Here is a 57,671-nt window from a genome sequence, read left to right on the forward strand (position 1 = left end):
GCTTCGAGCCGAAGCGCGATGACCGAGCCCGGCAGCGTCAGACGTCCCAAACGTTCTTTGAGCAGCTTGACGAGATGATCTTCGCGCCAGGTCGGCTCGCCGAGCGCGATCGCGAGCGCCGTGGGCTCCATCGCTTCGCGGCCGCGCTCGTGTTCGAGAAAAAACGTTGCCGCCGCGAGCGACAGCTGGCGGGCCACGAGCCAGCCGCACAATTGCACGATGAGCCGGCGCGCGGCGAACAGCATGCCTTCCGCATGCTCGATGCGGTCGGGCAGTTCGATGCGGGCCACAAAGACGGGCGGCGGCTCCAGCCAGTCGAAAAGCTCGGGCGCCCCGCCGAAAGCCTGATCGAGCGATGCGAGCACTTCGGCGCCGCAGCGTCTTTGCAAACCCGCGCGCGGCAACCGGCGAATATCGGCAATCGTCTTGCAGCCGAGACCAGTCAACCAATCGGCGAACGGTTGGAGATCCGGCACCGTGCCGAACGGCAGCCTGTCGAGTTCGCGCGCGAGCGAACGCATCGCGAGAAAACGGCGCTGACCGTTCTGAACGAGCAGCCAGGCTCCCTGCCCCGTAGGCGCCGCACTGACGCGCGCGCTCAGGCCCATCTCGCGCAAGACGATTCGCACCTGCCGGCACAATCGCAGCATCCCGCCGAACAGACGCAGGCTCGCACTGACATCGACAAGCAGGGTTGTTCCATCCACCCTGCTCACTTCCGGCGAAAACTGCATCAGCGCCATGGCGACTTCGCGCTGCGCGGCCTCTTCCTTGGTCAGGTCGCGCTCGTAAATAGTGGCACCCGGCGCCAGCGTCAGCACGCCCCCGCGGCGCATGCCCAGCTGCACGCCCGCTGCGCGCGCGGCATCATCGGCCACGATGACGCTGTCTTTTTCGAGTACGACCGCGCCTTGTGCCGCTTCAGGCCACCACTTCGGCCGGAATACCTCCAGCTGGAGTCGGTACAGTTTGACGGCGAGAAATACGCGCATGACGGCTGAACAAAATAGGACTGGGATGCAGAGGAATCGACAAGGCTTCGGCGCGTGTCGGCCCTCGTCGCTTCACGATATCGACGCTGATGCCGTCGTCCGCCGGGCGCACCGCCAGCCGCAGTAACGCCGGCGAGGCCTGCTGAGCGGCTGCGAGCGGCCTCACCATGACAAAAAGCGTGTCCGACGACTGAGCAGCAAGATGCAGCCGCCGCAACGAGGCCGTTTGCACCTGCTGCGCCCAAAAGAGCACCACCCCGCACGTGCCAGCCCGGAGCATCTGCTCGGCAGACCAGAGGGCATCAGGCATTTTGGCCGCGCGCACCTGAATCAATTGTTCGAGGGGCACATCCAGATAGGCGAAGGCCGGCCCATTGGGCACATGCGGGGGCTGCACGAGCGCAATGGGACGCCGGCCCTGTGCCGCGAGCACCGGCCGCAACAGCCGCATTTCGCCTACCCCCGGCTGCTGAATCAGCAGATCCACGAGTGCTCCGAGGGGCCAGCCGCCGCCCGGCAGCTCGGCCGACAATGCCGCATAACCCGTATCCACTGTACGCAGGCCACCCCGCGCCAGCTGCGACGCGCGCCAGAGCGAAGGGTGAACGTCTTCGGGATGGGAAAGAGCGGCAAACATCGGACAATTGCGCAATAACCTGTATGGATGTACAGTATGCTACACGTATTCGGAGTGTTCCGAATAGGTACTTTTTGGGATGACGGCAGGAAAATGAAGAGCGGGCGCCGGCAACGCACCCCGTAAATCTGGGAGGTGGACGATTCCTCGCTGGCCCTCCACTATTGGCCGGCTGGAATGGCGCATGCGTCGGCATCCCTCGTCACCGCGTCCCCGAGCGTCCTTGCGTCACGGGCCCGCGGCATCATTCATCACGAACTGGCTCGATACTGCAGCGTCCTATTTCAATGGAACCCGAACGATACAGAGGCTATGAAATCTGGGGCCACGTCATCGCGCAAGACGAGCGCTTTGCCGCGAGCGGCACCGTCACGCGGAACAACGAGCTGATTCAAGGCTCCGGTATCCTCGCTTTTTTCGCTACCGAAGAGGAAGCCCGCGCAGCGGGCATCGAATGGGCACGCGCGTGGGTTGATTGCCACCGATGACGCACGTATCCCTTTAATTGCGGGGGGCGTCATGCTTTGATTAAAATGCTGTCATTGATGAATGGAGCACAGCATGGCGAGCATGACGATTCGTAACATCGACGACCAGCTTAAGGCGCGGCTGCGCGTGCAGGCTGCTCAGCACGGCCACTCTATGGAAGACGAGGCCCGCGACATTCTACGGGCGGCACTTTCGACCAGCGCTCGAATCGAGCAGCGCAGTCTCGCGGAATCTATTCGTAGCCGAATCGAGCCGCTCGGCGGTGTTGAACTCGATCTGCCCGCTCGCGAGGCAATCGCCGACCGTGTGAACCTGGGTCCATGATTGTTCTCGACACGAACGTCCTCTCGGAAATCCTGCGGCCCGCGCCTGATTCTCGCGTAATGGCATGGCTGGCGCTCCAGCCGCGCGCCGCGCTTTTCACTACGACTGTCACCGAGGCAGAAATCCTATACGGCGTCCGCTTGTTGGCCGATGGTTCGCGAAAAGAAGCGCTGTCAATCGCCATCGAAGATATTTTCGATAAGGACTTTGCGGACAGGCTTCTAAGCTTCGACAGCGACGCTGCAGCCATGTATGCCGACATCGCTGCCTCGGGAAGAAACAGCGGCAGGCCAATCAGTCAGTTCGATGCGATGATCGCTGCAGTAACGAAGTCCAGAGGAGCGACGCTGGCGACCCGCAACGTAAAGGACTTCGTCAATTGAGGTGTTGCTATCGTGGATCCTTGGGCCACGTAAATTGAACCGAGTTCGCCACGCGGTACGATGACGGTCTTGCGCTCCGCGCGCGGCTGTCACTGCCATCACCGCCGCGGAGCCCATCGCCCTTTTCCGATGGAGTCCGCATGAAGCATTTGCTGTCGAAATTCGTCGTCACGGCGGCGATTGCCGCACTGACGCCCCTTACCTCGCTTCATGCCGCCACGCCGCCCGGCATCTTCGTGATCGCCACGCAAATCGGCGAGTTCACGACACTGGACCCGAGCGAAATCTACGAGCTCGTGCCGTCTGAATACGTGGCAAATGTCTATGAGCGGCTCGTGCAGATCGATCTGCACGACCCCTCCAAGTTCGAAAGCAAGCTCGCGCAGTCGTGGAGTGTCGGTGCCGACGGCACCACATATACGTTCAAGCTGCGCCCTGGCGTCAAATTCCACTCAGGCAATCCTGTCACGGCCGACGACGTCGCATGGTCGCTGCAACGCACCGTGCTGCTCGGCAAAGGTCCGGCCGGCGTATTGGCCGATCTTGGCCTCACCAAAGAAAACGTCACGCAGCAGGTTCGAAAGATCGACGAACAGACCGTGACGCTGCAGACCGATCGCAAATATGCGCCGAGCTTCGTCCTGAACGTCTTGAGCGCGGGCCCCGGCTCGATTCTCGACAAGAAGCTGCTGCTTTCGCACGAACAAAACGGCGACGCCGGCAGCGCATGGCTCAGGACCCACGACGCCGGCTCCGGGCCCTACCAGCTCGTCAAGTGGACGCCGAACGAAAGTCTCGTGCTGCAGCGATTCGACGATTACCGCGCCCCGTATCCCATGAAGCGCATCGTGCTGCGTCACGTGCCCGAAGCCTCGGCGCAACGGCTGCTGCTCGAAAACGGCGACGCCGACGCCGCGCGCAATCTGAGCCCCGACAGCCTCGCGGCGCTTTCGAAAGCGGGCAAGATCCATGTGGCGTCGTGGCCCGCTTCGGCATTGCTCTATCTGAGCCTGAATACGAAAAACCCGAATCTGGCGAAGCCTGAAGTGCAGCAGGCCATGAAATGGCTCATCGATTACGACGGCATTCAGCGCAATATCGTCAGTACCACTTACAAAGTGCATCAAACCTTTCTGCCCGACGGTTTTCTCGGGGTGCTCGATGCGAACCCGTACCGTCTGGACGTGCCCAAGGCGAAGATGTTGCTCGCAAAAGCAGGCCTGCCGAATGGCTTCGAAGTGACGATGGACATGCCGAACGACTACCCGTTCGTGGAAATCGCGCAAGCGCTGCAAGCGAGCTTCGCGCAAGGCGGCATCAAAGTGAAGCTGATCCCCGGCGACGCCAAGCAGGCGATCGGCAAGTACCGCGCGCGTCAGCACGATATCTTCATCGGCGAATGGTCGTCCGACTACATGGATCCGAACAGCAATGCGCGCGGCTTCGCCTGGAATCCGGACAACTCCGATCAATCGAAGTACAAAATGCTGGCGTGGCGCAACAGTTGGAACATTCCGCAGCTGACCGCCGAAACGGAGGCAGCGCTCGTCGAACCGGCGCCTGCGCAACGCGCGAAGCGATATGCCGCCCTGCAGCGGCAGGTACTCGACCATTCGCCGTTTATCATCATGTTCGAAAAAGTCGTTCAGGTGGCTACACGCCCCGGCGTCACCGGGCCGGAAGTTGGCCCCATCAACGATCTGACGTCTTACCGGACATTGAAGAAATAACTACGTTCGACGGAGCAGGCCATTCAATTGGGAGCGCGCATGAAACACTGGTTGCCCAAGTCCACCGCGGCACTGCCCGCGATCTTTCTCCCGGTATGCCTCGCAATCGGCTTGTCATTGACCGCACCGGTCGACGCTCGGGCTGCAACGCCGAAGGATATGTTCGTCATGGCCACGCTGCTGGACGAATTCACCACCCTCGATCCCGGCGAAATTTACGAGCTCGTGCCAGAAGAGTATGCCGCGAACACCTATGACCGCCTCGTTCGCGTCGATCTGGCCGACCCGTCGAAATTCAACGGCGACGTCGCGCAATCGTGGACAGTGAGTCCTGACGGGCTGACGTTCACGTTCAAGCTACGCCCCGGCTTGAAGTTCCATTCGGGCAATCCGCTCACGGCGGACGACGTTGCCTGGTCGATCCAGCGCGCCGTACAGCTCGACAAGGGTCCGGCAGCCGTACTCACGGGCATCGGACTCACGAAAGAGAATGTGATCGGGAAAGTGAAAGCGATCGACGATTCCACGGTCTCGATCACGACCGACCAGAAATACGCACCGACGTTCGTGTTGAATGTGCTCGGCTCCTGGCCCGCTTCCGTCGTCGACAAGAAACTGCTGCTCTCGCATCAGCAAGGCAACGACTTCGGCAACGGCTGGCTGCGCACTCATGAAGCGGGCTCGGGCGCGTATAAGCTCGTCAAATGGACCGCAAGCGACAGCATCGTGCTGCAACGCTTCGACGGTTACCGCTTGCCGCTCGCCATGAAGCGCATCGTGCTGCGTCACGTGCCCGAGGCGGCCACTCAACGCCTCATGCTCGAAAGCGGCGATGTCGACGCCGCGCGCGATCTGAGCCCTGACGATCTCGCCGCCGTGGGAACAAGCAGCAAAGCAAAGGTCACGCCCTCGCCCCAGGTCACCCTGCTCTACCTCGGCCTGAATACGAAGAATCCCACGCTCGCGAAACCGGACGTACAAGAAGCGCTGAAGTACCTCGTCGATTATTCAGGTATCCAAAGCCATGTTGTGAAGACGACTTACAAAGTTCATCAGACATTCCTGCCCGAGGGATTTCTTGGGGCGCTGAATATAAACCCTTATCGGCTCGATGTCGCGAAGGCCAAGGCACTGCTCGCCAAAGCAGGCGTACCAAATGGCTTTTCCGTGACGATGGATGTGCGCAACGATTACCCCTACACGGAAGTCGCGCAGGCCATACAGGCAAATTTCGCGCAGGCCGGCATCAAGGTCCAGTTGATCCCTGGCGACAACAAGCAAACGCTCGCCAAGTATCGTGCGCGCCAGCACGACATCTACATTGGCGATTGGTCTGCCGACTACATCGATCCGCACAGCAACGCACAAGGTTTCGCGTGGAATCCCGATAACTCCGACAAGTCGAGCTACAAGATGCTTGCCTGGCGCAATGGATGGGATATTCCGCAATTGACCGAGCAGACGCAAAAGGCGCTTGCCGAGCCCTCGACCGAGAAACGGGCACAGCTTTATCAAGCGATGCAAAAAGCGCTGCTGAGCCAGTCGCCCTTCGTCATCATGTTCCAGAAGGTGGCGCAGGTCGCGACCGCTCCAGGTGTGAGCGGGCTCGAAGTCGGGCCAATCAACGACCTCGTGTCGTACCGCAATCTCAGGAAGCGCTGAATTCTCCCATCATGTCCACGCCGCTTTCGTCTCGCACCCGGCTTGAAGCGCTACGCACACTCCCCGCGCGAAGGCCGGCGGTGCGCTGGACGTTGCGCATCGCGCGCTGGGCGATCACGCTCGCCATTACGTTCGTAGGCCTGATTGCGCTCACTTTCATCATCGGCCGCAAAGTGCCGATCGATCCGGTGCTCGCCGTGCTTGGCGACCGTGCATCGGCCGACGCCTACGCAGCCGAGCGTATCGCGCTGGGCCTGGACAAGCCGCTTGCCACGCAGTTGTTCATCTATGCGCGCGACGTGCTTCACGGCAACCTCGGCATTTCGCTGTTGACCGCCAACCCGGTACTCGAAGACATCAAACGCGTATTCCCCGCAACGCTGGAGCTGGCCACGCTCGCGACGTTGATCGGCATCGCACTCGGCGTGCCGCTCGGGGTCGTTGCCGCAGTCCGGCACAACCGGCCGATCGATCATCTCGCGCGCTTCATCGGCCTCATCGGCAGTTCGGTGCCGATCTTCTGGCTCGGTCTCATGGGGCTGCTGCTCTTTTATGCGCGGCTGCACTGGGTGAGTGGACCGGGCCGGCTCGACCCGCTGTACGACGGCATGGTCGACCCGCGTACCGGCTCGTTGCTGCTCGATGCCGCGCTGGCGGGCGAATGGGACGTCCTGCGCAATGCAATCTCGCATATCGCCTTGCCGGCCGCCATTCTCGGCTACTACTCGGTCGCCTATCTGAGCCGCATGACGCGCTCATTTATGCTCGATCAACTGAATCAGGAATACATCGTCACGGCGCGCGCGAAAGGCCTGCCGGAAAGCCGCGTGATCTGGCGCCACGCTTTCGGCAACATCGCCGTGCCGCTTTTGACCGTCATCGCGCTCACCTACAGCAATCTGCTCGAAGGGTCCGTGCTGACCGAGATCGTCTTCGCGTGGCCCGGTATCGGCTCGTATCTGACCGGTGCGCTGCTCAATGCGGACATGAACGCCGTCCTCGGCTGCACGCTCGTCATCGGGGTCATGTTCATCTTCGTCAATCTGCTGACCGATGCGCTCTATCGCGTGTTCGATCCGCGTGCCCGTTGACGCGACACCGCTGTTTTTGCCTTTTTCGCCTTCTATTCGATATGGCTTCTTCTCCCGATCGACCGACTCTACCCGCCGCCGCGCGGTCGGTGCGCGAATGGTTGCTCGTCGATACGCCGCAATCGCGCGCGCAAGCCTCGCTCGGGCTCGCGTATCGGCGCTGGCGGCGCTTTGCGGCGAATCCGCTGAACATGATCGGGCTCGCGATTCTCGTCACGCTCGGCATTGTGGCGGCGGCTAGCCCCTTCATCGTGCCGCACGATCCGTTGCGGCAAGTCCTCTCCGATCGCCTGCTGCCGCCCGGCAGCGCCTCGCATTGGCTCGGCACCGATCAACTCGGACGCGACATTCTTTCGCGGCTGATCGCAGGCTCGCGTCTGACACTCGGCATCGCCGTACTCGTCGTATCGATCGTTGTTCCCATCGGCCTCTTGATCGGCACCACCGCGGGCTTTTGCGGCGGTTTCGTCGATCGCGTCCTCATGCGAATCACCGATATGGCGCTCGCGTTTCCCAAGATCGTGCTGGCGCTCGCCTTTGCGGCCGCGCTCGGGCCCGGAGTCGTCAATGCCGTCGTCGCCATTTCGATCACGGCGTGGCCCGCTTATGCGCGCCTCGCGCGCGCCGAAACGCTGCGCATTGCCCACGCCGATTTCATCTATGCCGCGCGATTGCAAGGTGCTTCGGAGCCGCGCATCGTGCTGCGCTACGTCGTGCCGCTTTGCATGTCGTCTGTCATCGTACGCGCGACGCTCGATATGGCCGGCGTCGTGCTCGCTGTCGCCGGGCTCGGCTTTCTGGGCCTTGGCGCGCAACCGCCTAGCCCCGAGTGGGGCTTCATGGTCGCTTCGGGACGCAACGTGCTGCTCGATGCATGGTGGGTCGCTACGCTGCCGGGCGGGGCCATTCTCCTGGTGAGCCTCGCATTCAATCTACTCGGCGACGGGCTGCGCGATGTCTTCGATCCTCGCCATGGAGACTGAGATGGCCGATATCGCGAACGCTTCGCGGGCTCCGCTTTGCGAAATCGACGGATTGCGGATTGCGTTTCGCGGCCATGACGGCAGCCTCGTCGATGCCGTGCGCGATGTCTCGCTGACGCTTGCCGCGGGCGAACGGCTCGGCATCGTCGGCGAATCGGGGTCGGGCAAGTCGCTGACGGGACGCGCGCTGCTCGGGCTGCTGCCCGCGAGCGCGCAGTGCACCGCGCGCAGCATGCGTTTCGAAGGGCGCGATCTGCTGACGATGTCCGCGCGCGAGCGGCGCCGGCTCGCGGGCGCTGCCATGGGCATGGTGCTGCAGGACCCGAAATATTCGCTGAATCCGACGATGACGGTAGCGAGTCAGATGGCCGAGACGTTTCGGCTGCGCGAACGCGGGCTCGGACGACGCGCTTTGCGCGCGCGCATTATCGATGCGCTGCACGCCGTCGATATTCGCGATCCCGCACGCGTCGCGGCCTCTTATCCGCATGAGCTTTCGGGCGGCATGGGGCAGCGCGTCATGATCGCCATGATGATTTCGACGGGCCCGCGGCTCTTGATTGCCGACGAACCCACATCGGCGCTCGATGTGGCCGTCTCGATGCAGGTGCTTGCCGTGCTCGACGAAACGATCGCGCGCCATGGTACCGGGCTCCTTTTCATCAGCCACGATCTGCCGCTCGTCATGTCGTTTTGCGACCGTGTTGCCGTCATGTACGCCGGGCGCGTGGTCGAGACTTGTGCCGCGTCGCAACTCGTTCATGCCACGCATCCGTATACGCGCGGCTTGCTTGCGGCCAGTCCGACGCTCGCGCATCCCGTCGGAGAATTGCCGGTGCTGCAACGCGACCCGGCCTGGCTCACGGAGAGCGGACGATGATCGAGCTCCGCGACGTATCCATTCGTTTTCCCACACGCACGGGCCACGTCGATGCGGTGCGCGGAGCAAGCTTCTCGGTCCCGCGCGGTGAAGCGTTCGGGCTCGTCGGTGAATCGGGCTCGGGAAAATCGACGCTGCTGCGTGCGCTGACCGGTCTCGTGCCGCTTGCGAGCGGGAGCATGTCGATCGATACGCGGGTTGTCGCCGCGGGCAAGGTCGACCGCGCGTTTCGGCGCGACGTGCAGATGGTGTTTCAGGACCCGTACGCTTCGCTACATCCGCGTTTTACCGTCGATGAAACGCTGCGCGAGCCGCTCGCCATCCATCGGATATCGGACGCCGATCAGCGGATCGCGCGGGCGCTGGCCGAAGTCGGCCTCGGGCCCGCCTTTCGCTTTCGCTACCCGCATCAGCTTTCGGGTGGGCAGCGTCAGCGCGTCGCCATCGCGCGTGCGCTGATTCTCGAGCCTCGCGTGCTCTTGCTCGATGAGCCTACGTCAGCACTCGATGTATCGGTTCAGGCGGAAATTCTCAACTTGCTGCACCGGCTGCATCGGCAACGCGAGCTGACGATGATCCTCGTCAGTCATAACCTCGCCGTCGTTGGTTTTCTTTGTCAGCGCGTGGCCGTGATGCATAACGGCGAGATCGTTGAGCAGTTGGGTGTTGAGGATGTTCGCGCCGGGCGGGTTGCAAGCGACTATACGCGCAGCCTGCTGCGCGCCACGCATGGCTATCGTCGGCGTGGCCGTAAGCAGTAGGCGGTGAAACGTGCAGTTCGGGCTAAGGGCGCGACGTAGGGCGATTTGATCGGCTGCGCCGCGCGCCTTATGCCGCGGCGCATTTTTTGACGGTGTCCCAGGTGCGCGTGGTGACGTTCTTGCCGAAGGTCTTTTCAATCAGAGCCATGAAGGCGGGTCCTCGCGGACTCGGCACGTAGGCGCTGAAAACCTCTCGCTCGGCCACTGCAAGGATGCGGGCGCCGTCGAATTCCACCGGCAAGTCGATGTCCACCGAGTGCGGTATGCGCATGAATGTCACTACCCGTTTCGCGCCAGGCATCAGTTCGAATGGCGCATACGGATCCGCAGCCAACATCTCGTTGAGTTCATCGACACGACGGACGATCGTATAAAAGGCATGTCCCAGCCCGTCCGCCATCGCTGCTTCAAGCTTTTGTTCGAGCCGCGACGCGGAGGCCCCGCGGCTCGAGAAAACGACGTTGCCGCTCGAAAGAAGTGTTCGCACGTCATCGAAACCGGCGTTCTCGATGCAGCGCTTCAGTTCGGGCATCTTGGCGTTCATCGGACTCACACCTCGCAAGAATGCGGCATATCGTGGCATTCGTAGTCCTTGGAGAATCAACGTCGTGCGCTCGATGGATGATCGCGGGCGAAGTCGGCGCGTTAGTGCGGCAATGGCTCGCTGGCGATGATCGAAGGCGGTTATGCAGAAGCCGCCGCGCTCGAAATCAGGATACAGCCGCACGTTGCCTTGTGTCCGTGTCGCGCGATCGGCACCCCATCGTCAGTCATCGAAGCATCGCCCTCGAGGATTACGTTGGGCTTCACGTCAGGATGCTTGGGGGGTAATCCTCCCGTCCAGTAAGCGGGATCAGAAGTAGAATTTCCAGCAAAGGGAGTTCTACGCAATGAAGAAGTCGAAGTTCACGGATAGCCAGATCATGGAGGCGCTCAAGCGCGCGGAAGCTGGCGTGGCGGTACCGGAGATTTGCCGGGAGCTGGGCATTAGCACGGCGACCTTCTACAACTGGCGCGGCAAGTACGGCGGGATGGACGTGCCGCTGATGGCCAAGATGAAGGAGCTGGAAGCGGAGAACGCGCGACTGCGCAAGATGTACGTCGAAGAGAAGCTCAAGGCGGAGATCGTCGCGGAGGCGCTAGCAAAAAAAGACTGAGGCCATCTACCCGCCGCGAGATGGCCAGAGAAGCAGTAGCGAGCCGGGGTGTGTCGATACGGCTTGCATGCGAGGCATTTGGCATAAGCCAGACGTGCTACCGCTATGAGCGGCAGCGCAGTGCGGAGAACGAGCAGATTGCCGACTGGCTGCTACGGCTGACCCACAATCATCGCAACTGGGGCTTTGGGCTGTGTTTCCTGTACCTGCGCAACGTGAAGGGCTTCGGCTGGAACCATAAGCGCGTGTACCGGATTTACCGGGAACTGGAGTTGAACCTGCGCATCAAGCCGCGCAAGCGGCTCGTACGGCAGGCACCGGAGCCGTTGATCGTTCCGGCGTCGATGAATGCGGTGTGGTCGATGGATTTTATGCACGACCAGTTGAAGGATGGCCGAAGTATCCGGCTGTTCAACGTGATCGACGACTTCAACCGCGAGGCATTGGGAATCGAGATCGACTTCTCGTTGCCATCTGCGCGCGTCATCCGCGCCTTGGAGCAGATCATTGACTGGCGGGGAAAGCCGATGGCGATACGGTGCGATAACGGCCCGGAGTACCTGAGCGACGCAATCACGCAATGGGCAGCCAAGCATGGCATAGCGTTGAACTACATCCAGCCGGGCAAGCCGCAGCAGAACGCCTACGTGGAGCGATTCAATCGTACGGTGCGCTATGAATGGCTATCGCAGTACTACTGGGACGACCTCGCGCACGTGCAGCACTTCGCGACGGAATGGATGTGGCAATACAATCACGAGCGCCCTAACATGGGCCTGGGCGGCATGACGCCGAAACAGCGGCTCATGGCCGCAGCATAGCTTCTACTTCTGCCTCGCGTTAAAAGCGGGGGGATTACCGGGGCACGAGACTTCGTCGCCCTTACGGGCCACGAAACGCCCGTCGAAACGCATAGTCGTCGAGGCGGTGATGACTTTCCCGCCGTGGTCAGTATCGTCGTCGAGGCGAATCAGGTCGATCATGGTGAATGATGTCTCAGTAACGGAAGTAAAGGAGGCCGAGCGCGCCGGGGTCATCGGGCTGCTTGGTCTTTTTCGTGAGCGCGGGTAAATCTATGTTTTTTACGTTCGGCCAACCGAAGGCCCGAAAAATGCCTTCGGCGAGACAAACAAATCCGAAATACTTCCTTGATATCCGGTAGGCAATTACGCCAAATATCGCTGCCGAGAGCAGCATACCCGGCACCACTCCGAGAGCGAGTGCTCCGAAGTCGGCTAACGAGTCGCCAGAAAAGTACGATATTGCGGCAAGTATTAAATAGGCTGCGACGAGAATACACCCAAAGATCTTGAGAAACCATGAAAACGAAGCGCGATAGTGCGCGTAGCGTCCCCGGCTGCAATGCGGGTGTAGGGCGATGATGCGATCACTGATGCGGCGGATAGCGTACCCCAGCCAGCCGTCACCGTCGGGCTCAGCGACGACTTCCACTTCATCCCCTTCTTTAAACACCGATACCCACACCCAAGTCTTGACCGGTTTGCCGTCAAGCTCAAACTCGAGGAGATCAGCCTCTTCGCTTGTGTCCATCGCCATATTGCCTAACCCCGCAGCGACGCCGCCAAGTCCCGCCAGACCCGCAGCGATGGCCGTGGTGCCCATGTTGGTACGATCGCTTGATGCAAAGACGAAATCCCGACGGCACCGCTTTTCGTGTAGATTCCGAATACGGCCGCGTAGCAGTTGTGCGTTGCCTTCAGGGGGTTTTTTCATTCGGTGTTAGTAACGGAAGTACAGAACACCAAGAGCGCCGGGATCACCCGACGTCTTAGTCTTTTTTGTGAGCGCAGGCAGATCGATGTGCTTGACGTTTGGCCAGCCGAACACCTGGAATATGCCTTCGGCTAATCTCACGAAGCCCATGAACCGGCTCGAGATTCTGTAGGCTATGCCTCCCAGAATTAGGGCCCCGAGAAGGCCTCCGGCAATTGCAAGTAGTGCAAAGATGCCTAAATCCTGCGAGGTTAGACCCCTCGTAACGGCCACTAACATTTCTATCGCGAACGCGGCCAATAAAAGTCCGCCAACAATTTTGACGAACCAGGAGAAGGACGCCTTGTAATGCGCGTAGCGTCCTCGACTGCAATGCGGATGCAGAGCGACGATGCGATCGCTCATGCGTCGAATGCCGTAGCCCCGACATCCATCGCCATCTGGTTCAGCCACCACCTCATCCCCTTCTTTGAACACCGATACCCACACCCAAGCTTTGACCGGTTTGCCGTCGAGCTCGAACTCAAGAAGATCCGCCTCTTCGGTCGTGTCCATCGCCATCGCGCCCAACCCGGCCGCAACTGCGCCGAGACCGGTCAGGCCCGCCGCGATGGCCGTCGCGCCCATGTTGGTGCGATCACTTGCCGTAAATACGATGTCGCGGCGGCATCGCACCGTGCGCAGGTTGCGGATGCGACCGCGTAACAGTTGGAGCGTCCTTCGGCTCAGATCATTCGTCATCAGGCTGTTGCGTCCCTTCAGTAGCGAAAATATAGAATGCCGAGCGCGCCAGGGTCATCCGGCCTCTTCCCCTTTTTTGTGATGCCTGGTAGGTCGATGTGCCGGACGTTCTGCCAGCCGAATACATCGAATATTCCTTCGGCGAGGCGTACGAAGCCCATGAATCGACTGCTGATCCGGAAAGCTATGACACCTAAGATGAACGCTCCCAGCAACTCGCCCGCGAGGCCAACTAACACTAGCGCCCCGATATCCGACGCGGGTAAGGACTTGGCAAAGGCAACTATTCCGCCTAACAAGGAGGTCATTATCAAAATGCTACCGACGATCTTCACGAACCATGAAAGGGACGCACGATAGTGCGCGTAGCGTCCGCGACTGCAATGGGGATGCAGCGCAACGATACGATCGCTAAGGCGGCGGATGCCGTATCCCAGCCAGCCGTCGCTATCTCGTTCAGCGACAACCTCTACCTCGTCGCCTTCGTTAAAAACGGATACCCATACCCAAGCCTTGATCGGCTTGCCATCGAGCTCGAACTCAAGAAGATCCGCCTCTTCGGTCGTGTCCATCGCCATGGCACCCAGTCCCGCCGCGATGCCGCCGAGGCCCGCCAAGCCAGTTCCGACGGCAGTTGCACACATGCTCGCCCGATCACTCGCCGTAGAGACGAAGTCACTACAACACCGCTTTTTGCGCAGACTCTGAATGCGGCCGCGTAACAGCATTGCATTGCCCAGAATGCCTTCCTTCATTCTCTTTCAATACCGGAAGTACAGCACGCCGAGCGCGCCCGGATCGCTGGGCTTCTTTGTCTTTTTCGTGAGCGCAGGTAAATCTATGTTCTTTACGTTCGGCCAGCCGAATACTTGGAATATGCCCTCGGCTAAATGAACGAAACCTGAAAATTTTCTCGAAACCCGAAAAGCAATGAACGCGAATATTAGAACGAGGCCCGCCCCACCCAACGCGCCTGCCTGAACGATTCCCGTCCAGTTCTGCACGGACTGCAGCAACGCTAGCACGGATACTAGGACGTACATAAAGAGCAAGAACCCGGCCGAAATCCTAAGCCACCAACGCGCGGAGGCTCGGTAATGTGCGTAGCGTCCACGGCTGCAATGCGGATGTAGGGCGACGATACGATCGCTAATGCGGTGGATCCCATACCCCAGCCAGCCGTCGCCGTCAGGCTCAGCCACCACCTCAACCTCATCGCCCTCCTTGAAAACCGATACCCACACCCAGGCTTTGACCGCCTTGCCTCCGAGTTCAAATTCGAGCAAATCTGCCTCTTCGGTCGTGTCCACTGCCATTGCGCCCAGCCCGGCTGCAACACCGCCGAGCCCAGTCAAGCCAGCCGCAATCGCCGTCGCACCCATATTGGTGCGATCACTTGCCGTAAAGACGAAATCCCGGCGGCAGCGCGTCTTGCGCAGATTTTGAATGCGGCCGCGCAATAACTGTGCATTGCCCTGAGTCGCTTCCTTTGTCATTCTTTTGCTCCTTCCGTCTGAAGGCCGACAGCCTTGAGGGCTTTCTCGAATCCTTCGTGCTGCTTGCCTGCGGGCCAAGATGGCGAATTCGGTGATTTGCCGAAGGCACACTTCTCCAGCCAGGATTGCAGGTCGTCATCCTCCCAATAGGCTATCAGCAGTTGGATCACTGTGAGGACGATCGCCACTTCCCACCCAGAGAGGTACAGCACGGCACGGCCTAGCAATAGCAATGCGGCACGCTCGCCAATTACAACGCCGGCTTCTTCGGCGGCAGCATCCATGGCAAGAGTCACCGCGGCACCTACAGCCTTGCCCGCAGCTAACGCCTCCGTTCGTGCCGCCGCGCCCTCAATTCCTGCGCCCACCTTTCCAAGCCAAGCCGTCTTCCCGCGGGCGATCCGTGCTATCAACGGCGCGGAAGATGTCATGGCGGTCAACAGATTCGCCCCTGCCGCCGCAATACCGAGGGTGCTCTTGATGAGGTAGGCAGCGGCAAGAGGTATCTTGCCCTCGCTTGCATTGCTCGCGAACTTTTGTCCGTCTACGACCGCACCGATCAACGCCGAAGCACCCCCAAAGTACCCGGTGATCGCCTTGAGATTCGCAAGCGTGTTCTCCGCACTCTGAGCCATCGCAGCCATTGCCTTAGTCGACGAAATGAGACACGCCGATGTCGCCGAGAACCCACTCGCCACCAGCAGCGCATAGTCCTGCCCGCTCTTATCGATCTTCGCGAGCGCCGCTCCAAAGCAAAAAACCTCGATGATCGCGAGCACACCTCCGAGCCGAATCCCGGTCGCCGCTTCCTCCCCTACATGCGTCACCTTCACCGCATTCCAGCGCCCCCGCATGATCTGTCCACGCTCATCGGCCGCCAAATCCTGCATCGCCTGCGTGAACGCGCTCTTAGCCGGCACGCCCGTCTTCCTGAGCGCCGCATAACTCCGCTCGAATTTCGCGCGCAGCGCGGGCTCCGTCTTCACTGCTTCCTTAACGAACTTGACCGTATCGTCCTTACTTCGCCTATTCGCTCGGCAACGACCTCGACCTCGTCGCCTTCGTTGAAGACCGAAACCCACACCCAAGCCTTCACCGGATCGCCGTCAACCTCGAACTCGAGAAGATCGGCTTCCTCGGTCGTATCCATCGACATTGCGCCCAACCCTGCGGCGACGCCGCCCAGTCCCGCCAGACCCGCAGCGATGGCCGTGGCGCCCATGTTGGCGCGATCGCTCGATGCAAAGACGAAATCCCGATGGCACTGCTTCTTACGCAAGTTCTGAATGCGCCCACGTAAGAGTTGCGATTGTGCGCTGCTTTTAACGCCCTCGTTGCACATACAATCTAGTACCGGAAGTAGAGAACACCGAGAGCGCCAGGATCACCCGGCGTCTTGCTCCTTTTTGTGAGCGCAGGCAGGTCAATGTGCTTGACGTTCGGCCAACCGAAACCGCGGAAAATTCCCTCTGCAAGTTGAACAAATCCGAAATATTTCCGAGAAATCCTATAGGCGATAGCACCAAATATTGCTGCCGAAATCAACATGGCAGGTATCAAAGCCGCAGCAAATGCGACGAAATCTCGCAATGAATCCCCGGAGAAATACGATACCGCGGCAACTATTAGATAGGTTGCAAGAATAAGGCATCCTACGATCCTGAGAAACCATAGGAATGATGCTCTATAGTGCGCGTAGCGTCCCCTGCTGCAATGTGGATGCAGGGCGACAATGCGATTGCTCACACTGCGAATACCGTATCCTAGCCACTTGTCGCCGTCAGGCTCGGCCACAACCTCAACTTCGTCTCCCTCCTTGAATGCGGAGACCCATACCCACGCTTTAATCGGCTTACCGTCGAGCTCAAATTCGAGAAGATCCGCCTCTTCCGTTGTATCCATCGCCATTGCGCCCAACCCGGCCGCGACGCCGCCGAGTCCGGCGAGGCCGGCTGCGATGGCCGTCGTGCCCATCTTGGTGCGATCGCTTGCCGTGAAGACGAAATCGCGACGGCACCGCTTCGTGTGTAGGTTCCGGACTCGGCCGTATAACAGCTTCACGTTGCTCTGAGTGGTTTCCGTCATACCGTTTCAGTAACGGAAGTACAGGACGCCGAGCGCGCCCGGATCACTGGGTTTCTTGGTCTTTTTTGTAATCGCGGGTAGGTCGATATGCTCGACGTTTGGCCAGCCAAAGACTTGGAAGATGCCTTCTGCGAGATGCACAAAACCCATAAAGCGCCTTGAAATCCTAAACGCGATTACGCCATAAATTGCGGCCCCAATTGCACTGCCCGCCAGCACTACCAATGTCAAGGCAAGAATGTCTTCGGTTGGCAATGACTTGAAGTAAGCTACAATCGCTTGCAATACCCAAGCCACTAATAAAAGCGTTCCAATAATCTTTAAAGACCAAGAAAACGACGCCTTATAGTGCGCATATCGTCCTCGGCTGCAATGTGGGTGTAACGCGACAATGCGATCGCTCACGCGACGGATACCGTATCCCAGCCAACCGTTGCCGTCGGGTTCTGCAACAACCTCAACGTCGTCACCCTCATTGAACACCGACACCCACACCCAGGCCTTAACCGCCTTGCCCTCGAGTTCGAATTCGAGAAGATCCGCTTCTTCGGTGGTATCCATAGCCATTCCCCCCAACCCGGCCGCGACCCCACCGAGGCCTGCCAAGCCAGCTGCAATGGCCGTCACGCCCATATTCGCCCGGTCATTTGCCGTGAAGACAAAGTCCCGTCGACACCGCTTCTTGCGCAAGTTCCGGATGCGGCCTCGCAGAAGCTGAGCGTTGCCCTGAGTCGCTTGCTTCGTCATTCCTTCGCTCCCTCAACCTGAAGGCCCACGGCCTTCAGAGCCTTTTCGAATCCTTCGTGCTGTTTGCCGGCGGTCCATGGCGGTGAGTTTGGCAATTTACCGAACGCGCACTTTTCGAGCCAGGATTGCAGATCGTTGTCCTCCCAGTAGGCGATCAGCAGTTGGATCACCGTGATTACAATCGCCACTTCCCATCCCGACAGATACAGCACAGCACGCCCCAGCAGCAGTAGGGTGGCACGTTCGCCAATTACGACGCCTGCCTCTTCCGCCGCGGCATTCATGGCTGCGGTCACCGCGACGTCCACCGCTCTGCCTGCCGCCAGAGCCTCCACTCTCGCCGCGGCGCCTTCAATTCCAGCTCCGACTTTTCCCAACCACGCCACCCGTTGCCCAGCAATCCGCGCGATTAGCGGTGCCGAAGATGACAAAGCGGTTAGTAGGTTAGCGGAAGCTGTACCGATGTCAAACAACGTCTTCACAAAATAGAGCACCGCGTTGGAGAACTTCCGGTTAGCAACTCCGTCTGCCGTTTTTTCAACATCGACTATCGTGTTAATTAGTGCAGAAATACCCCCAAAGTACCCCGTAACCGCCTTAAGGTTCCGAAGCGTGTTCTCCGCACTCTGAGCCATCGCAGCCATTGCCTTAGTCGACGAAATGAGACACGCCGATGTCGCCGAGAACCCACTCGCCACCAGCAGCGCATAGTCCTGCCCGCTCTTATCGATCTTCGCGAGCGCCGCTCCAAAGCAAAAAACCTCGATGATCGCGAGCACACCTCCGAGCCGAATCCCGGTCGCCGCTTCCTCCCCTACATGCGTCACCTTCACCGCATTCCAGCGCCCCCGCATGATCTGTCCACGCTCATCGGCCGCCAAATCCTGCATCGCCTGCGTGAACGCGCTCTTAGCTGGCACGCCCGTCTTCCTGAGCGCCGCATAACTCCGCTCGAATTTCGCGCGCAGCGCGGGCTCCGTCTTCACTGCTTCCTTAACGAGCTTGACCGTATCGTCCTTACTGACGCCCACTCGCATCAGCAGTACCGCACGGATCAAATACTCACCCGCGCAGTCGCCAACCTTGCCAACGCCGGTCCATTTGAACAGTGCGTTACCCGTGGTCACGACCAACCGATCGGTGTGGTACTTCTTGAGCGCCGCCTCAGTGGCAGAAACCGGCATGGCGTGCTCATCCACTTCCCCGATCTTCTCGCGCAGCTCCGGAAACGCCTTCAACTTTTCCAGCACCTTGGCTACTTTCTCTGCCCACTCCGCGGCTTCTTCGCCCAGTGGCGCGCGGTACGCCGTCGCCTGGGCGAGCAGTTCCTTGAGCTCCGCTTTCGATTCCCGTTGGTTATAGGCAAACGCGCGCCAAACAAGACTCGAGGCTTGCGTCGGGTCCGTCTGCTTCACGAGGTTATCGACAATCTCCTCGCCCTTGTCTTCCGATGGCAGTCCCGTGATCGCCTCGGCCACTACGCCATCGAACGCAATACCGTCCGCGATATCGGTCTCGCTATAATCGTGCAGCGTCGCAAGCAAAAGGGGTGCCTTCAACCATGCTTCGACATCGGCGGCACGCTTCGCCTGCAACTGGACGATATCTCGCTGAAGCGATGCAAAATACCTCTGAAACAGCTCGAGCTTTATCGTATTGAGCTTGTCGCGGTATTTCGGCCAAGCCGCATCGCCAATGCGGCGGGCCTCCGCCGGATTGATCTCGCCCGCCGCTTCGATACGCCTCTCGGATGCAGCCTGTTCGGCCGGCGAAACAAGCGGCGCAATCGGCACGAATCCATCGCCGGCATAGGGCGTCTGCTTCATCGCCTCCCATCCCGCCTGCAAGGCAGAGCGCATCCGGCTCTTCGATGCAACCGCTCCGTTGCGCACGATGATCTCGGCTTCATCGATCGACTGCATCGCGTCGACCTGCGCCGCCCGCTCCCGAACATAGACCGACAACATACTTCCGGCGTCGTTACGGGAACCGTTGAGCTCGTGCACCGCCCCAATGCCATCCCACAGCGCGAGCAACATCGGCGGATGCGATTTATCGTGGCCGATCTCCCCCACGGTATGCATGAGCTTGACGAGCTGAGCGCTGGCCGAATCAGGCGTCGCCTGACGGATCGAAAGCGGGTAGCGCGTTGCCACGCGTGCAAGGAAAGTCTGCTCGTACCAGCCCGTCTCGTTGGAGAGCGGCACACGGGGAGGATTGAGCAACTTCGGATCGAACCCGGGCATGTATTCGATCACGTCGTCGACGGAAGCCTGGGTGGCCAGTACTGCATGACCATGCGGATCGGTACCGGACCCGATCCATTGGGCCGGTTCGATCGACTGCATACGCTGCGCGCGCAAGCTCGCGTTACTCGCGTACTGACGCAAGATATCGTCGTGCCACGCGTGCTCTGAAAACGCCAACCAAACCTTGCCGCACTTGTGCGGCTGTTCAATGGCGATCATGTCCATCTGCACCGCAATGCCCTTTTTTGCGCAGGCCGGATGCGTGCGCGGCTCGCGTGGCAGCGGCAAGTCCTGCTTCCATAGACGCCCGTCCGGCGTGACGCGGTAAACCTGCCAGTAATGGCTCCCGCGCGCCCCACGTTCGTAGAATATGAACAGCCACCCCTCGCGCAGCGTACGCAGGCCGTACTGATGCTCCTGTAATGCGACATCGGTCATGCCCTTGCCCGTAATGCCGGGCGGCAGCTTCGCGCCAGCCGTCTTCGGCACCACCGCATAACGCACAGGCAGGATCGGCAGACCGCTCTTCTCGCAGTTGTCGCACTTCATCTGTTCTGTCATACCCTCGTTCCGTTCTTCTTGTTATATCCGGCGCACCACGCACCGCCGCGGATTTCGTCGATTTCTTGCTCCGTCAGCTCGCTCGCCGCTGCCGTATAGAAGCGATCGGCCGATACTTCGCCAAGCGCCTGGATGACCCGCGGATGCGAGTCGAAATACGGATGCCAGTCGAGCGCATGGCCGATGAAGGCGAGCCGGTCGTCACGCTCGTGGAGCCCATAGTGTTCGGCACGGACCGCGGCCGCCACCGCGGCTTCAACGTCGTCCGGATCAGGTTGCCGGCCGGTGGCATTACTGTGCAGTGCGAGTGCGCGATTGACGACACCGTGGCGACGGATGGCGGCCCACTGCTCGGGCTTGAGCATCAGATGCTCGAGCATGGGCGGATACAGACCTGCGTGGCCCCTCAGTCGAGCACCGGCGTCGAACCCATGCCAAACCTTCACCGGCCCCAGCAGCGTCTCTCGCTGCATCAGCGAGAGCATGGGCCACAACAGCGCAAAAGCACGCGAGTCGTAAAAGCGCAGCGCGCACGTTGCGCCACGGTCGTTCGTCTGCAATACATGGCGCGACAAATGCTGTGCGAGGTCTTCGGCGGACGCGGAGGTCGCGAGCCAACCGCCGATGCGCTGACCAGGGCCACGCGCCATGGCGTCCGGGCGCCGGTCCGAGAGTGCAATGCGCACGCTCTCGGCGAGCCATGTGTCGAAATGACTCGCCGAGGGATCGAGCACCAACAGGTAGGGGCGGTGATGCTCAGCAAACGCATCATGCTCGATCGGCAATGGGACACGCGGCAGTTCCGCAAGCGAAGGCTTACCTTTGCCCGATACGGGCAATTCCCGCGGTTGCGGATCGACCAATAGCAAGCACTGCAGATCTGGATGCCGCCGGAAATAACCCAATAACGCAACGACTGCGGTCTCGACGGTCGCCGGTCCTGTGGTATCGGAAGCAGGCGCGTACAGATTCGGATAGGTCATGTCACCCAAGCTCCACCATCGAGGCACTATCGGCCGCGGCGCCGCTCATTTTCCAGGCGCAACTCTTCGCGGTGCTCGATAGCCCGGCCGGCACGCGCATCGACGCAGCACCCGGCTTGTCCCAGCTCGCGCATTTCTCGAGAATCTGGCCCGGCGTGCCGTTCTCGATCAGATCCGGCGTGATCCGGATATAAGAGCCGCCGGCCCCGATCCAGATTTCCTTCTCGGCCGACAACACGAGCCGCCCGTCCGTGCTCGTGATCGTTACATCCTTGAGCGCCGATAGCGCGATGGCATCGCTTTGCGCCTGGATCTCGACCTTGCCCTTGGCCGCAAACAGCTTCATCCCGGCGTTTTGCACGAACAGGCTGAGCTTCTCCATCGCGCTGACGAGAAACGATTTGCCCGCGGCAACATGCGTGCTTTGGCCGCTGACCACGTTCACCTGTTGATTCGCGGTAGCCTGCAGGGAATCCTGCGTGGACAGCCCCATGCCTGCGGGGCTGGCAAGCAACATGACGGGTGTCGCGAAACTGTTGGCCGTTCCCGTGCCGCCGCCCGCGGTGCGGCCTCCGGCGGAACCGCCTGCGCTGCGGTAGCGCGTCGCCTGCGCGAAACGATCGAGCGCGCGGAGCCCCTCCTCGAGACTTTCCGCGTGATTCGTCTCGCTGGCCTGCGAGGCAAGATCGGCAACTTGCCGCGCGCTCGCAAGCTGTTCGCCCGCCGCCGTGACATCGAGCGGCTGCGCGGCGGACGTAGGATGCGTCGACACGACGAGTCCTCGTGCCGCGCGCAGTGCGCCGTACGCATCGGATTTCAGATCGAACCCGCTGCCCAGATAAGCACCCCGCGTATTGTTCTCGTGCTCGATGAGATAACCGAGATGCAGGTGCGTCCGGTAGCTGCTCGAGTAGAGATGCACGCGATTTTGCCGGGTCGAGTCGTCGAGTACCAATTGGTTGTACCCGCTGCCGCCATATTCCTTCGATCGATAGCCGGAAAGCAGGCCGTAGGTATGCCACACCGGTTCCGTCTCGCCTCCCGCGACGCGCGAAACGATCACGGGACGGTCGCAATCCCCGCCGACAAAATCGACAAGCACCGCGTCGCCATCGCGCAGCGGATGAACGGCGCCGCGCTGGGCACCGGCGTCGGCAAATGCCGCGCGTACCCAACAGGAAGCCTGCGTGTCTCGATACCAGGGAAAGTGCACTCGCGCGCGGTTCAGCTGGTCGGTGAAAACTTCCTCTCCCGGGATGGCCACGACGGTCGCATTCATCAGCGACATTGGCGGCTTGGCGTGCTCCCGAGGCAAGCGAAATGGAGTGTGGCGCCGCTGCAATTCGACCTTCACCTGAAAAAAACCCTCGGCTCCATCCATATGCTTGACGACCGACCCGCCCCGGGTGGCGGCCCGCGTCGCAAGCTCGTCGCGTAAGCTACCCTCGAGTGCGGGATAGCCGTCGAGACCCGGCACGTTGTTGCCGATCGACCAATCGACACCGAGCATCAGATATTCGTCGTCCGACGAGCTGCTATCGTGCAAAGCGCCTCGCGCCAGCTTGAACCAGTGGCCGGGCATGGCGCACCGCAACGCGCCCACGGCATCGAAGCGCTGAATCTGCGACTCCCACGCCTCGACACGAGCACGCACATGGCGCTCGCCGTCTTGGGGGGTCGCCCAGGTATAAGCACCGGTGTAGTCGTACACCTCGCCGTCAGCGGGCAGCCCGTCCGGCGCAGCGGTGGCGCCGACGACGCTCTTATCGAGGCTCGGCTGTTTATAGTCGAACGTATTGGCGGTGAGCCGGGCGCTTTGTAGCTGGACCCTTTCGCGCAACGAGACGAACCCGTCGAACTCCTCTCCCTCGCCCGCGCGACTCGTCCGGACGACCTCCTTCTTGAGCGGCGGCAGCCGAAAAGCGTCATCCATGATGACCAACGTATGCGAGCTCCCATCGTCGGCGAACTCGAAGCGCCCGAACACGCCGGCTTCTTCCATGCTGCGGTAAACGAAGTTCAGGTCGGATTCCCACTGCATGCGGTAGGAATACCTCGGCATCGGCTCGCGCAGATCGAAACGGTAGGAGGTGTGCGCTGACGCCTGTCGATGCGCGCCGAAGACATCGGCCATGATTTGCTCGCCGCTTTTTTCCTGCCAATCGCGTTGGTCACGGCGCAACCGCAGGAAGTACAGCCACGACGAAAACCGGAACTGATAGTAAATGCATGAGCCGTCCGCTCCCAATTCGGCAAAGTGGTGAACATAGCCGTGAATGGGAATATAAGAATGATCGGTCTGTCCGATCCAGAGCGTGACAGCCTGGCCCAGTAAGCTGCGCGCCTCGATTTCAGGACCGTCCCGAAGCGCGGCGGCTTCCACGATGAATTCATAATCACGGCCCAGCCGCGCACTGCCTTTCACCCAGAGCGGTACGAGCCGGTCACGGCCGGCGGGCGTGTCGAGTTTGATCAGCCGCTCGAATTGCGCATAGCGTCCGCGTAACGTGCTGGTCAGAGTATCGGAGGGCATGCGCGGCACCTCGGTTTTTTATCTTTTGGAAGACACGCATTCTAGAGAGGACAGATATCGTCTGGCAATACGATGCAGCGGCAAATCGGACCGAGATTATGCGAATCCCATAAGTTGCGATTCGCTTTATATCCGCGCAGCCGTTTAAATCGGTAAATAAATCGACATAATGAAAATGCAATCGGTCGATTTTACCGTGGCAAACTCGGAGGCACGGCGACGCATATACCGAACGCCTTTCGCTGAGCGCCTATCCCTATCCTTTCGCATAAAGCGAAGAATCGGCGAAGCCTTCGGCGTTCAGCACCTCCCCCACGAGAATCAAGGCCGTGCGTTCGATATCGGTTTGCCGTACCTGTTCGACGATATCGGCCAACGTACCTATCACGCGCTCCTCATCGGGCCAGCTCGCACGATAAACGACGGCAATCGGGCATTCGGCGCCGTAGTGCGGCAGCAGTTCCTCGACGATGCGCGCCAGATGACGCACGCCGAGGTGAATCGCCATCGTCGCGCGGTGGCGCGCCAGATCGCCCAGGCGTTCGCCCTCGGGCATGGCCGTCTTCGTCGCATAGCGCGTCAGAATCAGCGTCTGCGAGATATTCGGCAACGTCAACTCGCACCCTAGCGCAGCGGCACAGGCTGCCGTCGCGGTCACGCCCGGCACGATTTCGTAAGGAATGCCAAGCAACCGGATGCGCCGGATCTGTTCGCCGATCGCACCGTAGAGCGAGGGGTCCCCCGAATGCAAGCGCGCCACGTCCTGCCCTTTGCGGTGGGCTTCCTCCAACAGCGCGACGATGGCGTCGAGATCGAGCTCGGCCGTATTCACGACCCGCTCCGCGGTATTGCCCTCCAACACCGCGGCGGGTACGAGCGAGCCGGCATACAGCACGACGGGACAGCTGCGCACGAGGCGCTGCCCCCTGACCGTGATCAGTTCGGGATCGCCGGGGCCGGCACCGATAAAAAACACCGTCATTTACACCACTCCCCTCATTCATCGATATGCATTCGATACGTCATGCGCGCGGCCACATTCATTCAGATAGCGCAAGAAGCGCATCGAGCAAGGCAGAAGGATCGTCGAACACTCGATCGGCATCGGGCAATCCGGGGCGCTCGAGCATGACAACGGGCAGCCCAAGCTCGCGCGCGACCTCGAGCTTGGCCTCGGTCGCCCTGCCACCGCTATTCTTGCTCACCACCACATCCGCACCGATCGCGGCGAAGAATGCCCGCTCGCCGTCGACGGTGAACGGACCTCGCGCATCGACGACGCATGCACGGGCATTGCCCGCATGCGCGTCGAGACATCGTATCGTCCAATACTGATGTTCCGGAATCTCGTCGAGATGTGCGAGCGGTTCACGCCCCAGCGTGAAGAGCGGCCGGGCAAACGGCGCGAGCTCCGCAACGATCTGCGCCCACTCGCGCACGATGCGCCAATCGTCGCCCGCGCGAGGCTGCCACGGCGCACGCCGCAACGCCCAATACGGCACCTGCGCAGCGCGGCTTGCCGCCGCCGCATTGGCGCTGATTTGCTCGGCGTAAGGATGCGTCGCATCGACGAGCAAGCCGATGCCCGCTTCGCTCAGGTAGCGCGCAAGCCCCGCGCTACCGCCGAAACCGCCAACGCGCACTTCGCATCGCAAATCGCCGGGCACTTTTCCAAGTCCGGCCAAGCTGTAGACGTGGCCGGCAGGCAAGCCGCGCGCGACGCGCAAAGCATCGCCGGTTCCCCCGAGCAACAGGACGCGCAGGCTCACCGCGCCTCCCCGACGATGCACCCTTGGCGATCGATCGCGAAGGTCTCGACGGCGACTTCAGGCGGCACGATGCCGCGCGCGACTTCGCACGCATGGCGGCAGACGATGTCTCCGAGCGGCACGCCCTTGGCATGGCACAGCGCCAACGCCTGCTGACTCGTATTGGCCACGCGTATCTGCGCTTGCAGCACCGCATCGGCACCCGAATCGGCAGCCCATTGGGCAAGCTGCGCGAGATCAATGCTCGAATGTCGGCTGTGAAGATCGAGGTGGCCTGCCGCGAGCTTGCTGAGCTTGCCGAACCCACCGCAAAGGCTGAGCCGCTCGACCGGCGCGCGGCGCAGATACTTGAGCACGGCACCGGCGAAATCGCCCATTTCGATCAATGCCACGTCAGGCAACCCATAGCGCTTGCGCATGGCGTCTTCGCTTGCATTGCCCGTACAGGCGGCAACGTGCACATATCCGTTCGCGCGCGCGACGTCGATACCTTGATGGATCGATGCGATATAAGCGGAGCACGAAAACGGCCGTACGATGCCTGTGGTACCGAGAATCGAGAGCCCGCCGACGATGCCGAGCCGTGGGTTCATCGTCTTCAACGCGAGCGCCTCGCCCCCTTCCACACCGATCGTCACCTCGAATCCGCCGCGGTAGTCATACTCGGCGGCAAGGCCGACGAGATGGGCGGTCATCATTGCGCGCGGCACGGGATTGATCGCCGGCTCGCCGACCGGCACCGGCAAACCGGCCCGCGTGACAGTGCCCACGCCCGGGCCGGCGTGAAAGCGCACACCCGGTGCTTCGCTCAGTTGCACACGCGCGAATACGACGGCTCCATGCGTCACATCGGGATCGTCGCCCGCATCTTTGATCGTGCCGGCCTCGGCGCCGTCGCTTGCGTCGAGCCCGTTCACGAAGCGGCAAAAGACGAGCGGCATCGGCACGCGCCGCCCCTTCGGAAGAACGATTTCCGCGACGTCGCTGATGCGGCCGCCAAGCAAAAGCCGCGCAGCGGCAAGCGAAGTCGCCGTGGCGCAACTGCCTGTCGTATAGCCGCTTCGCAGCGCCCGCGGCTCTTCGGGCGTTTCGTCACGCATCGGCGCCGTCCCCGCTGGCCGTATCGCCCTGGCTCTTGCTGTCGCGCTCTTTGTCGTTGCGCTCGTCGATGCCATGACCGCCGTCGGCTGGCGCATCGGCGAGCGGCTTCGTCACTTCCAACAAAGTGATCGGCAACGCGGAACGCCAGGCGTCGAACCCGCCGAGCGGCCTCGCCTCGCTGAGCGCAATGCGAGTGAGCGTGCCGCCATGGCGCGCGCGCCATGCCACGAGCGCAGCCTCGCCTTCAAGCGTCACAGCGTTCGCAACGAGCCGGCCGCCACGCTTCAAACTTGCCCAGCACGCCTCGAGCACGCCGGGCACTGTCACGCCGCCGCCGATGAAGACGGCGTCGGGTGCCGGTAGTCCCGTCAACGCCTGCGGCGCGCCGCCCTCTATCAGTTGCAGTGACGGCACGCCAAGTGCCTCGCAGTTGCGAACGATGAAGCGCTGTCGCTCCGGGTTGCTTTCGATCGCGATCGCGCGGCAAGACGGATGCGAGCGCATCCATTCGATGCCGATCGAGCCGCAACCGGCGCCTACGTCCCACAGCAATTCGCCGCGCGCGGGTGCTAGGCGCGCGAGCGTCATGGCACGTATGTCGCGCTTGGTCAGTTGCCCGTTGTTGGCAAAGGCCTCGTCGGGCAAACCGATCGTCAACGGCAGCGACCGTCCGTTGGGCGCTGTGCGGCATTCGAGCGCAACGAGGTTCAGCGCGGCGACCTCGCGCGGTTGCCACTCATCGGCCCGCAATTCCAAGCGTGTTTCCCGAGGGCCGCCCAAGCGCTCGAACACGATCATGCGCGTAGCGCCAAAGCCCCGCTCGGCGAGCAAAGCCGCGAGCGCCGCAGGCGATTCGCCATCCCGGCTCAATACGATAATGCGCGCCCCATCGCGAAGATGTGCATTGACCGCCGCGAGCGGCTTGCCGACGAGCGAAACGACCTCGATCTCCTGCAACGGCCAGTTCAGCCGTGCAGCGGCGAGTGCGGGCGAAGACGGAGCCGGCAGCACGCGCAATTCGCTGCTGTCGAGCAACTTCGATAATGTGCCGCCCACGCCGAACAGCATCGGATCGCCGCTCGCCAGCACGCATACGGCCTTGCCGCGACACGCGAGCAACGGCGCAACGTCGAACGGCCGCGGCCATGCCTCGCGGCGCGCCGCGATTCGCCTCGGCAGCATGGCGAGATGGCGCTCGCCGCCGATCACGATGTCAGCATCGAGCAACGCTCGCCGCGCGGCGCGGCCGAGCCCTGCCCATCCGTCTTCGCCGATGCCGACGACAGTCAGCCACGGCACCGCCTCTTCCCTTTTCATCGCTGCTCGATCGATCCTGTTCGCGCCCCACGCTGCGGCAGCTTCGTAGTCGTCGCGAAAAGGGGCATAATACCGCTTCGCCGGCGCCCCGGTGCCGTCTGCGCGCCCTTCCGACGCCCCCGATGGCCGCGCGACGCTAACGCTGCCCTGCCCTTGAGTCACGCTTCGTCCACGCCCCCAAGGCTTTCCGCCTGTCCTGCCCTGTCCCGAATCGTCGACGCGCGCGACGGGGGGCTTTGTCGCGTCAAGCTGCCTTGCGGCGAACTGCGCGCCGATCAGGCATTGGCCCTTGCGGATGCCGCCGAAACGCACGCATCGGGCATCATCGAACTCACGAACCGGGCGAACCTGCAACTGCGTGGCGTGCGTTCGGGCGAAGCGTCCGCGCTCATCGAACGATTGCTGCGGGCGCGCCTCGGCCCGCAACTCGGCGAGGCGGGGGAAGACGGCGATATCGATCGTGACGTTGCACTGGGCCAGCGGCTCGCAGCCGCCGACGATGTCCGCAATCTGATGACGAATCCAGGCGCCGGCCGTGACGCGTATGCGTCGTACGACACGAGGCCGCTGGCGCGCGAAATCCTGAACATGCTGCAGCACGCGCCGCGCTTCGCGGCGCTTTCTCCGAAGTTTGCTCTGTTGCTCGACGGCGGCGAACGGCTGGCGGTGCTGGATCACTCGCACGACATCTGGCTCTGTGCGATGCCCCCTGAAGATGCCCAAGCCTGGTTTGCATTCGGCCTTGCAGGCCGTCCCTCGACCGAACAGCGCTGCGCCGTAGGTGCCGTAAGAGATGTCGATGTCCTGGCACTCGTCTGCGCTCTGATCGAGACATTCCTCGACTTGGCCGAGCCGCACGAGACGCGTCTGCGTGCGACGCTGGCACGCTGCGGCATCGACGCCTTTTTGAACCGCTTACCCGCCAGCATCACAGGCCCACTCCGCGGCGACAGCCACGCGGCAGTGAGCGCATGGCGGCGCACGCCAGCCGATCCGGGCTTGCGATTCGGCGCCCATGAGCAGCGCACGCGCGGGTTCTGGCATGTCGGCGCGCAACCCGCGCTCGGACGTATCGATCCGGCCGCGCTGCGCAGACTCGCGCGGCTCGCGCAAGACTGCGGCGACGGCATATTGCGCATGACGCCATGGCAAAGCGTGCTGCTGACCGACATCGCCTCCGAAGCCATAAGCAGGGTCGAAGCCGGCCTCGATGCCGTCGGTTTGCTGCGCGACCCCGCACACCCGCTCGCTCGCACGATCGCCTGCGCTGGATCGCCAGGTTGTTCCAAGAGCCACGCCGATACGAAAGCCGATGCGCTCGCGCTGGCTGCCCTGCTGCCGGACGACGTCGAAGTACATTTGAGCGGCTGCGTCCGGTCGTGCGCCGCGGCTCATTGCGCGCCTTATACGCTGCTAGCGGTCGAACCCGGCCGCTACGATCTGTACCGGCGTTCGATGCCTCTCGATCTCGACGGCGAACACGAACCCGCACGCAGCGCACCCATCGCCTCATCGACCGACGACGCGCTTGCCGCGCGGCGGTTCGGACGCCGCATCGCCACCCATCTCACCATCGAAGAAGCTGCCGTCGCGCTTGGCACGGCAGCACGGAGATCCGATCCCCATGCTTGACTACCTTCGCGACGGCCAAGCCATTTACCGCGAATCGTTCGCGACGATACGGGCGGAAGCCGATCTTTCGCGCATCCCGGCCGACCTCGAAAAACTCGCTGTGCGCGTGATCCATGCATGCGGGATGGTCGATATCGTCGAAGACTTGCGGTTTTCCGCAGGCGCGGGCACCGCCGGGCGGGCGGCACTCGCGCACGGCGCGCCGATTCTCTGCGACGCACGCATGGTCGCCAACGGCATCACGCTCGCGCGGCTACCGGCAGCGAACGCCGTCATCTGCACACTCGACGACCCGGCCGTGCCGGCGCTGGCGAGCGAAACCGGCAATACGCGCTCCGCAGCCGCGCTCGAATTGTGGCGTCCGCACCTCGCCGGCAGCATCGTCGCGATCGGCAATGCGCCGACGGCCCTCTTTCGTCTGCTCGAAATGCTCGATGCAGGCGCGCCCCGGCCCGCGCTCATTCTCGGCTTTCCCGTGGGCTTCGTCGGCGCGGCCGAATCGAAGGCAATGCTCGCGGCCGACAGTCGAGGCGTGCCGTTTGTCGCTGTCGCCGGCCGGCGCGGCGGCAGCGCGATGGTAGCGGCAGCGGTCAACGCACTGGCTTCGGAGATCGAGTAATGGCCCAGAGAGGACGGCTTTACGGGATTGGCGTGGGCCCCGGCGACCCCGAACTTCTGACGCTCAAAGCGCTGCGCCTCATCGAAGCGGTGCCTGTCGTCGCGTACTTCGTCGCGAAAGGGAAAAAGGGCAATGCGTTCGGCATCGTAGAAGGGTATCTGCGGGATTCGCAGCGGCGCGAGCCGCTCGTCTATCCCGTCACGACCGAAACACTCCCACCGCCGCTTTCATACGAAGCGATCATCGCCGATTTCTACGACACGGCCGCCGCCATCGTCGCAAGCCATCTCGATGCGGGCCGCGACGTGGCCGTCATTTGCGAGGGCGATCCGTTCTTTTACGGCTCGTATATGTATCTGCACGATCGCCTCGCGCCGCGTTTCGACGTCGAGGTCGTGCCCGGTGTCTGCTCGATGCTGGGCGGCGCGGCAGTGCTCGGCGCGCCGCTCGTCTATCGCAATCAGAGTCTCTCCGTGCTGTCCGGCGTGCTATCCGAGGAGGAACTGCGGCGCCGGTTGGCCGATGCCGATGCGGCCGTGATCATGAAGCTGGGCCGCAACTTCGACAAAGTGCGGCGCGTGCTCGAAGAACTCGGGCTGGCCGCGCGCGCCCTGTATGTCGAGCGCGCAACGATGGTCAATCAGCGCATCGTGCCGCTCGCGGAAGTCGATCCGATGGCGTCGCCTTATTTTTCGCTGCTCGTCGTACCGGGGAAAAATGGCAGGGTTGACCTCGACGCCGCCCGCAATCGTCGTGCTCGGGCCCAGTGCATTGCCGACGGCACGCCGTCTGCAAGCCGCGTTGCCGGGCGCAGCGATTCACGCACTGCAAGGTCGTGCCACAGGCGACGTGGCCTACAGCGAACTCGCTTCGCACCTGCGCGAACTCTATTCGACCGGTACGCCTATCGTCGCGCTGTGCGCCGCGGGCATCGTCATTCGCTGCATCGCGCCGATGCTCGCCAACAAGGGCGTCGAGCCGCCGGTATTGGCCGTCGCGGAGGACGGCAGCGCCGTCGTGCCGCTGCTTGGCGGCCTGGCAGGCGTCAACGTACTGGCGCGCGAAATCGCTCGGGCGCTCGATGTGGCACCGGCCATCACCACGAGCGGCGAACTGCGTTTCGGCACGTGTTTGCTGAACCCGCCCAGCGGCTACACACTGGCCAGCCTCGATGAAGGCAAGCGCTTCGTGTCCGATCTGCTCGCCGGCGCAAGCGTGCGTATCGACGGCGACGCGCCATGGCTCGATGCTGCCCAGTTGCGCAAGGACGACTCGGCTAGTCACGCCGTTCGCGTCACGCCGCGTATCGTCGAATCGGGCGGAAGCGATCTCGTCATCCATCCGCATGCCGTCGTCGCAGCCATCGACGGCCCAGCGGAAACGGCCGCCGAGCGCGTTCGCGAAGCAATGGAGGCAAACGGGCTCGCTTCCGTGTCGTTGGCGGCGCTGCTCGCACCAATCGATAGGATCGGCGAAACGGCGCTCGAGCAAGCGGCGATTGAACTGGGTGTCCCGTTGCGTTTCATCGATGCCGGCCTCGGGCGCACCGGCACGGCAGAGGATCGTTGCGCGAACAACGATCAAGCCGGCACTGGAATCGCTTCGGCTGAGCGCGCATTACAACTGCTGCACAACGCCCTGCGGATTCAACACGAGCAGCTGACGCACACGAACGGTATCGCGCTCGCCGTCGGCGCCGAGCCGATCGATGTCGGCTCACTCGGTCAGGCACGCGGCCGAGTCGACGTGATCGGGCTCGGCCCCGGCTGCGCCGAGCTGATGGCACCCGCGGCCCGTGCCGCGCTTGCCGAAGCCACCGACATTCTAGGCTACGAGACCTATCTCCGGATGGCGGGTCCCTTCGGCACTCACCAACGCGTGCACGGCAGCGATAACCGCGAGGAACTGCAACGCGCCCGCCATGCGTTCGAACTCGCGAGCGCGGGGCGACGCGTCGCGATCGTCTCGTCGGGCGACCCAGGCGTCTTTGCGATGGGGGCAGCCGTCATGGAGGCGCTGGACGGTGCCGACGATCCACGCTGGACCACAGTCGAGATTCGCATCGTGCCGGGCATCTCGGCCGCGATGGCCACCGCGGCGCAAGCGGGCGCACCGCTCGGTCACGACTTCTGCGTCCTCTCCCTTTCCGACAACCTCAAACCTTGGCGAGTCATCGAAAACCGCCTGCGCCACGCGGTCGAAGCCGATCTCGTCATCGCGATGTACAACCCGATCTCGCGGGCTCGTCCATGGCAACTCGACAAAGCCCTGGCGATCGTGCGCAGCTGCCGCCGGCCCGATACGCGCGTCGTGCTGGGACGCGATGTAGGCCGCCCCGGCGCGGCACTCGTCACGACGACGCTCGGTGAATTGCGCAGTGAACAAGTCGATATGCGCACGACCGTCATCGTCGGATCGACGATGACGCGTGCCGTGCCTCGGAGCGATGGAGGCGAATGGATCTATACGCCTCGCTGGTACGAAGACTGAAACGCGCTCGCACGCGCTCTCACGTTCGAACGATCAGGTCTTCGGGCCGTGCGTAAGCCGCATTCCATGCGCGCGCCAACTCGGCACAGCGTCCGAGCGCCGGAACCGCGCGCTCGCAGTCGACGAGCACGATGTCGTCCGCTGCCTGCGGTCTCGCGGCGCGCTCCTCGGTCCGACCGTCGGTGATCAGCCACAGCACGCGCTGCTGCCCTGGTTTGCGCCGGCGTCGATCGTCGAGCAACCGGGCAGCCGTCGCCATGCCGTGGGCGAGCGGCGTCGCACCGCCGCCGGCCACCGGCGCCAGCCATCGCTCATTCCACCAGCGCGGCACGGCGGGCCCGAAGCGCAGGTCGGCACGCGTACCGCCGAAGCAGATCAGCGCCACTTCTGCCCCTGCAGCCGCAGCGCGGTCGAAGCAGGCAACGAGCATTCCTTTCGCCAGCTCGAGCTGTTCGTTGCGCAGCATCGACGCGGAGCAATCGAGCACGAAACAATGCAGCACGCCACCCGTCGATTCGTTCCTTGCGAAACGAAGGTGCGCCGCCCGCAAAGGCATGTGGCGCTTGTGCGCGAGCGTCTGTGGCCATGCTACGCGCGTGCCGCCTTGCGGCATCGTCGCGCGACGCGATGCAAAACCGGCGCCCTCGAGCCATCGAAAACCGTTGCGCAGATGCGCGGTGGCGCCTTTTCGATGGCTCAGCGTTTTTTTACGGCGAACGGCACTACACCTTTGACGCCAATCATCCCGGTCGTCTCCGGCGGAAGATAGCCGAAATCGTCCGAATCGCCGGTGGCATCCTGACGGTGATCGTTATCCCCTCGATCGGCTCCATTCGATCGATCCGCACCTTGCGCCGCATCGTGTCCACGCGGCATATCGTTCGGAGCCGCCTGCTCGGGTGCTGCGCGTTCCCGCTGCCTATGCCGCAGCACTGAATCGGCCACGCGCGCAACGTGTTGCACCGTCACCTCGGCCGCTTGTTCGAGCGCCGCGAGCGCACGCGCCGCGCGCAGCATGACGAGGTCGGCGCGCATACCGTCGACGGCCGCACCCACGCAACGTTCGCTGACGGCCGCATGAACGGCATCGTCGAATTCGAAGCGCGCGAGCGACGCACGTGCTTCGCCGACACGGCGCGCGAGTGCCGCCTGATCGCCGCGATAGCGCTCGCGAAATGCGTCCGGGTCCCCATCGAATGCGAGCCTCGCCTTGACGATTCGCTGTCGCACGTCGGAATCGAAACAGTTATCGAGCGCCACCATGAGGCCGAAACGATCGAGCAATTGCGGCCGCAGTTCGCCTTCTTCGGGATTCATCGTGCCGACAAGGACGAAGCGCGCCTCGTGGCAGTGCGACACGCCATCCCGTTCGACGACGTTCATCCCGCTTGCGGCCGCATCGAGCAGCGCATCCACGAGCGCATCGGCCAGCAAGTTGACTTCATCGACATAAAGCACGCCTTCGTGCGCCTGCGCGAGCAGCCCAGGGGAAAACCGGACCGAACCGCCGCGCAATACTTCGTCGAGATCGAGCGTGCCGATGAGCCGCTCCTCGCTGGCACCGAGCGGCAAGGTTACGAATCGGCCTGTCGGCAGCAGTTCGGCCAGCGCGCGCGCGGCCGTCGATTTCGCCGTGCCGCGCGGCCCGCTCACAAGCACGCCGCCGATGCCTGGATCGACCGCGGCAAGCAACAGCGCTTCCTGCAACGGCTGCTGTCCGATCAGCGCGGCAAAAGGGTAAGGGTTCGGCATCGGAGAACGGAGCGACGCATTCATTGGGACAATCCTTCGATGTGCTGCTCGCTCGCGAGCAGATGGGCCTCGATCCTTGCTCGATGGGCACCCGGTTCTTGCCATAAGCCGCGCCCGATCGCCTCGAGCAGCCGCTCGCAGATGGCGTGAAGCGCGTGCGGGTTGTGTTGCCGCATGAACTCGCGCGTACCGGCATCGTTCAGATACGCATCGGAAACGAGCGCGTATTGGTGATCCGCGACGACGCGGGCCGTCGCATCGTAGCCGAACAGGTAATCCACGGTCGCCGCCATTTCGGCCGCGCCCTTGTAGCCGTGGCGCTTGATGCCCTCGATCCATTTCGGATTGACGACGCGCGAACGGATGACGCGCGCGATCTCCTCGCTGAGCGGCCGCACGCGCGGCATCGAGGGATTGCTGTGGTCGGCGTGATAAAGGCTCGGCTGCGCGCCGGCGAAATGGCGCACGGCCACCGCCATTCCCCCTTGGAACTGATAGTAGTCGTTCGAATCGAGCAGATCGTGCTCCCGGTTGTCCTGATTGTGGAGCACGACATCGATCGCAGCGAGCCGTGTCGCGAACGCACCGCGCGCTGCGTCGCCCGAACGCTTTTGCGTATAAACGTAGCCGCCCCATTCGCGATAGGCATCGGCCAGATCGGCATCGCTTTGCCATTGCGCCGTATCGATCATGCTCTGCAGGCCCGTTCCATAAGCACCCGGTCTTGCACCGAATACGCGCCAGCCCGCGCGCTCGCGGGCCTCGGCCGCATCGACGCCGCGTGCGATCCATGTGTCGCGTTCGCGCAGCACGCGTGCGCGTATCGGATTGACGTCCTCGGGTTCGTCATCGAGTTCGGCCACGGCTTGCACGGCCGCATCGAACAGATGCATGACGTTCGGAAACGCATCGCGAAAAAAGCCCGACACGCGCAGCGTGACGTCGATGCGCGGACGCTCGAGCACGCCCGCCGGCAAAATCTCGAAGTCGGTCACACGGTGGCTCCCCGGCGCCCATTTCGGACGCACGCCGATCAGCGCGAAGGCTTGAGCGATGTCGTCGCCGCCCGTGCGCATCGTCGCGGTGCCCCATACGGAAAGACCGATCGCACGCGGATAATCGCCATGGTCTTGCAGATGACGCTCGATCATCTGCCGCGCCGATTTCAGCCCGAGCGCCCACGCCGACTGCGTGGGAATCGCTCGCGTATCGACCGAATAGAAGTTGCGGCCTGTCGGCAGCACGTCGGGCCGCCCTCGAGAGGGCGAACCGCTCGGCCCGGGCGGAACGAACCGGCCTTCGAGCCCGCGCTTGAGGTTCTCGAGTTCCGATGGGCCGCACGCATCGAGACGCGGAAGCACGTCGTCGCGAAGACGCTCGAGCACGCGCGCACTGAGCGGAAGTTCGCCACAAGAGACTGCCCGCTCCGCGAGCGATGTGAGTTGCATGAGCGGTCCCGGCGCCGCAGGGCTGCCATCCGGCTCGATCGTCCCGTTCAGCAACGCGGCCGCCAGCAGTTCGAGCCGCTCTCGCGTATCGCCGTTGTGGCGCCACGGCGCATCGCTCACTCGAGCGATCAGCGTCGGCCGCGGCCCAGTCCAGGGCGTGGACCACTCCGCGCTCAACGGATCGAATGAACCCGCGACGCCGAGATCCTGCGCAAGTGCATCGATCAAACCGGCATTGGCCCCGCGGCCATCGCCCACGGGAAAGCGTCCTAGTGCCAACAGCGTATCGCGTCGTTGCTGCCCTCGCGGCGAATATCCGAACGTATGCAGACCGTCGCGAATCTGCGCCTCCTTGAGCTCGCAAAGCCACGCGTCGACGCGCGTGAGCAGCGCGTCTTCATCGTCCTGGCCGCGCGGCTCGGCCATACTGAGTTCCTCGTGCAACCGGTGTTCGACAATGGTCGCGAGAATCGTCCGACGCAGCAACTTTGCGCGCCGCGCATCGACCATCAACGCGTCGTAGTACTCGTCGACTTGCCGCTCGAGGTCCTGCAGCGGTCCATAGCTTTCGGCGCGCGTGAGCGGCGGCATCAGATGATCGACGATCACGGCCTGTGCACGCCGTTTCGCCTGCGCGCCCTCGCCCGGATCGTTGACGATGAACGGATAAAGATGCGGCATCGGCCCGAGCACGAGATCGGGCCAGCATGTATCGCTCAACGCCACGCTCTTGCCCGGCAGCCATTCGAGATTGCCATGCTTGCCGACATGGACGATGGCGTCGATGCCGAAACGCTCGCGTAGCCAGAAATAGAACGCCAGATACGCATGCGGCGGAACGAGCTCCGCATCGTGGTAGCTCGCATAATCGCCGGCTTCGCGCGTTCTCGCGGGCTGAATGCCGACGAAGACATTCCCGCATCGCCACCCCGCGATCATGAAGCGGCCTCGCCGGATCGTCGGATCGTGCTCAGGCGGCCCCCACCGCGTATTCAACGCCTCACGCACCTCGGCCGGCAACGCCGCCAGGCACGCCAGGTAGTCCTCGAGCGCAAAGCTCTGCAGCGCAGGGCGCAAGTTCCGGACGGCAGGCTCGTTCGTCACACCTTGCGTGAGCGTGTGCATGAGCGCATCGCCGTTTTCCGGCAACGCGGCCAGACCGTAGCCCTCGTCGCGCAGCATCGACAGGATGGAGACCACCGAAGCCGGCGTATCGAGCCCCACGCCATTGCCGATTCGGCCTTCGCTCGTCGGATAGTTGGCCATCACGAGCGCAAGCTTCTTCTCTGCATTGTCGATACCGCGCAACCGGCACCAACGGCGGCTCAGCTCGGCGACGAACGCGATGCGTTCGGCGTCGGGCTGGTAGCGCACGACATCCACCTCGGTATGCGGACAGCGATACGCGAGCCCCTTGAAGCTGACCGCGCGCGTGATGATCCGACCGTCGACCTCGGGCAGTGCGACATGCATCGCGATATCGCGTGCATGCAGGCCTTGATTGTCCTTGAGCCAATCGTCGCGATTGCTGCCGCTCAGGATGACCTGCATGACGGGCGCATCGCCGGCGATTGCCATCGGTTCGGGATCGTCGATGGCGGAGGCTGCAAACGCCGTCGTATTCAACACGAGCGCGGCATCGTGTTGCTCGCAAAGCCGCCCGACCACATCGCGGCTCACCTCGTCCTTCAAGGAGGTCACCGCAATCGGTAAGGGGTTCAATTGCAGGGCCTCGAGCGCCTCGATCAACGCATCGAAAACCGCCGTGTTGGCCGCCTGCAAATGCGCCCGATAAAAGAGGATGGCGACGACGGGCGCCCCCGCTCGCCAACGCGCCTGCCATTCGGCAATGCTCGGCGTGTCGTGTGAAGGATGATAGAGCGACGCGGCCGGCAATGCGGTGGGCGGCGGCGGTTCGTCTCCCCACCCGAACGCATGCCAGCCGATCGCGCGCAGAAACGCCTGCGCATTGCCAGGGCCGCCTTCGCGCAGGTAACGCCAAAGCAGCCGCGTGAACGCGGCATCGGCCGTACTTTTTGCAACGAGGTTCTCGTCCTCCTGCAAATCGCCCGAGAACATGACGAGCACTTGCTTGCGGCGCCGGGCCAGTTCGACGAGCCGCTCGATGCCGTACGGCCAATACGCCTCGCCGCCCAGGTGATCGACGACGATCACGCGCGCATGCTGAAGCACATCGTCGATATAGAAATCGATCGACGCCGGCTGGCGTAAATACGCCATGTTGGCGAGGCGCAGGCTCGGAAAGCCGGCGCCGATTCGCTCGACCACACTCGCCAGCAACGATAGCGTCGTATCGGCAGAGCTCATGACGACGATATCGGCCGGACGCTGGTCGATTCGCACCACGCCGGCGGTATCGTCGACGAAGCCCCCAGGGACGGTTCGCAGCAAATGCATGAGGCGTCAGGCCGGTTGTAACGGCGCGGCAAGCGCGGCGTCGAATGCGTGTTGCAGCGCGGTTGCATCGAGGTCCGCGCCGATCAGCACGAAACGGCTCGCGGCAGTCTCGCCGGCCTGCCAGCGGCGGTCGAAATAACTGTCGAAGCGGCGCCCGACACCCTGGATCACGAGCCGCATCGGTGCGCCCGGCAATGCTGCGAACCCTTTGACGCGATAGATCGTATGCGTCTCGACGAGCCGCGCCAGCGCCGCAATCGCATGCTCGCGCGAGCTCACGCTGCCCTCGACCACGACCGAGTCGAACTCGTCGTGATGGTGATCGGCATCGTCGACGGAACCGTGGTGGTCCACGCGTAGATGAATGGTCTCCTCCGACGCGGCCTGAAGGCCGAGCAGCACCTGCAAATCGAGCTCGCCCCGCTGTGCACGCACGACCTTGACATGCGACGGAATCTCTTCGCGCACCAGCGCCTCGACGGCGGCCATCCCCGCATCGTCGAGCAAATCCGTCTTGTTGAGGACCACGAGGTCGGCCGCGCACAGTTGGTCTTCGAACAGCTCGTGCAACGGCGATTCGTGGTCGAGATTGGGATCGGCCCGACGCTCGCGCTCGATGGCCAACGGGTCCGCAGCGAATTGACCGCTCGCAACGGCCGGCCCATCGACGACGGTCACGACCGCATCGACCGTGAAAGCGTTCTTGATGGCGGGCCAGTTGAAGGCTTGAACGAGCGGCTTCGGCAAAGCGAGGCCCGACGTCTCGATGAGCACGTGATCGATGCTGTCGCGGCGCTCGACGAGCGCTTCCATGACGGGGAAGAACTCCTCCTGCACGGTGCAGCAAAGACAACCATTGGCCAACTCATAGAGCGCGCCGGAGGCGCCGTCCTCCTCGCAGCCGATGCCGCAGCCTTTGAGGATTTCGCCATCGATGCCGAGTTCGCCGAACTCGTTGACGATGACCGCGATGCGCGCACCGCGCGCGTTTTGCAGAATATGGCGCAGCAGCGTGGTCTTGCCGCTGCCGAGAAAGCCCGTCACGACGGTGACCGGGATCTTGCGCATGGGAGTGTGCATGAGTACCTCGATATCGTTCGAAAATGCCTCGCGAGCCGAAGCTCAGGCCGACAGTGTCACGTCGATTTCGTCATAGCGCTTGAAGCGGTAGATCAACGCCGACACAGCCCAACTGAACAGAAAAATGCCGATGACGAAATAGCCGAGCAAACCGAAACGGTCGGCGGCGCTGCCGATGAAATCCCAGAAGGCGCCTTTGAGCTGGAGCTTGTCCGCCGCAAGGGCGAGTGCTTCGACACTGCCGATCACGAGCGCCACCACGACGGAGACGAAGGTGATCGTCATGTTGTAGTAGATCTTGCGAATCGGCCGAACGAAGGCCCAGCGATACGCGCCGGTCATCAGAATGCCGTCGGTGGTGTCGACGAGCGACATACCGGCCGTGAAAAGCAGCGGCAAGGCGGCGATGGACCAGACCGACATGCCGCCGGATGCCTGCGTGGCCGAAATGCCGAAGAGCGCCACTTCGGTGGCCGTGTCGAAGCTCAGGCCAAACAGCAGACCGATCGGATAGAGGTGCCAGCTGCGCGATGCGAGCTTGAAAAGCGGTCGGAACAGGCGCGCAAGCAGGCCTCGCCCGCCGAGCAGCAGGTCCAGGTCTTCTTCGACGATGGGCTCGCCCCGACGCGCCGCGCGAAACGTGCGCCACATCGAAAGCAGGATCGCCATATTGGCCGCAGCCAGTATCAGCAGAAAGAACGCCGACACACAGGTGCTGATGACGGCGCCGATGGACTTCAGTTGCGAGAAATGTGCAGTCAGTGTGGACGCCGTCAGCGCAACGGCAATCGACATGAGCACGACCACCGTCGAATGTCCGAGCGAAAAGAAAAAGCCCGCACCGAGCGAGTTGCGTCGCTCCTGCAGCAGCTTGCGCGTGACATTGTCGATTGCGGCGATATGATCCGCGTCCACGGCGTGACGAAGGCCGAACGTATAGGCAAGCAATGCGGTGCCGAGCAAAACCGGCTGACCGCGAAAAGCGACGAAGGCCCAAACCCAGGCCCCTAGATTGAAGACGAGCAGCACGGCATAGATGCCTGCCACCTTGTTGCGCAACGCAGTGGAACTATCGTTGAAAAGCCCCGCGATGGACTCGAGCACGGCGGTCCCCTTATGGAGATCGAGACGGATTGACATGGACGTGCCCCGCCCTTGCGCTATCCCGCGAGCTATCGCACCGCTCGTTCCATTGCCCGGTGCCGGCCAACGGCGAAGCCGAACCTGATCGAAGCAGGAAAACGAGGTGCGATGACGCAATGACAGCGCGAAGCGAAGCAGTCCCGGCTGGCATGCCGCCCACCGCGGCATCCGCCTTCCCTCTGGCCGGTATCCGGGCTGACGAAAGCGCCGCTTCACCTTCCCGCGCGAGTGGTGTTGTTTCTTGCGCAGTGGTTGCCTGCATACACGGCCTTGCGTGCATGCATCGAAGCCGGCTCTGCATCGCGTTCGCGATGCGTTCGCTCACCGTTGCGGGGGCAGCACAGGTCGATCGTGCCGGCATCGTTCGCCCGGACGCGCTCCTGTTTCCCGTTTAACTGCGCACGCAGGAATGCGCGCGCGAGCACCAGATTGGCTGCGAGTGTAAGGGCGCGCTCGGCGAGCGTCAAGGACGCGCGCCGGCTCCTTGCACCGCCGGTTGCCGGGCTGCCTGTTCGAGGTCGGCCCTCAGTTCGGCCAGCGGTGCGGTCCAATCCCGATAGTTGCGCTGACGATAGAGCCTGACGCTCGGATACCAAGGGCTGTCCCGACGCTCCGTCATCCATACCCAGTGCGGGTTGACGTCGAGCAGCAACCACGCGGGCCGGCCCAATGCAGCGGCCAGATGCGCGGCGGACGTGCAGACGGTCACGACGACATCGAGGTTGGCAATGAGCGCGGCCGTATCGTCGAAGCTCGCGAACTCGCTCGTTCGATCGACGACGTGCAGTCCCGCACGTTCCATGCGCTCGACGTCCTCGGCTGCGCCGGGTTGCAAGCTATACCAATCGATACCGTCGATGCGGGAGAAGGCTTCGGCGTAGCGCTCCGGGCACACCGCGCGCACGGAATTGCGCTGATGATTGCGGCTGCCCGTCCACACGAGCCCCGCTTTCAGGCGAGCGCTCCCGCCGATTTCGCCACGCCAACGTTCGACGCGGGCCGCGTCCGGTACCAGGTACGCCGCGGGTGCGGGGAGCATTTCGAGCGTGACGCCGAGCACGAGCGGCAAGCTCGCGAGCGGAAGCTGGTAGTCGAAGTGGGGCAACCGCTGGAGATCGCTGGGCAAGACCTCGACATTACAGCCTGCCAGGCTTCGCTTGAAAAGCTCGTACAGCGGACGAAAACAGCAGCAGATGACCTTCCCGCCCGCATCGCGCGCGTGCTTGACGATAGATGGCAAAAAGCGAATGAACTGGATGGCATCGCCATGTCCCTGCTCGCCCCAGACGAGCAGCGTCTTGCCCTCGAGCGCTTCGCCCCGCCAGCGTTGGTCTGGGCAAAACGCCTCCTTGTCCGCCAGCTCGGGCGATCCGCTCCAGCGCGCCTCGAAATTGATCCAGCCGTTTGCGAAGTCGCCTTGCATCAACTGCAGCATCGCGACCGAGAACTGGATCTTCGGCTCCGCGCCCGATATTTTCGCCGCGCGCACGATCGCATCGAACGCCTCGGCCCATGACTGCGACTCGCGGGCCGCATTGCTCAAGGCAAGCTGCGCCAGCGCGAAATCAGGCGCCAGCGTTGCGGCGCGCCGTGCGGCGATCAACGCTTTGTGCGGCTCGCGCAACTTCAGCCAGACATTGGCGAGGTTCGTCCATGCGAGATGATGATTGGGCTCCGCGCGAAGCGCCTGCCTCCCGACGTTCAACGCCGCATCGTATTCGCCTCGCGTGTAATGCAGCGCCGAGAGGTTATTGCGCAGCATTGGAACATCGGCATCGAGCGAGACGGCATGCTCGTACGCCGCAAGCGCCGCATCGAGCGCCCCGGCCTCGTGATGCGCGAGGCCGAGCGAGAACCACGCGTGCGCGGAATCGGGGGCGAGCTCGCACCATCGAGCAGCGACGGTTGCAGCGATATCCGTTCGCCGTACCGCATGGGCAAGCGCAGTCCACTCGGCGAAACAATCCGTTGCATCGGGCATCGCGCGGTGCGCCTGTTCGAAGCAGTCTAATGCACGCTCCGTTGCGCCGGTGAGCGCCGCCAGACGTGCCGCTTCGACATAAGCCCCGCTGTGGGCGGGCACTGCCGCCAGCGCGCGATCGACCCACTCGCTCGCCTCCTGATAGCGCCCGCACAGCCGCAGCAGCTGCGCTTGCAACGTGGCAACGTCGGCATCGTCGCGAGCAAGCTTCAGGCAATCGGAAAGCATCTCCGATGCCTCGATCAATTCGCCCGCCTCGAGATGCTGACGAATCTTCGACGCCCGCGGGCCCGCCTCGAACGCTTCGGGCATCGTGCTGCTTACCCTCGATGGCGCCGCGTCGCGTCCTTCAGCGGCCCCGGAGCCGAATTGCCAATCGCTCATTTGTGGCCGACTTGCGCCTGCGCTGCAACGTCCTGACTCTGCCGCGGCTCGTAACCGGTGAAATACCATCGGCCGTCGCTGCCGAGCTGGAAGCTGACTTTTTCATAGACGACACGACCATTTGCCAGCCATGTCGCATAGTCGACGTTCGCGTAGAGGCCGTCCGGCACGGCCTGATCATGCGAATAGGTCAGGCGGGTCACCGATGCCCATCCCCGGTGATCGACCGCGCCCAGCGCGTTGCGCGATTGCGAGAGGCCGCGCTCGAATGCATCGGCGGCGTACTTCGCGCGAACGAAAGGCGCGGTCTGCTGCCAGACCGTCGCATACTGGCCCGCATCGATTTGCTGAAGCACGCGCTGCGCGTCGCCGAGCAGTTCGTCCGCGGACGCGCCTGCCTGCGCACCATGCGCCAGCATCGACACCCCCGCGAGCACGCATACCGCGGCCACCCTGTATCTCCCGGCGATACCCTTCATTGAACCTTCCCTGATGTGTCCGATCGATCGACGCCGTCCGCGATCTTAGCAGGTGCAAATCGTTCGCACTGCTGATCGTTCCACCGCGTCCGATTCACTCGCCCATGATCGTCGAATACGATCTGATATTCGCATGTAAGCGTCTTGTCTTCCGTGCGGAAATGGAACAGGTAGTTCCACACACGCACATGAAAGACGCTTTCATGAAAATGCGGCGCACCGATCAACGGATAGACCTGCCCTTTCGTCATGCCGGGCTCGACCATGCGCAGGTTATCGACGTTGGGAAACGTGCCATCGGGCCACGTGGCCACACTGTGCTCGGGAAACGAGGTGTCGGTCGACGGGCCCACGCAGGCGGCGAGACCGATCAGGCACGAGAGCGCGCCGACTGTTGCCGTAACGGATCGAATATTCATTTTCTTGGCGTCCCTATGAATTCATGTTGCGGCGAACGGGGGACGGGCCAGAACGCGGGCAACGCCGCACCCATCCCCTCGCCCCCCATCGAGCCAGACTCATCACCATTGATATCCGGCGCCGACCACGGCGCCATAGCTGCCACGCGTATTCGTCGACACGGCCGCCTTGTAAACCCAATGGTCGTTCTCGGAAATCGTGGAAATGCCCAGCGCCTGACCTGACTGCCCGCGATAGACGCTGCCCGCGATTGCGACCATGCTCCGGCCCGGACCCGTCGGTTGCGGCAGACCGGCGACCGCCATCGCCGTGGCTGTCCCCCCGTCGGCATCGCGCCGATAGGAGTCGAGATTGTTGCGAATCCCGGCGATCTGATTGTCGGTGTAGGCGTTGGCCTGCGACATCGCATTGTTCAGCTGCTGTACGTTGACCGCGTCGGTGGCCGCTGTACCGGCCGCCACGTTGATGATCTGTCGCGACGACGTGCTCGATCCCACGGCCACCACGTTCGTACGCCCGCCATCGTTACTGCCCGAACCGATCGCGGTCGATCCGTTGCCCGTCGCGCTGGCGCCGACGCCGACAGCCGTGGTGCCGTTACCCGTTGCCGAAGAGTTATTGCCCACGGCCGTGCTGCTCGAGCCCGAGGCTACCGAGCCCGAGCCTCCCGCCGAAGAATTCGACCCGGTCGACGCCGGCGGCGTCGTGCTGCCGCCGGAACCGCCCGGCGTCGACGAGAAGTTGCCGCTGTTGGTGATCAGCGTGGTCAACTGCTGCTGAACCGCCTCCAACTGCGAGACATTGACCGCATCGGTGCCGAGACGGCCCGCGGCGAGGCCGGTGATCTGGCGGCCGCCGACGTTCACCTCGCCCACCGAGGATTGCGGCGTGCTCAACCCATAGGCGATGTAACTGCTCAACGCGCCGACCGTCGTCACCGAACCGGCACCCAAGGCCACGCTATTGGCGAACGATGCGCTCGAGCCGGAGCCCAACGCGAGGGCATCGACGGCGCTGCTCGTCGCACCCGAGCCGATAGCCACGCCGCCCGCGAAGCCGGCATTCGAGTGCGCGCCTTGTGCGATGGACTGAGCGCCGTTCGCTGTCGAACCGCTGCCGAGCGCGATGGCATCGGCCTGTCCCGAGGTCGAGGCTTCGCCAATTGCCACGCCGCCAGGAGCGTTCTGTCCCACGATTGCCCCGTTGCCCATGCCGACGCCGTTATCGCCATTGACGACTGTCGTCGGCCCGACGGCGACCGAGTCCGTTCCGATCGCGAGCGAGTCGGTCGCCGACGAGTTCGCGTGGAAATATTTCGTCGCCGAGACCGAGAACGCCTGCAGCGCGCCGGAGAGCTGTCGGACCGTCACCGCATCGTTCTGTCCCGTGCCGTCCGCCACATTCGTCAACTGCCGGTAAGTCTGGCTACCGGCCGCCGCATTACCGAATGAGACCGCCCCGAGCAGCACTGCGTCTTGCGTGTTGAAAGGGATGGCATGGCTGCCGGCCGCGATCGATCCCTGTGACGAGCTCACCGGCCGATCGGAAACCGAGCCCGAGCCGATCGCGACACCGCCCGCCACCGAAACGGTCGACTGTGCGCCGAGCGCCATTGCGTTGGCGGCCTGCGCCTGCGCGCCGTTTGCCGCGGCGAGACTGTCCGAGCCGCTTGCCACTGCGAGCGGGCCGATCGCGACGCTGTCGGTGCCCACGGCCTGACTGTCGGCCGCGGTCGAATTGGCGTGGAAGTACTTGATGCCCGCGCCATTCTGAATGTTGTTGACCGTCGTCGCGAGCGTCGTGACGTTCTGATTCGTCGTAAAGAGTTGCGAACCGTTGACCGCGTCGGTGCTCGTCGGGCTCAGCGCTCCGGGCGCAACGTTCGTGATCACGTTGGGACCGCTTCCACCGTGATCCGCACTATAGGCACCGGTTCCGCCATTGGCCGTCGGGTCCCACTGCAGCGAATTGCTTTGCGCTTGAGCGACTTGCGATTCGACCGATTGCAACTGGCTGACGTTGACGGCGTCGGTCGAAGCTGAGCCTGCCGCGACGTTCGTGATGCGCCGCTCGTTGCCTGCGGAGCCAACGGAAACTTCGCCGACCGGCGCGGTGCCCGCCAATACGCCCGTACCCGGGTTGTATGCCGCAAGGCCGAGATTCGCCGTCGTCGTCGAGTTGGCACCGAGCGCCACGGAATTCGCGGCCGTCGCTTGCGCATTGCTGCCCAGCGCAACTGCACCCGTATTGCTTGCGCTCGCCCCCGAACCTAGCGCGACGCCGCTTGCGCCCGATGCCGTTGCGTTGGGGCCGGCCGCTATCGCATCGGTTCCCGTCGCACCGTTGTTCGTGAAATTGCCTTGCTGCGTGCCGCCATCGTTGACGCTGTAGTAATGCGTCGCGCTCGCGGCCACGACCGAGTTCAGTTGAGAGACGTTGACCGCGTCCGTCGCGGCAGTGCCTGCGGCGACATTATGTATTTGCGTGGCCGCGCCGCCGGGATCCAGCGTCAAACTCGTGTAGTTGACCGTGCCGCCGCTCACATCGTATTTGACGGCTTGGTTGTTGAGCGTCGTGAACGAGGACGACAAGCCGGTCAGCGTCGTCGACACGTTGCCGATCGCCTGGTTAGTTGCAAAGAGTTGCGATCCGTTGATCGCATCCAGGCTCGAACTGGTGATCTGCCCAGCCGCGACATTGGTGACCTGCCGCGGCGCGGTGCTCGTCCCGACGCTGACGACGCTCGTGGGGTTGCCGCCCGCAAAAGTCACTGAATTGCCGGCGATGGTCCCGGTCGGTGTCGGGTTCGGGGCGGCCGTGGTGGAACCGGCGCCCAGTGCTACATCGTTGCTGTTGGTGGCAACGGCGCCCGAGCCCAGCGCGACGCCGTTGGTATTGCTGGCGAGCGCGCTCGAACCGAGGGCGATGCCGCCGGCGCCCAAAGCACTCGAAGTATTGCCCAGGGCGACCGAACCTTGCCCCTGGGCGTTGTTGCTGTTGCCGATGGCTACGGCGCCGTTTCCATTTGCCGTATTGTTCGCACCGACCTGCACGGCGCCCGTGCCGATCGCCGAGCCCGGATCGCCGATGGCGACCGAGCCATTGCCGCTCGCCGTCTGCGCTTCACCGAGCGCGATGGCGCCCGTTCCGCTCGTCACGCGCGAGTTGTGTCCGCCGGCGATGGAACCGGTGCCCGCGACAGCCGCAACTGTGGTGCTATCGCCGAAAGCGACCGTCGAGGCCCCCAGCGCCTGTGTACTGTTGCCGATCGCCATGGCGTTGACGGCCGATGCCGTGGCTACCGAACCGATCGCGATCGCATTGCTGCTGCCCGTGCCGGCCACGACCGCTCCCTGACCCATCGCGATCGAGGCAGTCCCCTGCGTCACCGACAGGTAGCCGAGCGAAATTGCGTTTGTGCCGCTGGCATTGGACCCCGCCCCCAACGCCACGGCATTCTGCGCCGTCGCGACAGCCTGCGTTCCCGCGGCCAGAGACGAAAGACCGGAAGACGTGACATCGGTGCCGAGCGCAACCGCCCCGTCCGCCGTTGCGCCCGTGCCGGCGATGCTGCGCGCGCCCAGATACACGGAATTGAGACCGGTGGAGATGGACTGAAAGCCCACGGCGATGGCATGCACCCCGGAGCTCGTCGCGATGTAACCCATCGCGATAGCGGCAGATCCGCCGCCCTTCGTCTGGAAGCCGAGGGCGGTACTGAAGTCGCCGGTAGCGGCCACGTCAGTGCCAATGGCAATCGACGACGTGCCTGTCGAACCGGTACCCGGTGCGGTGCGCGCACCCAAGTAGACGGCGTTGATACCGGTGGCGGAGGCTCCCGCGCCAACGGCTACGCCGTTGATTTGCGAACCGGCTGCTCCGGCGCCTAATGCCACCACACCCGACGCGGCAGCGGTAGACTTTGCACCCATTGCAACGCTGTTGTCTCCCGTTGCGCTACTCAATGCCCCGACCGCCGTCGACATATTGCCACTTGAAACGGAGTCCACGCCCATGCCAATGGCGCTGGTTCCGTTAGCTTTGACATCCGTACCGATGGCGATCGCCGACTCCGCGGTTGCGCCTGTACCGGCGGCACTGCGCGCACCCAGGTAAATCGCGTTGGTAGCAGTGGCGATAGCTTGAAAGCCGACCGCCGTGGGATTGATTCCTGTAGCGTTGGCGCCATAACCTACCGCAGTGGCTCCGCCTCCAGAAGCTATGGACGCCGAACCCATGCACGAAGCGGAGCCACTGAAATTGTAGGGAGACGCGGAGCAGCTCACTTGAGCCTGCGCTTGCGCAGCCCATCCACCTAAGCCTGTCAAAAGCAGCGCGACCAGTACCCGTAGATGCGAACGGTGCTGGATAGGAGCGTCGCGCTCACCGCGACGATCGCTGCCGCCGTCGCATAGGGCCGCCCCGGCTCCCGTCTTCCCCTTGCCGCACGACTTGTCCAACTCCGATGCAGCGACCCAGGCGCCCAGCGCCTCGTTCCAAATCGTCTTATATGACTTGTTCATTTTTGTTCCGCCATGCGGCCGTCATTAGATGGGAAATAAGAACAAAAAGCTCTATCTAGCGTTAAAACAACGCGCCTTGCGAACTATTTCGTGCCACGCCATGGGTTCATGACAGCTTTGTGTCGAAGGAGCCATCGGGTAGACACGCGCCGACAAATACCGCCACTTAGTTAGGATAACTAATTACTCGACTGACGCTTAACCCGTGAGAGGGAACGTACATGCGCCGGCCAGTAATTGCGATTCGAGAGTCGGGGATTTTAGTTAAAGAAATTCCCTTCCTCACCACGCGGCGAATATGATGCAATATGAAAAAAGGTCGCCTTACCCCGGATCGATCAGCATCCAGAGGGTCGAGGGACGAACGTCGAAAACAGGATTTAAGGCGGAGCGTCGCGCTGCGGAGCTCGCAACCCAATGCCGAACGAAGAAATGAGGACGCCATCGGCACTTGCACCGCGTCGAGGCAAACGTTTGCACCACCCGTTGTTATCCACCATGCCCATTTGCATTCCTGCCCAAGGAAAGTGCAGCCCGTATTGTTCTCGTTTTCGACATGGGGATGGTCTCCTATGTCGCTGGTCATTGTTATTTTTTGGGGCGCTATTGATTCATAGCGCCATACGTCATCTGTTCGGCATTCTGTCGGAACAACTCGATGTTCGCAATAGTCTGTCTAAAGTTTTGGGCCCGCTTGGCGAAAAAATGACAATTATTGACAATCGCCCGTTTCGCTGGCAGCGAGCGCTAAACTTTCAGTGTGCGGAAGAAGGGGTCGCTCTAGCGCGTGCAATCGGCGCGCTCTCGCGCAGGCTCGCCGGCAGTATTGCGTGTGCTATCTTATGGCCGCGCCGCTGCCGGCGTTCGTCCAATTCTCGTTCGACGGTTTGCGCGCGAGCGTGCGCCGTTCGTTCAGCACCGCCACACTCAGGCACCGCACGCAGGGGCCAAAGCCAACATGACAGATGCATCGTGCGCCCCTCCCCCTTCGCGAGCCACGCTAGCGCTGGGCGTCGGCTGCCGGCGCGGCGTCACCGTCGAACAGATCGAATCCGCCGTGGCGGCCGCACTGAGCGGGCTGCGCCTGGACAACGTTGAGCGCATTGCCACGGTCGCATCGAAAGCCAGCGAGCCTGCGCTGCTGGCATTCGCGACTCGCCATGGCATTGCCCTCGTTACGTTTTCGATCGAAGCAATCGAGCGCTTCCTCGACGAGCACGACGCGCTAGATCGCTCGCCGCTCGTTCATGCGCATGTCGGCACCCGCGGCGTCTGCGAGCCGTGCGCGCTCCTCGCAGTCCCGGGCGGCCGTCTCGTCGCGGCAAAGCAGGCGTACGGCGACGTCACTGTCGCCATTGCAGCAGCGCCTGAATGACACCACTCAGAGAGACTCAGATGAAGACCGATACCGATTCGCATCAACGCATGACGCAACGCCGTCGCGAAGGCCACGAGAAAAAGCAAGCCGCCGCCACCCACGAAAAAGGGCTCTTGATCGTCCATACCGGCAACGGCAAGGGCAAGAGCACGGCCGCGTTCGGTATGGCGGTGCGTATGCTCGGACACGCCGAGCGAATCGGCGTCGTCCAGTTCATCAAGGGCGCCCTTCACACTTCCGAACGCGATTTCCTTGGCAGCCATCCGCAATGCGACTTCGTCACCATGGGCGACGGCTACACCTGGAACACACAAAACCGCGACGCCGATATGGCGACCGCTCGCAAGGGTTGGGACGAGGCGGTCCGCATGATTCGAAGTGGCGAATATCGAATGGTCATACTCGACGAACTCAACACTGTCCTCAAGTATGACTATCTGCCGTTGGAGGAGGTCCTGGGCGTACTGCAAGCGCGAGAGCCGATGCTGCATGTGGTCGTGACCGGCCGCCACGCACCCGATGCACTGATCGACGCTGCCGATCTCGTCACCGAGATGCGCCTCGTCAAACATCCGTATCGCGAACAGGGCGTGAAGGCGCAACGCGGCGTGGAGTTCTGACGATGCCCGCATGCCCCGCCCTGTTCATCAGCGCACCGGCGTCCGGCCAAGGCAAGACCACGATGACCGCGGGGCTTGCGCGAATGCACCGCCGGCAGGGGCGGCGCGTGACGGTCTTCAAAGCCGGACCCGACTTCCTCGACCCGATGATTCTCGCGCGTGCAAGCGGAGCCCCGGTGTTTTCGCTCGATCTGTGGATGGTCGGCGAGCGCGAGTGCCGCCGCCTGCTTGCCGAGGCGGCGGAACGCTCGGATCTGCTGCTGATCGAAGGCGTGATGGGCCTTTTCGATGGCACGCCGAGCAGCGCAGACCTCGCCGCGAAGTTCGGCGTGCCCGTCGCCGCCGTCATCTCGGCCAAAGCCATGGCACAGACGTTCGGAGCGGTCGCGTTCGGCCTCGCCCGCTATCGCCCGGACGTCCCGTTTTTTGGCGTGCTCGCCAATCATGTCGGCTCCGCGCGTCACGCCGCGATGCTCGAAGAGGCTCTGCCGCGCGACCTTCGCTGGCTCGGCTACGTGGCGCCTTCCGAGGAGATCGGCTTGCCGTCCAGACACCTCGGACTGCATCAAGCCGACGAAATCGCAGGCATCGAGACACGCATCGAGAGAGCGGCGGACGCGTTATCGCAGACGGCGCTGGCCGAACTGCCGCCACCCGTCGAATTTCAGGCCGAAGCAGCCTATGTCCCGCCCGCCTTGCTGGCCGGCTTGCACATTGCGATCGCGCGGGACGCCGCCTTTTCATTTATCTATCCGGCGAACGTTGCGCTCATCGCCGCGCTCGGTGCCCGTGTGAGCTACTTCTCCCCGCTGGCCGACGAGCCTGTCCCGCCGGGGGTCGATGCGCTGTATCTTCCGGGAGGCTACCCCGAGCTCCATGCTGCCAAGCTCGCGACGAACGCCGAAACAGCCCATTCGATCCGAGCGCATGTAACCGCACAAAAGCCGCTGGTTGCCGAATGCGGCGGCATGCTTTATCTGGTGGAAAGTCTGACGGACACCGCAGGCACCCGCCATCCGATGCTGGGCCTTCTCCCCGGACATGCAACGATGCAAACGCGACTCGCGGCGCTGGGCATGGAGCAGATCGCGACGCCGCATGGCACCACGACAGGCCATACGTTCCATTATTCGCACCTCGATACGCCGCTCCTACCCATTGCACACAGTCGACGAGCGTCGTCCGACGAACCGGGCGAACGGATATTCGCTCACGGCCTGATTTTTGCGACCTACATGCACGGCTACTGGCCCTCGAACCCCGAGTGGGTGGCGGCGCTTTTTCGCGGCCAATGGAGCGTATTCTGAGCGGCAGTAGGTGTCGGGCCGCGCCAGTGCCAATGCAAGGGCAGGAGGGAAGGCGAAATGAGCGATGCGCAAGATGCAGCATACGACTTACAGCGGTTCGTCGATGCGCAGGCACCTGTCTACGAGCAGGTCAGCACTGAGCTGCGCTCTGGCCGCAAACGCACGCACTGGATGTGGTTCGTGTTTCCGCAGATCGCCGGATTGGGTAAGAGCGCCATGGCGCAGCGCTTCGCGATTGCGTCGCTCGATGAAGCTCGCGCATATGTGAACCATCCCCTGCTCGGCCCTCGGCTCAAAGAATGCACGCGATGGGTCAACGAAACAGAGGGCCGCTCGATCGACCAGATCTTCGGCGACCCCGACGACGTCAAATTCCGGTCGTCGATGACACTCTTCGCACACGCCACGCCAGACAACGCCGAATTCCTGCAAGCGTTGTCGAAGTATTTCGGCGGCGAATTCGACCCACTCACGCTCGAACGCCTGGGCCTTGCCCGTCAAGGATGACCCGCGTCGCGATGCAGATCCAGTAGCGGCCGCCTTTTATTTTTCCTAAAGTGTAGTTCTCAACTAGATTCAAACCCGATGCGGCCTCGCCGAGCGAATCGCGGTGCGCGCCCGGCGGGGCGAAACGTTTTGTCAGGAGCGATTTTCGATGAGACTCACGATTCTGATCAACGGTCCCGACCCCACCGTCAATCACGACTATGCGGTGCTGTGGCTCGACACCAACGAGCACGTCTGGTCGAGAGAGTCGCATGACGGGATCGACTTGCCCGCCTGGGGGGATATGCGTGACGAGGACGGCGTCACGAAACTCTGTGCGCCTCAGACCTCGACGCCTGTTTGCACGCTGAGCGGACTCCACGTGGACCGCGACGAGCGCGTAGCGGCGGCGCAAGGCGCTGCACAGTGGCTCTGCGCAACAAAACCCGCGTCCACCGGGGGCTTATGGCGGCTACAGGCCGTCGAAAAGCGGTCCGTGCTCCCCGAGAACAGCGTCTTCCCGAATTGACGCGACGCAACATGGATTGAAAAAACTCGCCGTACGGCGAGTTTTTTTCGCTTCCTCACGAGCGGCTCGCCGGATCCGCCTTAGCGATCGCGGTGTGCCACGACGTTATGCGCATAAACTTTTTAAATTTCTATTAAAAGTTCGCTATTGCGACGACACCCAGCGAAACGTCAGATCACCCAGCGAAACGTCAGATTGATGCGCTCGCCTTGCACGGTTGGCGCCTTGGGAACGCGATGCCGCCACTGAGCCTGCGTGCTGCCGCGCATCACGAGAAGGCTGCCGCTCGTCAATTCGAAGGTTCGGACGACGCCGGTCTGGTTGTGCCGCAAATCGAAGCGGCGAGTCGCCCCCAAGCTCACCGATGCGATCACCGGCGTGGCGCCTAGTTCGGGTTCCCGATCGGCATGCCATCCCATACTGTCATTGCCGCTGCGGTAACGATTCAACAGTACGCTGTTGAATCGCGCGCCTGTCGCCTCCTCAGCCAGGTCCCTGAGCATCCGTACGCTCGAGGACCAGGGCAGCGGGTCGTTCCGGATCCCCGAATAGACATAGACCGCACCCGGCTCCCCCTGCCATGCGGTCAGCCGGGGCAATAGCTTTACGCCTCCAGGTGTGCCGATCGAGTCCTGTTTCCAGACGACCTCTTCCTTCAAGCGTTCGAGCATATCCACTGCCGTGGCCGCGCAAAGCCAATCCGGATACCAGTCGACTTCCGGCTCGGGCAACTCGGCCACCCCGGGAAGCATTGATTGATGCAGACGATTCAAAAGGTCCTCGCTTCAAACGATTTCCGGGCGCGGCGCCGACCGGTCTGGCTTGTCGTTTTCCCACGCTAAGGGCGGACAGAGGCTTCGTCAATATCGGTTCATTCGCGTATGCAACGGCGAGGCGAGGCGCCGGCAAAGCGCCGCGCTCACGCGGTCCGCCGACCGCGGTTATGATTGCTCGCTACACCCCTACCCAACCCTTCCGACTTTTCTTTCGATCATGACAGTGTCCAACGAAGCCCTCGACCAGATGTTCCGTACCGCCCGCACCCATAGCGCCTGGCTGCCGAAGCCGGTGGACGACGCGCTCCTGAAACAGATCGTCGAGTTGACGGTTCTGGGCCCAACGTCCTTCAATTCGAGCCCCGCCCGCTTCGTATTCGTCAAGAGTCCCGAAGCGAAGGAAAAGCTTCGGCCCGCGCTGTCCGAGGCGAACATCGAAAAAACGATGGCAGCTCCGGTGACGGTCATCGCAGCAATGGATATGGCATTTTACGAACACCTGCCGAAGCTTTATCCACATTCCGACGTGCGCGGCTGGTTCGACGGTAACGACGGCATGATCCACTCGACGGCATTTCGCAACGCATCTCTCCAGGGCGCCTACTTGATCATTGCGGCGCGGGCGCTCGGTCTCGATGCCGGGCCGATGTCCGGCTTCCAGCCAGCCAAGGTCGATGAAGCGTTCTTTGCCGGCACGACGATCAAATCGAATTTCCTGATCAATCTGGGCTACGGCGATCACAGCAAGCTGCGCGCGCGCCTTCCGCGCCTCGCCTTCGACGAAATAGCGCGAATCGCCTGAGGCGGCCTGAATACCCGGCGCCCGGTGGGTAATCCTCCCGTCCAGTAAGCGGGATCAGAAGTAGAATTTCCAGCAAAGGGAGTTCTACGCAATGAAGAAGTCGAAGTTCACGGATAGCCAGATCATGGAGGCGCTCAAGCGCGCGGAAGCTGGCGTGGCGGTACCGGAGATTTGCCGGGAGCTGGGCATTAGCACGGCGACCTTCTACAACTGGCGCGGCAAGTACGGCGGGATGGACGTGCCGCTGATGGCCAAGATGAAGGAGCTGGAAGCGGAGAACGCGCGACTGCGCAAGATGTACGTCGAAGAGAAGCTCAAGGCGGAGATCGTCGCGGAGGCGCTAGCAAAAAAAGACTGAGGCCATCTACCCGCCGCGAGATGGCCAGAGAAGCAGTAGCGAGCCGGGGTGTGTCGATACGGCTTGCATGCGAGGCATTTGGCATAAGCCAGACGTGCTACCGCTATGAGCGGCAGCGCAGTGCGGAGAACGAGCAGATTGCCGACTGGCTGCTACGGCTGACCCACAATCATCGCAACTGGGGCTTTGGGCTGTGTTTCCTGTACCTGCGCAACGTGAAGGGCTTCGGCTGGAACCATAAGCGCGTGTACCGGATTTACCGGGAACTGGAGTTGAACCTGCGCATCAAGCCGCGCAAGCGGCTCGTACGGCAGGCACCGGAGCCGTTGATCGTTCCGGCGTCGATGAATGCGGTGTGGTCGATGGATTTTATGCACGACCAGTTGAAGGATGGCCGAAGTATCCGGCTGTTCAACGTGATCGACGACTTCAACCGCGAGGCATTGGGAATCGAGATCGACTTCTCGTTGCCATCTGCGCGCGTCATCCGCGCCTTGGAGCAGATCATTGACTGGCGGGGAAAGCCGATGGCGATACGGTGCGATAACGGCCCGGAGTACCTGAGCGACGCAATCACGCAATGGGCAGCCAAGCATGGCATAGCGTTGAACTACATCCAGCCGGGCAAGCCGCAGCAGAACGCCTACGTGGAGCGATTCAATCGTACGGTGCGCTATGAATGGCTATCGCAGTACTACTGGGACGACCTCGCGCACGTGCAGCACTTCGCGACGGAATGGATGTGGCAATACAATCACGAGCGCCCTAACATGGGCCTGGGCGGCATGACGCCGAAACAGCGGCTCATGGCCGCAGCATAGCTTCTACTTCTGCCTCGCGTTAAAAGCGGGGGGATTACCGGTGCGCCGGGGACAGCTTTCACCAATCGGCTCATGCCACAGCGGTGTATTACGGCGCAATCAGCACCGCGAGATAGAAGACGATCGCGCCGATCAACGCTCCGACGAAGCAAAAGCGCTCGCTTTCGGCATCCGTTCCGGAGCGCAGCCAAGCCCCGGCGACTCCGAAAAGCCCCGCAATCCCCAGGGCCACGAATACCATCGCCACATCGAACAGGGTCGTGCGCGCGATTTCGAGCAAATCGATGCGGCGCACAAGGTAATACACGCCTAACGCCATCAGGGAGAGCACCACGAGCGGCAGCATGACATGGCTGCCTTCGTACCCGATATGATGCCGCTGGCTCGACTGTAGATGAAGCCATTTCATCGTCTTCATCATTCTCCTCCCCTGTCGGTAGCGCCCGATGGCGCAGGGCTCGAATCATGAAGTCATTGCATTAGATCGATTAGGAGAACAAACGATCCCGCCAAGTGCGCGATGTGCAACGCACAGCGTCGAAACCGGCCGAAGGCGTTCGATCGGCGCCGAGCAGATAATCCGGCAGGTCGGTAGAATGCGCAGCATTCCTGCGGAGGTTGCCCTTTCCATGCGCCGTTCCAGTTTTCTGATTCGAGTAATCGGTGTCGGCATCCTGCTGCATATCTACGTTGGTTCCAGACTCATTCCCGAGTGGCCGTTCGGCACGCCTGTAAAGGCAGCTGCGGTCGTCTGGCTCGTCTTGTCCTGCCTTCTGATACCTCTGGGCGTACTGGCGCGATATTTCGTGCAGCGCCAGCCGCTCGCCGATCGCCTGGCCTGGATCGGATTGCTCGTAATGGGATTTTTTTCGTCGCTGCTTGTCATCACGTTTGTGCGCGATTTGTCGATTGCATCTCTGCTGACGATCGATTCGCTGCTGCCGCGCACCGTCTCGCTCGATCGATGGCGCGTCGATTCGGCAGTGGGCGTGCCTCTGCTGGCAATGATCTCGACGGCGATCGGGTTCATCAATGCGCGACGCAGGGCGAAGGTAGCGAACGTCGATATACCGATCGCCGACTTGCCGCCCGAGTTGGATGGGTTAACCATCGTTCAGATCAGCGATATACACGTTGGCCCGACGATCAAACAATCGTACGTCGACGCTATCGTCACCGAAGTGAACCGGCTGCAAGCCGATGTCATCGCTGTAACGGGAGATGTTGTCGACGGCAGCGTGGTGCAGCTCGGCGAACATACGCGGCCACTCGGCCGTTTAAAGGCCCGGCATGGCGCTTTTCTGGTAACTGGCAACCACGAATATTATTCGGGTGCCGACGAATGGATCGCCGAGTTCCGACGGCTGGGTCTACGCGTACTGATGAACGAGCATGTTGTGGTCGAGCACAACGGTGCGTCGTTTGTCATGGCAGGCGTCACTGACTACTCGGCCGGCAATTTCAACGACTCGCATCGCAGCGATCCTGCCGGGGCAGTCAGGCACGCACCCGATGAAGCGCGTGTCCGCATACTGCTCGCACACCAGCCGCGGACTGCACTCGCAGCTGTCGAGGCGGGCTATACGTTGCAGCTTTCCGGCCATACCCATGGAGGACAGTTTTTCCCGTGGAACTTCTTCGTCCGATTTCAGCAGCCTTTTACGGCCGGTTTGGCACGAATCGACGATTTATGGATTTACACGAGCCGGGGCACGGGATACTGGGGCCCGCCGAAGCGTCTGGGTGCGCCGTCCGAGATCACGCGCATCCGGTTGGTGGCAGCACAGCCGGCATAGCGAGGAGTACTGCCATTGGTAGGG

At 62.6% G+C, this 57,671-nt stretch carries 49 protein-coding genes, 4 pseudogenes and 1 riboswitch (1 of these 54 cut by a window edge); of the genes and pseudogenes, 22 read left to right on the forward strand and 31 right to left on the reverse strand.

Annotated elements, in window-relative coordinates; genetic code table 11:
* Positions 1–992 carry the 5' portion of a Y-family DNA polymerase gene (locus ACR9ZC_RS03755; protein WP_481579181.1) on the reverse strand. The gene continues 478 nt to the left of window position 1, outside the view, so the window shows 992 of its 1,470 coding nt (coding positions 1–992); its start codon is at positions 990–992; its stop codon lies off the left edge, out of view.
* Positions 922–1,629, reverse strand: coding sequence for a translesion DNA synthesis-associated protein ImuA (gene imuA, locus ACR9ZC_RS03760; RefSeq protein ID WP_481579182.1), 708 nt, complete (start codon positions 1,627–1,629; stop codon positions 922–924). Before imuA ends, ACR9ZC_RS03755 begins: the two co-directional genes overlap by 71 nt.
* 287 nt (positions 1,630–1,916) lie before the next feature.
* Here imuA and ACR9ZC_RS03765 point away from each other — a divergent pair, with 287 nt between their 5' ends.
* From ACR9ZC_RS03765 to ACR9ZC_RS03805, 9 genes are all read left to right on the forward strand, one after another.
* On the forward strand, positions 1,917–2,117 hold the full coding sequence (locus ACR9ZC_RS03765) for a hypothetical protein (protein ID WP_481579183.1): 201 nt from the start codon (positions 1,917–1,919) through the stop codon (positions 2,115–2,117).
* 73 nt (positions 2,118–2,190) lie between these two features.
* On the forward strand, positions 2,191–2,442 hold the full coding sequence (locus ACR9ZC_RS03770) for a FitA-like ribbon-helix-helix domain-containing protein (protein WP_481579184.1): 252 nt from the start codon (positions 2,191–2,193) through the stop codon (positions 2,440–2,442).
* Complete coding sequence (locus tag ACR9ZC_RS03775; RefSeq protein WP_481579185.1) at positions 2,439–2,825, forward strand: PIN domain-containing protein; 387 nt, start codon at positions 2,439–2,441, stop codon at positions 2,823–2,825. Before ACR9ZC_RS03770 ends, ACR9ZC_RS03775 begins: the two co-directional genes overlap by 4 nt.
* 140 nt (positions 2,826–2,965) lie before the next feature.
* Positions 2,966–4,555, forward strand: a complete 1,590-nt coding sequence (locus tag ACR9ZC_RS03780; protein WP_481579186.1) for an ABC transporter substrate-binding protein — start codon at positions 2,966–2,968, stop codon at positions 4,553–4,555.
* 159 nt (positions 4,556–4,714) lie between these two features.
* The gene (locus ACR9ZC_RS03785; protein ID WP_481579709.1) at positions 4,715–6,217 is read left to right on the forward strand and encodes an ABC transporter substrate-binding protein; all 1,503 of its coding nucleotides are present in this window, start codon (positions 4,715–4,717) and stop codon (positions 6,215–6,217) included.
* An 11-nt stretch (positions 6,218–6,228) separates the two neighbouring features.
* Entirely contained in the window at positions 6,229–7,308 is a 1,080-nt protein-coding gene (locus ACR9ZC_RS03790; protein ID WP_481579187.1) for an ABC transporter permease, read from the forward strand.
* Positions 7,309–7,349: 41 nt separating this feature from the next.
* Complete coding sequence (locus ACR9ZC_RS03795; RefSeq protein WP_481579188.1) at positions 7,350–8,291, forward strand: ABC transporter permease; 942 nt, start codon at positions 7,350–7,352, stop codon at positions 8,289–8,291.
* Positions 8,281–9,171: an ABC transporter ATP-binding protein gene (locus ACR9ZC_RS03800; protein WP_481579189.1), complete on the forward strand. Its 891-nt coding sequence runs from the start codon at positions 8,281–8,283 to the stop codon at positions 9,169–9,171. The genes ACR9ZC_RS03795 and ACR9ZC_RS03800 overlap by 11 nt, the downstream gene beginning before the upstream one ends.
* Positions 9,168–9,932, forward strand: coding sequence for an ABC transporter ATP-binding protein (locus ACR9ZC_RS03805; RefSeq protein WP_481579190.1), 765 nt, complete (start codon positions 9,168–9,170; stop codon positions 9,930–9,932). Before ACR9ZC_RS03800 ends, ACR9ZC_RS03805 begins: the two co-directional genes overlap by 4 nt.
* A 67-nt stretch (positions 9,933–9,999) precedes the next feature.
* Here the strand turns inward: ACR9ZC_RS03805 and ACR9ZC_RS03810 are convergent, their stop codons facing one another.
* Positions 10,000–10,515: a DUF1697 domain-containing protein gene (locus tag ACR9ZC_RS03810; RefSeq protein WP_481579191.1), complete on the reverse strand. Its 516-nt coding sequence runs from the start codon at positions 10,513–10,515 to the stop codon at positions 10,000–10,002.
* 101 nt (positions 10,516–10,616) lie between these two features.
* Positions 10,617–10,757: pseudogene (locus ACR9ZC_RS03815) on the reverse strand (PAAR domain-containing protein); the annotation flags it as partial.
* A 65-nt stretch (positions 10,758–10,822) separates the two neighbouring features.
* Here ACR9ZC_RS03815 and ACR9ZC_RS03820 point away from each other — a divergent pair.
* Positions 10,823–11,910, forward strand: a protein-coding gene (locus ACR9ZC_RS03820; RefSeq protein WP_481579192.1) for an IS3 family transposase whose coding sequence is annotated in 2 segments (ribosomal slippage) — positions 10,823–11,084 and positions 11,084–11,910 — 1,089 coding nt in all. Because the reading frame shifts where the segments join, the coding sequence is not laid out codon by codon here.
* 30 nt (positions 11,911–11,940) lie between these two features.
* Here the strand turns inward: ACR9ZC_RS03820 and ACR9ZC_RS03825 are convergent.
* From ACR9ZC_RS03825 to cbiE, 16 genes and pseudogenes are all read right to left on the reverse strand, one after another.
* Positions 11,941–12,072: pseudogene (locus ACR9ZC_RS03825) on the reverse strand (PAAR domain-containing protein); the annotation flags it as partial.
* A gap of 13 nt (positions 12,073–12,085) precedes the next feature.
* Positions 12,086–12,823, reverse strand: a complete 738-nt coding sequence (locus tag ACR9ZC_RS03830; RefSeq protein WP_481579193.1) for a putative type VI secretion system effector — start codon at positions 12,821–12,823, stop codon at positions 12,086–12,088.
* 6 nt (positions 12,824–12,829) lie between these two features.
* Entirely contained in the window at positions 12,830–13,564 is a 735-nt protein-coding gene (locus tag ACR9ZC_RS03835) for a putative type VI secretion system effector (RefSeq protein WP_481579194.1), read from the reverse strand.
* Between the two features lie 17 nt (positions 13,565–13,581).
* Complete coding sequence (locus tag ACR9ZC_RS03840) at positions 13,582–14,319, reverse strand: putative type VI secretion system effector (RefSeq protein WP_481579195.1); 738 nt, start codon at positions 14,317–14,319, stop codon at positions 13,582–13,584.
* Between the two features lie 6 nt (positions 14,320–14,325).
* Complete coding sequence (locus ACR9ZC_RS03845; RefSeq protein WP_481579196.1) at positions 14,326–15,060, reverse strand: putative type VI secretion system effector; 735 nt, start codon at positions 15,058–15,060, stop codon at positions 14,326–14,328.
* Positions 15,057–16,046 carry a T6SS effector BTH_I2691 family protein gene (locus ACR9ZC_RS03850; protein WP_481579197.1) on the reverse strand — a complete coding sequence of 330 codons (990 nt, stop codon included), beginning with the start codon at positions 16,044–16,046 and terminating at the stop codon, positions 15,057–15,059. Before ACR9ZC_RS03850 ends, ACR9ZC_RS03845 begins: the two co-directional genes overlap by 4 nt.
* Positions 16,047–16,093: 47 nt before the next feature.
* Positions 16,094–16,402: pseudogene (locus ACR9ZC_RS03855) on the reverse strand (putative type VI secretion system effector); the annotation flags it as partial.
* 5 nt (positions 16,403–16,407) lie between these two features.
* Positions 16,408–17,145, reverse strand: coding sequence for a putative type VI secretion system effector (locus tag ACR9ZC_RS03860; RefSeq protein WP_481579198.1), 738 nt, complete (start codon positions 17,143–17,145; stop codon positions 16,408–16,410).
* Between the two features lie 6 nt (positions 17,146–17,151).
* Complete coding sequence (locus tag ACR9ZC_RS03865) at positions 17,152–17,892, reverse strand: putative type VI secretion system effector (RefSeq protein WP_481579199.1); 741 nt, start codon at positions 17,890–17,892, stop codon at positions 17,152–17,154.
* Positions 17,889–20,702, reverse strand: a complete 2,814-nt coding sequence (locus ACR9ZC_RS03870; protein WP_481579200.1) for a T6SS effector BTH_I2691 family protein — start codon at positions 20,700–20,702, stop codon at positions 17,889–17,891. Before ACR9ZC_RS03870 ends, ACR9ZC_RS03865 begins: the two co-directional genes overlap by 4 nt.
* Positions 20,699–21,685: a DUF4123 domain-containing protein gene (locus tag ACR9ZC_RS03875; RefSeq protein WP_481579201.1), complete on the reverse strand. Its 987-nt coding sequence runs from the start codon at positions 21,683–21,685 to the stop codon at positions 20,699–20,701. The genes ACR9ZC_RS03870 and ACR9ZC_RS03875 overlap by 4 nt, the downstream gene beginning before the upstream one ends.
* Position 21,686: 1 nt before the next feature.
* The gene (locus ACR9ZC_RS03880) at positions 21,687–24,218 is read right to left on the reverse strand and encodes a type VI secretion system Vgr family protein (RefSeq protein ID WP_481579202.1); all 2,532 of its coding nucleotides are present in this window, start codon (positions 24,216–24,218) and stop codon (positions 21,687–21,689) included.
* A 256-nt stretch (positions 24,219–24,474) separates the two neighbouring features.
* The gene (cobM, locus tag ACR9ZC_RS03885) at positions 24,475–25,200 is read right to left on the reverse strand and encodes a precorrin-4 C(11)-methyltransferase (RefSeq protein WP_481579203.1); all 726 of its coding nucleotides are present in this window, start codon (positions 25,198–25,200) and stop codon (positions 24,475–24,477) included.
* Positions 25,201–25,258: 58 nt separating this feature from the next.
* Positions 25,259–25,987, reverse strand: a complete 729-nt coding sequence (locus ACR9ZC_RS03890) for a cobalt-precorrin-6A reductase (RefSeq protein ID WP_481579204.1) — start codon at positions 25,985–25,987, stop codon at positions 25,259–25,261.
* Positions 25,984–27,087 (reverse strand): cobalt-precorrin-5B (C(1))-methyltransferase, encoded by a 1,104-nt coding sequence (locus tag ACR9ZC_RS03895; RefSeq protein WP_481579205.1) that lies wholly within the window; start codon positions 27,085–27,087, stop codon positions 25,984–25,986. The genes ACR9ZC_RS03890 and ACR9ZC_RS03895 overlap by 4 nt, the downstream gene beginning before the upstream one ends.
* Positions 27,080–28,405, reverse strand: coding sequence for a precorrin-6y C5,15-methyltransferase (decarboxylating) subunit CbiE (gene cbiE / locus ACR9ZC_RS03900; RefSeq protein ID WP_481579206.1), 1,326 nt, complete (start codon positions 28,403–28,405; stop codon positions 27,080–27,082). Before cbiE ends, ACR9ZC_RS03895 begins: the two co-directional genes overlap by 8 nt.
* 153 nt (positions 28,406–28,558) lie before the next feature.
* On the opposite strand from cbiE, the gene cobG reads away from it, so the two are divergent.
* The 4 genes and pseudogenes from cobG to cobJ all read left to right on the forward strand — a co-directional run bounded on the left by cobG (position 28,559) and on the right by cobJ (position 33,146).
* Positions 28,559–30,037 carry a precorrin-3B synthase gene (cobG, locus tag ACR9ZC_RS03905; protein WP_481579207.1) on the forward strand — a complete coding sequence of 493 codons (1,479 nt, stop codon included), beginning with the start codon at positions 28,559–28,561 and terminating at the stop codon, positions 30,035–30,037.
* On the forward strand, positions 30,030–30,656 hold the full coding sequence (locus ACR9ZC_RS03910; protein WP_481579208.1) for a precorrin-8X methylmutase: 627 nt from the start codon (positions 30,030–30,032) through the stop codon (positions 30,654–30,656). The genes cobG and ACR9ZC_RS03910 overlap by 8 nt, the downstream gene beginning before the upstream one ends.
* Positions 30,656–31,386, forward strand: a pseudogene (locus ACR9ZC_RS03915) (precorrin-2 C(20)-methyltransferase). The gene ACR9ZC_RS03910 and the pseudogene ACR9ZC_RS03915 overlap by 1 nt, the downstream one beginning before the upstream one ends.
* Complete coding sequence (cobJ, locus tag ACR9ZC_RS03920) at positions 31,374–33,146, forward strand: precorrin-3B C(17)-methyltransferase (RefSeq protein ID WP_481579209.1); 1,773 nt, start codon at positions 31,374–31,376, stop codon at positions 33,144–33,146. The pseudogene ACR9ZC_RS03915 and the gene cobJ overlap by 13 nt, the downstream one beginning before the upstream one ends.
* Before the next feature lie 19 nt (positions 33,147–33,165).
* On the opposite strand, the gene ACR9ZC_RS03925 is transcribed toward cobJ, so the two are convergent.
* From ACR9ZC_RS03925 to ACR9ZC_RS03965, 9 genes are all read right to left on the reverse strand, one after another.
* A complete protein-coding gene (locus ACR9ZC_RS03925) occupies positions 33,166–33,648 on the reverse strand; it encodes a vWA domain-containing protein (RefSeq protein ID WP_481579210.1) in 483 nt (160 codons plus the stop codon).
* A gap of 194 nt (positions 33,649–33,842) precedes the next feature.
* Positions 33,843–34,922, reverse strand: coding sequence for a magnesium chelatase ATPase subunit I (locus ACR9ZC_RS03930; protein ID WP_481579211.1), 1,080 nt, complete (start codon positions 34,920–34,922; stop codon positions 33,843–33,845).
* Entirely contained in the window at positions 34,919–38,764 is a 3,846-nt protein-coding gene (cobN, locus tag ACR9ZC_RS03935; protein WP_481579212.1) for a cobaltochelatase subunit CobN, read from the reverse strand. Before cobN ends, ACR9ZC_RS03930 begins: the two co-directional genes overlap by 4 nt.
* Before the next feature lie 6 nt (positions 38,765–38,770).
* A complete protein-coding gene (cobW, locus tag ACR9ZC_RS03940) occupies positions 38,771–39,832 on the reverse strand; it encodes a cobalamin biosynthesis protein CobW (RefSeq protein WP_481579710.1) in 1,062 nt (353 codons plus the stop codon).
* Positions 39,833–39,886: 54 nt separating this feature from the next.
* Positions 39,887–40,984 (reverse strand): HoxN/HupN/NixA family nickel/cobalt transporter, encoded by a 1,098-nt coding sequence (locus tag ACR9ZC_RS03945; protein WP_481579213.1) that lies wholly within the window; start codon positions 40,982–40,984, stop codon positions 39,887–39,889.
* 167 nt (positions 40,985–41,151) lie between these two features.
* A riboswitch (cobalamin riboswitch) is annotated at positions 41,152–41,431 on the reverse strand.
* Positions 41,432–41,450: 19 nt separating this feature from the next.
* The gene (locus tag ACR9ZC_RS03950; protein ID WP_481579214.1) at positions 41,451–43,352 is read right to left on the reverse strand and encodes a tetratricopeptide repeat protein; all 1,902 of its coding nucleotides are present in this window, start codon (positions 43,350–43,352) and stop codon (positions 41,451–41,453) included.
* The gene (locus tag ACR9ZC_RS03955) at positions 43,349–43,831 is read right to left on the reverse strand and encodes a DUF4019 domain-containing protein (RefSeq protein ID WP_481579215.1); all 483 of its coding nucleotides are present in this window, start codon (positions 43,829–43,831) and stop codon (positions 43,349–43,351) included. The genes ACR9ZC_RS03950 and ACR9ZC_RS03955 overlap by 4 nt, the downstream gene beginning before the upstream one ends.
* A complete protein-coding gene (locus tag ACR9ZC_RS03960; RefSeq protein WP_481579216.1) occupies positions 43,828–44,250 on the reverse strand; it encodes an outer membrane protein assembly factor BamE in 423 nt (140 codons plus the stop codon). The genes ACR9ZC_RS03955 and ACR9ZC_RS03960 overlap by 4 nt, the downstream gene beginning before the upstream one ends.
* A 102-nt stretch (positions 44,251–44,352) precedes the next feature.
* Entirely contained in the window at positions 44,353–48,774 is a 4,422-nt protein-coding gene (locus tag ACR9ZC_RS03965) for a YadA-like family protein (protein WP_481579217.1), read from the reverse strand.
* Between the two features lie 958 nt (positions 48,775–49,732).
* Here ACR9ZC_RS03965 and ACR9ZC_RS03970 point away from each other — a divergent pair.
* The 5 genes from ACR9ZC_RS03970 (at position 49,733) to ACR9ZC_RS03990 (ending at position 53,094) form a co-directional block, all read left to right on the forward strand.
* Positions 49,733–50,149, forward strand: coding sequence for a cobalamin biosynthesis protein (locus ACR9ZC_RS03970; RefSeq protein WP_481579218.1), 417 nt, complete (start codon positions 49,733–49,735; stop codon positions 50,147–50,149).
* Positions 50,150–50,169: 20 nt separating this feature from the next.
* Positions 50,170–50,772, forward strand: coding sequence for a cob(I)yrinic acid a,c-diamide adenosyltransferase (gene cobO / locus ACR9ZC_RS03975; protein WP_481579711.1), 603 nt, complete (start codon positions 50,170–50,172; stop codon positions 50,770–50,772).
* A 2-nt stretch (positions 50,773–50,774) separates the two neighbouring features.
* On the forward strand, positions 50,775–52,079 hold the full coding sequence (locus tag ACR9ZC_RS03980) for a cobyrinic acid a,c-diamide synthase CobB (protein WP_481579219.1): 1,305 nt from the start codon (positions 50,775–50,777) through the stop codon (positions 52,077–52,079).
* Positions 52,080–52,136: 57 nt separating this feature from the next.
* Positions 52,137–52,586: a DUF1810 domain-containing protein gene (locus tag ACR9ZC_RS03985; protein ID WP_481579220.1), complete on the forward strand. Its 450-nt coding sequence runs from the start codon at positions 52,137–52,139 to the stop codon at positions 52,584–52,586.
* Positions 52,587–52,734: 148 nt separating this feature from the next.
* Positions 52,735–53,094: a DUF3564 family protein gene (locus ACR9ZC_RS03990; protein WP_481579221.1), complete on the forward strand. Its 360-nt coding sequence runs from the start codon at positions 52,735–52,737 to the stop codon at positions 53,092–53,094.
* A 170-nt stretch (positions 53,095–53,264) separates the two neighbouring features.
* Here the strand turns inward: ACR9ZC_RS03990 and ACR9ZC_RS03995 are convergent, their stop codons facing one another.
* On the reverse strand, positions 53,265–53,846 hold the full coding sequence (locus ACR9ZC_RS03995; RefSeq protein WP_481579712.1) for an alpha-ketoglutarate-dependent dioxygenase AlkB family protein: 582 nt from the start codon (positions 53,844–53,846) through the stop codon (positions 53,265–53,267).
* A gap of 241 nt (positions 53,847–54,087) precedes the next feature.
* Here ACR9ZC_RS03995 and ACR9ZC_RS04000 point away from each other — a divergent pair, with 241 nt between their 5' ends.
* Positions 54,088–54,672 (forward strand): malonic semialdehyde reductase, encoded by a 585-nt coding sequence (locus ACR9ZC_RS04000; protein WP_481579222.1) that lies wholly within the window; start codon positions 54,088–54,090, stop codon positions 54,670–54,672.
* A 91-nt stretch (positions 54,673–54,763) separates the two neighbouring features.
* Positions 54,764–55,851, forward strand: a protein-coding gene (locus ACR9ZC_RS04005) for an IS3 family transposase (protein ID WP_481579192.1) whose coding sequence is annotated in 2 segments (ribosomal slippage) — positions 54,764–55,025 and positions 55,025–55,851 — 1,089 coding nt in all. Because the reading frame shifts where the segments join, the coding sequence is not laid out codon by codon here.
* A gap of 88 nt (positions 55,852–55,939) precedes the next feature.
* Here ACR9ZC_RS04005 and ACR9ZC_RS04010 read toward each other — a convergent pair.
* Positions 55,940–56,269, reverse strand: a complete 330-nt coding sequence (locus tag ACR9ZC_RS04010; RefSeq protein ID WP_481579713.1) for a hypothetical protein — start codon at positions 56,267–56,269, stop codon at positions 55,940–55,942.
* A 211-nt stretch (positions 56,270–56,480) separates the two neighbouring features.
* Here ACR9ZC_RS04010 and ACR9ZC_RS04015 point away from each other — a divergent pair, with 211 nt between their 5' ends.
* The gene (locus ACR9ZC_RS04015; protein ID WP_481579714.1) at positions 56,481–57,647 is read left to right on the forward strand and encodes a metallophosphoesterase; all 1,167 of its coding nucleotides are present in this window, start codon (positions 56,481–56,483) and stop codon (positions 57,645–57,647) included.
* Positions 57,648–57,671 lie beyond the last annotated feature (24 nt).

This window comes from Trinickia sp. HAY1-2D (assembly GCF_056754935.1).

Coding starts and splice junctions, on each gene's coding strand:
- ACR9ZC_RS04000 (WP_481579222.1), top strand. CDS start 54,088: ATGACAGTGTCCAACGAAGCCCTCGACCAGATGTTCCGTACCGCCCGC.
- ACR9ZC_RS03995 (WP_481579712.1), bottom strand. CDS start 53,846: ATGCTTCCCGGGGTGGCCGAGTTGCCCGAGCCGGAAGTCGACTGGTAT.
- cbiE (WP_481579206.1), bottom strand. CDS start 28,405: ATGAAAAGGGAAGAGGCGGTGCCGTGGCTGACTGTCGTCGGCATCGGC.
- ACR9ZC_RS03775 (WP_481579185.1), top strand. CDS start 2,439: ATGATTGTTCTCGACACGAACGTCCTCTCGGAAATCCTGCGGCCCGCG.
- ACR9ZC_RS03985 (WP_481579220.1), top strand. CDS start 52,137: ATGAGCGATGCGCAAGATGCAGCATACGACTTACAGCGGTTCGTCGAT.
- ACR9ZC_RS03795 (WP_481579188.1), top strand. CDS start 7,350: ATGGCTTCTTCTCCCGATCGACCGACTCTACCCGCCGCCGCGCGGTCG.
- cobO (WP_481579711.1), top strand. CDS start 50,170: ATGAAGACCGATACCGATTCGCATCAACGCATGACGCAACGCCGTCGC.
- ACR9ZC_RS03990 (WP_481579221.1), top strand. CDS start 52,735: ATGAGACTCACGATTCTGATCAACGGTCCCGACCCCACCGTCAATCAC.
- ACR9ZC_RS03865 (WP_481579199.1), bottom strand. CDS start 17,892: ATGACGAAGCAAGCGACTCAGGGCAACGCTCAGCTTCTGCGAGGCCGC.
- ACR9ZC_RS03930 (WP_481579211.1), bottom strand. CDS start 34,922: ATGAATGCGTCGCTCCGTTCTCCGATGCCGAACCCTTACCCTTTTGCC.
- ACR9ZC_RS03960 (WP_481579216.1), bottom strand. CDS start 44,250: ATGAATATTCGATCCGTTACGGCAACAGTCGGCGCGCTCTCGTGCCTG.
- ACR9ZC_RS03845 (WP_481579196.1), bottom strand. CDS start 15,060: ATGACAAAGGAAGCGACTCAGGGCAATGCACAGTTATTGCGCGGCCGC.
- imuA (WP_481579182.1), bottom strand. CDS start 1,629: ATGTTTGCCGCTCTTTCCCATCCCGAAGACGTTCACCCTTCGCTCTGG.
- ACR9ZC_RS03875 (WP_481579201.1), bottom strand. CDS start 21,685: ATGACCTATCCGAATCTGTACGCGCCTGCTTCCGATACCACAGGACCG.
- ACR9ZC_RS03860 (WP_481579198.1), bottom strand. CDS start 17,145: ATGACGGAAACCACTCAGAGCAACGTGAAGCTGTTATACGGCCGAGTC.
- ACR9ZC_RS03880 (WP_481579202.1), bottom strand. CDS start 24,218: ATGCCCTCCGATACTCTGACCAGCACGTTACGCGGACGCTATGCGCAA.
- ACR9ZC_RS03770 (WP_481579184.1), top strand. CDS start 2,191: ATGGCGAGCATGACGATTCGTAACATCGACGACCAGCTTAAGGCGCGG.
- ACR9ZC_RS03945 (WP_481579213.1), bottom strand. CDS start 40,984: ATGTCAATCCGTCTCGATCTCCATAAGGGGACCGCCGTGCTCGAGTCC.
- ACR9ZC_RS04015 (WP_481579714.1), top strand. CDS start 56,481: ATGCGCCGTTCCAGTTTTCTGATTCGAGTAATCGGTGTCGGCATCCTG.
- ACR9ZC_RS03980 (WP_481579219.1), top strand. CDS start 50,775: ATGCCCGCATGCCCCGCCCTGTTCATCAGCGCACCGGCGTCCGGCCAA.
- ACR9ZC_RS03785 (WP_481579709.1), top strand. CDS start 4,715: ATGTTCGTCATGGCCACGCTGCTGGACGAATTCACCACCCTCGATCCC.
- cobJ (WP_481579209.1), top strand. CDS start 31,374: ATGGCAGGGTTGACCTCGACGCCGCCCGCAATCGTCGTGCTCGGGCCC.
- ACR9ZC_RS03910 (WP_481579208.1), top strand. CDS start 30,030: ATGCTTGACTACCTTCGCGACGGCCAAGCCATTTACCGCGAATCGTTC.
- ACR9ZC_RS04010 (WP_481579713.1), bottom strand. CDS start 56,269: ATGAAGACGATGAAATGGCTTCATCTACAGTCGAGCCAGCGGCATCAT.
- ACR9ZC_RS03970 (WP_481579218.1), top strand. CDS start 49,733: ATGACAGATGCATCGTGCGCCCCTCCCCCTTCGCGAGCCACGCTAGCG.
- ACR9ZC_RS03950 (WP_481579214.1), bottom strand. CDS start 43,352: ATGAGCGATTGGCAATTCGGCTCCGGGGCCGCTGAAGGACGCGACGCG.
- ACR9ZC_RS03810 (WP_481579191.1), bottom strand. CDS start 10,515: ATGCCACGATATGCCGCATTCTTGCGAGGTGTGAGTCCGATGAACGCC.
- cobM (WP_481579203.1), bottom strand. CDS start 25,200: ATGACGGTGTTTTTTATCGGTGCCGGCCCCGGCGATCCCGAACTGATC.
- cobN (WP_481579212.1), bottom strand. CDS start 38,764: ATGCATTTGCTGCGAACCGTCCCTGGGGGCTTCGTCGACGATACCGCC.
- ACR9ZC_RS03765 (WP_481579183.1), top strand. CDS start 1,917: ATGGAACCCGAACGATACAGAGGCTATGAAATCTGGGGCCACGTCATC.
- ACR9ZC_RS03955 (WP_481579215.1), bottom strand. CDS start 43,831: ATGAAGGGTATCGCCGGGAGATACAGGGTGGCCGCGGTATGCGTGCTC.
- ACR9ZC_RS03830 (WP_481579193.1), bottom strand. CDS start 12,823: ATGAAAAAACCCCCTGAAGGCAACGCACAACTGCTACGCGGCCGTATT.
- cobW (WP_481579710.1), bottom strand. CDS start 39,832: ATGCGCAAGATCCCGGTCACCGTCGTGACGGGCTTTCTCGGCAGCGGC.
- ACR9ZC_RS03965 (WP_481579217.1), bottom strand. CDS start 48,774: ATGAACAAGTCATATAAGACGATTTGGAACGAGGCGCTGGGCGCCTGG.
- ACR9ZC_RS03805 (WP_481579190.1), top strand. CDS start 9,168: ATGATCGAGCTCCGCGACGTATCCATTCGTTTTCCCACACGCACGGGC.
- ACR9ZC_RS03780 (WP_481579186.1), top strand. CDS start 2,966: ATGAAGCATTTGCTGTCGAAATTCGTCGTCACGGCGGCGATTGCCGCA.
- ACR9ZC_RS03840 (WP_481579195.1), bottom strand. CDS start 14,319: ATGAAGGAAGGCATTCTGGGCAATGCAATGCTGTTACGCGGCCGCATT.
- ACR9ZC_RS03835 (WP_481579194.1), bottom strand. CDS start 13,564: ATGACGAATGATCTGAGCCGAAGGACGCTCCAACTGTTACGCGGTCGC.
- ACR9ZC_RS03870 (WP_481579200.1), bottom strand. CDS start 20,702: ATGACAGAACAGATGAAGTGCGACAACTGCGAGAAGAGCGGTCTGCCG.
- ACR9ZC_RS03895 (WP_481579205.1), bottom strand. CDS start 27,087: ATGCGTGACGAAACGCCCGAAGAGCCGCGGGCGCTGCGAAGCGGCTAT.
- ACR9ZC_RS03800 (WP_481579189.1), top strand. CDS start 8,281: ATGGAGACTGAGATGGCCGATATCGCGAACGCTTCGCGGGCTCCGCTT.
- ACR9ZC_RS03790 (WP_481579187.1), top strand. CDS start 6,229: ATGTCCACGCCGCTTTCGTCTCGCACCCGGCTTGAAGCGCTACGCACA.